The organism is Actinophytocola xinjiangensis (genome assembly GCF_001921215.1).
In the GTDB taxonomy this organism is placed as follows: domain Bacteria; phylum Actinomycetota; class Actinomycetes; order Mycobacteriales; family Pseudonocardiaceae; genus Actinophytocola; species Actinophytocola xinjiangensis.
In genome coordinates this window covers 1-55,877 of sequence record NZ_MSIF01000033.1, presented here as the reverse complement: position 1 = coordinate 55,877, position 55,877 = coordinate 1, and the positions used below count along the sequence as shown (strand labels likewise).

The following is a 55,877-nucleotide window of genomic DNA, read 5'->3' as shown; positions in this document are numbered from 1 at the left end:
GCGCCACGGCGCGGTTGAGGCGCACGACCGGGCTGTCGGTCAGCGCCACCAGCTCGTCGTACCACTCGACGATCTGGGGCCAGTCGGTCTCCCCGGCGGTCGGCGCGTCGGCGTGCAGGGCCGCGATCGCCGCCTGCGCCTGGAACTCGCCGAGCCGGTCACGGGCCAGCGCGGCCCGCAGGATCGCGACGCCCTCGGTGATCGCGGCGGTGTCCCACCGGGTGCGGTCCTGCTCGGCCAGCGGCACCAGGGCACCGTCGGGGGTGGTGCGGGACGCCCGGCGGGCGTGGTGGAGCAGCATCAGCGCCAGCAGCCCGGACACCTCGGGGTGGTCGATGGCCGTGGCCAGCTGGCGGGTCAGCCGGATGGCCTCGGCGGCCAGGTCGACGTCACCCGAGTAGCCCTCGTTGAACACCAGGTACAGCACCCGCAGCACGGTCGCGACGTCGCCCGGCTGGTCGAACCGCACGCCCGAGACCGTCCGCTTGGCGCGGCTGATCCGCTGGGCCATCGTCGGTTCGGGGACCAGGTAGGCCTCGGCGATCTGGCGGGTGGTCAGGCCGCCGACCGCGCGCAGGGTCAGCGCCACCGCCGAGGACGGGGTCAGCGACGGGTGCGCGCACAGGAAGTACAGCTGGAGGGTGTCGTCGGTGGAGCTGGCCTCGCCCGGCGGGGGCTGGTCCTCCACGTGGTCCTCGCGTCGCCGCCGCGCGGCCTCGGAGCGGGTGGCGTCGAGGAACTTGCGCCAGGCGGCGGTGACCAGCCAGCCCTTCGGGTCCCGAGGAGGGTTGGCCGGCCACACGCGCACCGCCTCCACCAGCGCGTCCTGCACGGCGTCCTCGGCCGCCGCGAAGTCGGCTCCTCGGCGGACGAGGATCCCGAGCACACCCGGTGTGAGGCCGCGCAGCAGCGTCGCGTCCAGAGTCATCCGTTCAGTGTCGTTTCGCTCAGTGTCATCCGTTCATGTCATTCGCTGACGGTGGGCGGGGCGGACATCAGCGGACGCAGCTCCAGCCACTCCTGCAGCGGCTTGCCACCGGCGGCGGGCGCGGCCGACAGCTCGGCGGCCAGCTCCAGCGCCCGGTCGTAGCTGTCCACGTCGATGATCATCCAGCCGGCGATCAGGTCCTTGGTCTCGGCGAACGGCCCGTCGGTGACCGGCGGCCGGCCCTCGCCGTCGTAGCGGACCCAGGTGCCCTCCGGGGCCAGCGCGTCGCCGCCGACGTACTCGCCGGTGGCCTCCAGCCGGGCGGCGTAGTCGCGCATGTACCGCAGGTGGGCCGAGATCTCCTCGGGGGTCCACTGGTCCATCGGCACGTCGTTGACCGGGTTCGGGGCGCCTCGGTAGTGCTTGAGCAACAGGTACTTGGCCATCGTCTTCTCCTCGTCACCGTGCGGCCATTGTGGCCACAGCCGTCCCGGGGACGGAGCCGGCCCCCGGTTCTCGACATGCCCGGTCCGAACCGGTCCGGACTGGTGCGGGCCGGTGCGGACCGGCCTGGCCGGCTGGGCCGTTTCGATCATTTCTCGGAGATTTCCCACCGGCCACAAGATCAATCACGGTGAATATGTCGCACCCTGTGTGCATGACGATCATCATTCACCCACTTGCGCACCCTCCGGCTAATCACTCGGGCACGCTGAGTAAACTTTCTCGAGTGGCACGCCAGCGCGCTCGCGCAGCTCCGCCCCTCGCAATTCACGGCCTGTCCTCGCTGTGCGCACCGACGCTCACCGACGAGGCCGGGCCGGCGCTCGCCCGGCCGGCAGCCGCCCCGCACGCAGGGCCCCCACGCAGGGAGAACGTGCCGTGGAGCCGGCCGGCGACCGCACCGAGGCCACCCCTGGGCACCTTCCCCGGCGAGTCCGCCCCGGAATTCCCCGGCCCGCCCGACCGGCCGCGGTCCCGGTCCACCCGGAACACGATCATGAATACCCCCGCCGTGATCACGACCGCGCGGCGCGGCCGGACCAACACCCGCCCGGCGGCATTCTCCTGGCGACCGTTCCCGGCCGACGTTTCCAGAATTCCCGCCGCCCCCGGACAAGCTCCGGACACACCCGGCGACCCGCCGCCCCTCCTGGCGAACCGGGACGTCGGCTCTCTGCCTCCCGGGAGTCCGGGACGTCGATGCTGCACCCACACCGATGCCTTCGGGCAGGCCGCAGCATCGACCGAGGGAGGACACGTCATGCCAGAACCGCTCCGAATCCCCGTGCCGGGTCGCACGGGAATGCACGACAGCACGATGCCCCGCCACACCGGACACCGCGCCAACGGCGGCTGACGGCACATCTTCGAGGGGGCTCACCGTGTCGCACGAGCAGACCGTTCGGACAACATCCCTACCAGGCAAGGAGATTCTCACCTCAAGGGTGCTCGCCACGACCGCGGCGGCCTGTCTGCTGGCCGTCGTGGTCGCGTGGGCGCTCGATCTCGGTCCGGCGGCGACCAACCCGCGTGACTGGGTGGTCGCCGTGGTGTACAGCCTGCTGGGGGTGCGCATCGTCGCGCACTCCCGGCACAACGCCATCGGCTGGATCGTGCTGGTCATGGGCCTGTGCGCCGCGCTGGCCGTCGGCACAGAACTCTGGTCGACACCGGTACTGGACTGGCTCGGGACCTGGATCTGGTGGCCGAGCCACGCACTGCTGCCACTGGCGACCCTGCTGTTCCCCGACGGCCGGCTGATCTCGACGCGCTGGCGGGCGGTCCTGGTCCTGTGCGTGCTGGGCGTCGTACTGCCCTGCGCCGGGATCGGCTGGGCGTCCTGGGGCGCGCCCGGCACGTTCTGGACCCAGGTCGGCACGACGGCGACCCGGGGAGCGCCGCTGGTCGTCACGATCGTCGGGGTGTGCTGCGCGTTCGCCGGGCTCATCGGCTCGGTGGTGTCACTGTTGCTGCGCGGCCGTCGCGCCGACCCGACCCAGCGCCGGCTGCGGCTGCTGACGGCCGGGTGCGCGGCCGTCCTCGTCCCGGCCTGGTTCTTCGACTTCCTCGGCGCGGCCTGGGGGCTGTGGATCTTCGCGGCGGCGTTCCCGATCGTGGTCGTCGTCGGCATCCTCTGCTACGACCTCTACGACATCGACCTGCTGGTCCACCGCTTCCTGCTCTACGGGCTGCTCACCGTGGTCCTCGCGGCCGCCTACCTGGCCATCGTCCTGGCCCTCACCACCGCGCTGCCCTCACAGGCCGACGTCGTGGGCACGGTCGCCGTCGTCCTGGCCATCGCCCCGCTGCACCGGTGGCTGCGCGGCCTGGTCGACCGCTGGCTCTACGGCGAGCGGTCCGACCCGTACCGCGCGCTCACCGACCTCGGCGAGCGGCTGGCCAACCCGCTGCCGCCGGAAGAGGCCCTGGCCGAGATCGCGCACACCGTCAGCGCGGCACTGAAACTGCCCTACGTCGCGATCCAGGAGGGCCCGGCCGACGAGCCGCGTCTGCTGGCCACCCACGGCCACAGCCGGGGCTGGCCACAGCTGCCGGTACCGCTCCAGCACCACGGCCGCACGGTCGGCACGCTGGTGGTGGAGGTCAGGGCACCCGACGAACACCTCGGCCGGCGCGAACGCGAACTCCTGCGAGCGCTGGCCAGACAGGTCGCGCTCGCGATCCGTTCCGCCCGGCTGGCCGAGGACCTGCGGCGGTCCAACGAGGAACGCGAGGAGGACCTGGTCCGCCTCACCAACGAGTTGCACGACGCGGTCGGGCCCAGCGTGACCGGGATCCGCCACCAGGCCGACGCGCTGCGCCGGTCGATCGACACCGCCCAGACCGAGACGCTCGACAAACTCGACCAGATCGTCCGGGACCTCACGACGGTGTCGGTCGAGGTACGCGAGCTGTCGCGCACCGTGCGCCCCGGCGCGCTGCGCGAGGGCCTGCTGCACGCGGTGCGCGCCAGGGCCGAGCAGTTCGCCCGCCCCGGGTTCACCGTCGAGGTGAGCACGACCGACGGGCTCGACGGGCTGCCCGACGACGTGGAGCGCGCGGCCTACCGGATCGTGGGCGAGGCGTTGACCAACGTCGACCGGCACGCCGGGGCCGCGAACTGCCGGATCCAGCTCACCGGCAGCGCCGACGGCCTGGAGGTGGCGGTGACCGACGACGGCCACGGGATCGCCCCCGAGGCGGGGATCGGCACCGGCCTGGACTCCATGCGCCGCCGCTGTGTCAGCCGTGGCGGACGGTTCCGGGTCGAGCCGCTCGCACCGGGAACCCTGGTCGTCGCCTTTCTCCCCTTCCACGAGCCGGTCATGTCCATCAACTCCGCTTGACACCACCAGGGAGCCGCACGTGAAAGAGGCGCAGGTCCGCGTCGTGATCGTCGAGGACCAGGAGATCTTCCGGCGAGGGCTGCGCGCCCAGTTCGACACCGACCCCGCGATCGAGGTCGTCGCCGAGTTCGGCACGGCGCTGGAGGCCGTGCGGGCCGTTCCCGAGCTGAGACCCTCGGTCGTCCTCATCGATCTGCGCCTGCCCTGGCGTCCCCACGAGAAACCGAGGTACTGCGGGGCGGAGGCGATCCGGCAGATCCTCCGGTGCTGCCCGGGCGTGGGGATCGCGGTGGTCACCGCGTTCCCGGAGAAGGAGCGCGTGCGTGAAGCCCTGCACGCGGGGGCGCTCGCCTACGTGATGAAGGAGGACCCGGCCGAGGATCTGCTCAAGGCCGTGCACCAGACGGCGGCGGGAGCGGCCTTCCTGTCGCCGGCGGTGGCCGCGCTGCTCACGCACCTCATCGCCGCCCCGACCAACGGCGGCGCCACGTTCGCCGAACTGACCCAGCGGGAGAACGACATCCTGGCTCAGTACGCGGCGGGAAAGACCGTCCCGGAGATAGCCAGCTATTTCAACATCGCGCGGCGGACCGTGGACAACCGGCTGTCCGAGATCGTCGCGAGACTGGGAGTGCCGACCAGAAAGGACGCGGGCGCGCGGGCGCGCGAGATCGGGCTCGGACAGCCGGAGGATCCCGGTCAACCGGGGTGAACTCCCCTACCACCCGGGATTCCGGGATCTCCACGATATCGATCGTGATCAGTGACAACAGACCGTACTACCGGTCCATCCTCGCCGTCGACGTCGAAGACTCCGCCACCAGGAACAACTCCGCGAAGGCGCACATGCGCGCCGCGCTCTACGACCTCGTGATCGAGGCATTCGCCGCGAGCGGAATATCCGAACACGATCACGACCCGTTCATAGATCGCGGTGACGGAATTCTCGCCCTCGTCCACCCGAACGACCACGTCCCCAAGACCGTGTTGCTGCACACGGTGGTGCCGGCGCTCAGCCAGCTGATGACCCTGCACAACCTGTGCTCCCCGGCCGACGGGTTCCGCATGCGCGCGGTGCTGCACGCGGGCGAGGTGCACCACGACCGCCGGGCACCGTTCGGCGAGGCACTCGACCTCGCCTTCCGGCTGCTGGACGCGCCGGAGACCAAGCTCGCGCTCCGGCGCACGACCGCCCCGCTGCTGCTCGTGGTCTCCGACGACATCTACCAGTCGGTCGTGCGGCACCGCTACGAGGGCATCGACCCGGTGTCCTTCATCGCCTTCCCCGGCCAGCGGCCGGCGACGGCACGCGGCTGGTGGCACGTGCCGACGCCGGCCACCCGCCACGCCCTCGATCTCGGCGACGTCCTGACCTGACCTGATTCCGATGCCAGCGCCCCGGTCGGGGGGTGACGCCGCCGCGTCGCCTAGAACGCCCGCACCGGAGGCGCCGCATCCTCGCACGAGGGAGAACAGCATGACCCTGACATCGCAACCCGAGGACCCCCGGGACGGCGACGAAGGCAGCGCGTGGTCAGTGATGTCGGACGAGGAATTAGCCGAGGTGGTCGCCGAGGCCCTCACCAGCGAGGTCGTCAGCCGTGCCGAGGAGACCCTGCTCGACGACGTGACCGCGGTCGCCGACACCGAGCGGATCGACCGGCTCGACGCCGACCGGCGGCTGGTGGAGTACCTGGCCGCCACCGGCTTCGCCGGGCAACGCTTCGAGGTGGCCTTCAGCAAGCTGGCGCGACGGCTGTTCAGCTACGCGTTCCCGATCATGACGCTGTGGGTCCGCGACGGCACGATCTTCGGTGAGTGCGCGCGGTACCGAGGTCGCGTGGACACCCCCGCCGCGGCCGCCGCCGCGGCCTGGAGCGCCGCGGACCGCGCCGAGGTGGTGATCGACTCGATCATCGACGCGGTGGACTTCTTCCTCGACTACGCGTTGCGCAAGGGAAAGTGGGACCACCGCCGGGGCGCGACCCTCACCACCTACTTCGTCGGCTCCTGCGTGTGCTGCTTCATCAAGGTGTGCAACGCCAGGTGGAAGCACCAGCAGCTCGAGGAGGCCTTCATCCGGTCGGCACCGAGGACCGAGGACGACGGCGGAGACCTCGACGACCCGGTCGAGCGGATCCCCTCCCCCGACGCCGACCCCGCCGACCTCGTCGCCACCCGTGACCACGCCGCCGGGCTGTGGTCGCGGATCTCCGACGAGAAACTGCGCGAGGGCCTGGCGTGGCACCTGAGGACCGGCGGCACCCAGGCGGCGGCCGCCGCCGAGGTCGGCCTGAGCCCCAAGGCCTTCGAACGGCGGCTGCACCGACAACGCACGAAGCTACGTCCACCGGACACCGCGTCCGAGGACGAGGGGAGGTCGTGATGACGTTCGGCAACGAGATCCACCACCAGGTCCCGCCGGTGCACCTCGGCGACGGCGGGGTGCACGGCGACGAGTTCGACCGGCTGTTGGAGCGGTCCAGCGTCGGCGCCGCCAACGCCGTGGCGATCCAGGCGATGACGCCCGAGGAGGTCGTCGACCGCGTTCAGGACCGGGTCCCCTTCGGCGGCCGGGCGCCGGCCGGCGAACGCGGCCGGGACATCGACGACGTGTTGCTCGACCTGGTGCGGTGGGCGGCCCACCCGCCCGGGTCGGGTCAGACCGGCGCCGTGGAGCGGGACGGGCCACCGTGGCGACCCCTGACCGGCGGCCTGATCTGGCATGCCTGCGGCAGCGCCCGGACCGCGACGGTCATCGCGATCGTGCGGGAACTGGCCGAGGCCAACGTGTTCGGCTACGTGCGCCGGGACGTCGCGCGCTCGATCGTCGACATCGCGTTCGGTGGCGCGGGCCGCGGTCAGCCGCTCATGTATCACCTCGCGCACAGCGCGGCGCCCCGGAGCGGACTGGCCGAGGAGGTCGCCGAGCACCTGCGCGGTCACCCGCAACGCCCCGTGGACAGGATCCAGCTCCGGTGCGCCGACGCCCAGGACCTGCGCGGTCAGGTCCAGCGCGACCTCTCCGAGCTCAGCCGGCGGATGTCGGCCACGGGGGCGAGCCCGGTGCGCTGGTGGGACCCGCCGGCCACCGAGACCGGCACGGACCCGCGCGACGCGCTGGTGCACACCGTCATCCGGTTCGCGATCCGCTGGTACAGCAGGAGATTCGCCTTTCTGGTGCGGTACCGGCGGGCCGTGCCGGACGTCCCGGCGATCGACGCGGTGTCCGGATCGCTGCTCGGCCTGCTGCACAGCGGCCCCCTGAGCCCGCGCATCGTGCTCCCGTTCGTCAACGGACCGCTGGGACTGCCGCACGTCACCCGGGCCGGCCTGCGTGAGGAACTGCGTGACCTGTACCGCAAGGGGCTCGTCCGGCCGGCCACCAGGGTGCGCGCGAACAGCTCGCACACCCGTTTCCGGCTGACCGGCGACGGGCAGCGGGAATTCCGGAACTGGCTGCTGGTGAAGCCAGGAGGAATTCGCGGAGCGGTGGTGCTGCGGCTGCTGCGCACCACCCCGTTCACCCCGCAACAGTACGAGAAACTACGCACCCTGTCCGTGTTTCTTGATTTCGACGAGGAACAGACGCGGGACCTGTCGCAGTGGATCACCCACAACCTGCGCGGCACGTCCGCCGAGTACTCGACCGGCGAACATCTGCTCAACGGTCTGCTCGGCCCGAAAAGTTCCCGCCGCGCGCACGTTCGTGATGATCCGAACCCCCTTGTTCCCGGGATTCCGGGATCAACAGACTCCGGGCAGCGAGAAACCTCGCACCTCCCCAGTGAATCCCGTCAGGAGATGATCGCCATGTCCCTTCCCACCGAGGACCTGACCCCGGTCCCGCACCCCGTGCTGGGTGACCTCGAACTCTGGTACCAGGCGTTCGAGGCCTACGCGGCCGTCGCCGCCCCGGACGACGGCCACTTCCACGGCCCGCACTCGGCGCGGCCGGTCGACCTGGAGCGGCTCGTGCTGGGCCTGAAGTGGTTGGAGGAGCAGGAGCCGGGCTCGGTGCGCGCCCTGCCCGGTCTGGACCGTCTCCGCGAACTGGTCGCCCTCGGCGGCCTCGACGCGGGCAGCGGCACCGGCACCGGCACCGGTACCGGCGTGGCCCCCCTGCACTCGGGGTCGGCGTGCCACAACCTCTGGCACTGGATCCACGGCTCCTGAGCCGGACGCGCGGCCAGGACCGGGGACGGAACGCGTGGGTGGCGGGCGGCCGGTGCCGCCGACCGCCCGCCACCACGCCGTGCCATCGCTCGTGGGGGAAGCCGAGCCGCAGCGCCTAGAACCTGCGCGACCACGCCCAGCGACAGGGAGCCCCCATGAGCGCCAACGACCCCAAGCACTTCAGTGTCCGCACCAGCGTGGTCCTGCTGACCGCGTTGCTGGCCGCCGTCGCGGCCGGCTTCCTGTTCTTCTCCGGCACGGACTCGGTCCCGCTGGCCGTGCTCACCGGCTTCGCCTCCTTCGCCGGCACCTGGACCTTCGTCGACCGGCTCATCCACTGAGGGTCAGGCGCAGGATCCGGTCGTCGCCGGGGCGTGGCGTTCCCCGGCCGTCGGTGTTGTTGGTCATCAGCCACAGCGAGCCGTCCGGGGCGGTGGTGACCGTCCGCAGCCGGCCGTAGGTGGTGGTGAAGAAGCTGACCGGGGTGCCGTCGGGCGCGCCGTCGAGCACCGGCACCGCCCACAGCCGTTGCCCGCGCAGCGACGCCAGCCACACCGTGTCGCGGCTGAACGCGATGCCCGACGGCGAGGCCTGGGAGGTCGGCCACTGGGCGATCGGGTCGACGAACCCCGGCACGCCACCGTCGCCCTCGACGGTCGGCCAGCCGTAGTTGCCGCCGGCCCGGATCAGGTTCAGCTCGTCCCAGGTGTTCTGGCCGAACTCGCTGGCCCACAGCCGCCCCGCGCCGTCGAAGGCCAGGCCCTGGACGTTGCGGTGCCCCAGGCTCCACACCCGGCTGCCGGCCGTCGGGTTGCCGGGGGCCGGGTCGCCGGTCGGGGTGACGCGCAGGATCTTGCCGCCCAGCGACGACGGGTTCTGCGCGTTGCCGGACTGGCCGGCGTCCCCTGTGGACACGTACAGCAGGCCGTCCGGGCCGAAGGCCAGCCGGCCGCCGTTGTGGATGCTGGCCTTGGGGATCCCCGAGACGATCACCTGCGGCTGGCCGAGACCGCCGGTGTAGGTCATCCGCACGACGCGGTTGTCGCCGGCGGCGGTGAGGTAGGCGTAGACGAGGTTGTCGGTGGCGAAGGTCGGCGAGACGGCCAGGCCGTGCAGGCCGCCCTCGCCGCCGGGCACCACGCCCGGCACGGTGCCCACGGTGGTCGTTGTGCCGTTCGCGATCCGCTTGACCTGCGCGGTGCCGCGTTCGGAGACCAGCGCCGAGCCGTCGGGCAGGAACGCCAGGCCCCACGGGGAGGCGAGGCCGGTGGTCACCGTGCCGGCGACCTGCGGGGTCGGCGGCACGGCGAGCACAGCGGTGGATGTCGCGGTGGATGTCGCGGTGGATGTCGCGGTGGATGTCGCGGTGGCGGACGGGGTCAGGGTGGCGGTGAGGGTGATGGCGAGAAGGGCCGCAGGGGTCCGTTTCACGGGTGCGCTTCTCCGTCCTGGTCAGCCTGTCGTGCAGGCGGTTCCGTTGAGCGAGAAGGTCGACGGCGTGGTGTTGGAGCCCGAGTGGGTGCCCTGGAAGCCGAAGCTCTGGCTCCCGCCGGGCGGGATCGCCGCGTTGTGACCCAGGTTACGCGCGGTGACGGCAGTACCGTTCTGGGTGATGTCGGCGTTCCACTCGCTGGTGACCTGCTGGCCGCTGGCGAACGTCCAGTTCAGCGCCCAGCCGTTGACCTGCGCGGTGCCGGTGTTGGCGACGGTGACCTCGGCGGTGAAACCGTTCTGCCAGGACGTCGGGCGGTAGTTGACCCGGCAGGCGCCGGTCGGGTCGGGGTCGGGGTCGGGGTTGCCGCCGCCGCTGGTGACCGAGAACGAGTTGACCGCCAGGCCCGTGCCGCCGATCCAGGGCTCGAAGCCGGCCTGGATGCTGGTCAGGTACCAGGAGCGCTGGGCGTGGCCCCGGTTGATGGCGTCGCTGTAGAAGTCGTTGACCGCGTAGCTCAGCGAGGAGGTCGCCGAGGTGCGCACGTAGGACACGACGTTCCAGCCGATGTTGCCGAACCACACGTCCCAGGTGGCGCCGGCGATGCTGGCCGAGCCGACCCGGGAGCCGATCGGCTGGATGGAGCCCTGGTGGTTGAGCCAGACCATGATCTCCGCGCCGGTGTTCTGGCCGTCGGTGCGCGGGGTGGGGTCGAACCACAGGTCGTAGGAGGCGTTGTAGGTGCCCGAGCCGGGGTAGGTCATCCCGACGCTGGTCCGCAGGCCGGTGAACGCGCTGGTACTGGCCTGGACGGGCAGGCCGCTGCCGCTGGTGCAGTTGCCGTAGTGGCAGCCGAAGAAGATCGACGGGTAGGACGCCGGCGCGCCGTTGGTCGGGTTGTTGTGGTTGGCCTGGGTGATGCTGAAGCCGTTGGACGTGGTGTCGATGCACTGCGTGGTGCTGGCGCCCCACACGTTGTTCTGCACGATGTAGCGCCCGTTCTGGACGGGTTGCGAGCCGTACTTCTCGCAGATCTGGGCCGCGAGCGCCGGCTGGGCGGTGGCCACGGTCACCGCGGCGGCCAGCAGACCGATGGTCAGCACGGCGTGGATGAGACGTCTCATCGCAACTCCTCGTCGAGTACCTGCGGGGCGGAGACGGATCCGTTCTGGGAGCGCTCCCAGGAGCAGACACAATAGTGACCCAAGTCTCACCGCATGGCAACCACCAGTAGGCGAACGCCTACGAGGCGCGGCGACCCGCCCGCAGCTCGTCGTTGGACTCGGCCAGCGCGGCCGCCGCCTCCCGACAGTCCCCGCAGTCCCCCAGATGGGCCGCGATCGCCCGGCCACGCCGAGGCGACCCGGCACGCCGGGTCCACATCCCCAGGTGCTCGCGCACCGACGCGCACCCCGTCGCCGACGCACTCGGGACCTGGGCCTGCAGGTACGCCTGCCGCAAACCCTCCCGCGCCCGCATCGCCAACGCCGCCACCCCATTGGGTGACAGACCGAGCCGGTCGGACAGCTCACCGGGCGGCCGGTTCTCCACCTCGGTGTGCCAGAGCACCACCTGCCAGCGCTCCGGCAGCGACTGGAACGCCTCCCGCGCCAGGTCCAGGTGCCAGCGGCGCAACGCCCCCTCGTCGACCGCGGCGGTCACCTCGTCACCCAGCCGGGGCTCGGTGCCGTACAGGGCGACCCGGCTGCGCTGGCGCGCGGAGACGATCCCCAGCCGGCGCACGGTCGTCAGCAGGTAGGCCAGCAGGCTCTCCCGGGGGCCGTTGCCGTTGCGGATCGCGTTGAGCGTGCGGGCGAACGCGTCGGCCACCAGGTCCTGCTGCTCGCTGGGCTGCGAGGTCACCTGCCGGGCGGCCACGCACACGGACGCGCAATGTCGGCGGAACAGCTCCCCGTACGCGCCGAGGTCACCGGCGCGCACGGCGTCGAGCAGCGCCGCGTCCGTGGGCGAACCCACCTGGTCCGTGTCGTCCATGTCCTTCCCGCGTCCTTCCCCGTTCTCGCAGGAGCAGAGGGGTCACCCCCAATCCTGGCGCGGCGGATGCGCCGACAGTCCACTTGTCACCCGTTCGATTCGGGAACGGTGTAGTGGGTTCTCGACAAGTACGGGTGTGACGATGTCGAACGTGGATGCCGACCGCCCCGATCTGACCGGTCGCTCGGGTGGTGACGCGCTGACCCGGCTCTACGACGCGCATGCCCGGGATCTGCACCGCTACCTGACCAGACGCCTCGATCCGGTGAGCGCCGACGACCTCGTCGCCGAGACGTTCCTGGTCGCCTGGGAGCGCCGCGCCCACTACGACCCGACCCGGGGCGCGGCCCGCGCGTGGCTGTTCGGCATCGCGACCACCCTGCTTCGGCGCAACTCCCGGCTGGAGGCGCGGGCCCTGCGGGCGATGGCCGAGCAGGCCGGCCGCGCCGAGGTGTCCGAACAGGAGGACACGGCCAGCGTCGCCAGGGTGGACGCCGGGCGCACCGCCCGGTCGCTGACCGCCGGGCTCGCCGCGTTACGCCCGGAGGAACGCGACGTGCTGCTGCTGGTGGCCTGGGCGTCGCTGCGCCCGGTGGAGATCGCCACCGCACTGGACCTCGACGTGCGGACCGTCCGCACGCGACTGCACCGCGCGCGCACGAAGCTGCGCACGGCGCTCGGCAGGGAAGGACAACCGTGAACGACCACGACCACGACCCCATCGACGATCTGCTCGCCGGCCTGCGCGAGGACGTCCCGGAGATGACCGAACGCTCGTTCGCGAGCACCCGCACACACCTGGTGATGGTGATCGACCCGCCGACCCCGGCCGACACCCAGGACTCCGGCGAACCCGTTGCGCCCCAACGACGTTCCCAGAAGTGGCGCAGCCCGCCGCGCCGGCTGGCGGTGTCGGCGGCCGCGGTGGTCGCCCTGGCGGCGGGCGCGGTCGTGTGGACGGCCGTGGACGGCGACCTGACGCCGAACGCGGCCGCCGAGCGGCTCAACTCCGCCGCCGACCGGGTCACCACGACCGACGCCCCGGTCGGGCCAGAGCAGTACCGCTACGTCGTGTCCCACTACTGGAGCCTGGACACCATCGTGCTGCGCAGCACGGCCCTGCACCGGCTGATGGCGGCCAAGAACGAGGTCTGGATCCCGGCTGACCCGAGCCAGGACTGCACCCAGCACAGCACCCGGGGCGAGGAGTACCAGTGGCTGGTCGGCAGCGACGAGCAGGCCGAGGAGCTGGGCATCGACCCGACGACGCCGACGAGCGACCAGGACCAGCTCCCCTGCGGTGACTTCGCCGACGGCTCGTGGCAGCAGCCGAGCACCGACTTCCTGGCCTCCCTGCCGCGCGACCCGCAGGCGCTCTACGACCGGCTGGTCACCGACACCGAGGGCCACGGCTCCGACCCCGACCTGGAGGTGCTGGTCTACGCCGCCGACGCGTTGCGCACCAGCCAGGTGCCCCCGGACCTGCGTGCCGCGCTCTACCGGGCGCTGGCCCTGGTCCCGGACCTGGAGATCACCGAGGAGTTCGCCAACCTGGACGGCCACCGGGGCACCGCCTACGGCATCACCCGGTCCGGTCAGCGCCACGACGTGATCATCGACCCGGCGACCGGCCAGTACATCGGCGAGCGGCAGGTCGACCTGGACGGCGTCACCGGTGTTCCCGAGGGCACGGTCATCAGCTACACGTCGGTGGACCTGCCGGTGGTGGTCGACGAGGTGGGCGAGACCGGCTGACGGTGTGAGTTCGGAGATAGTGCTTAGCCATGCTAAGCAAAGTTGTTAGCATGGCTAAGTGCTATCGATCAGCAACCAGCCCCGCACGGTGTGGGTCACCGCGTTCGCCGCCGTCATCGCGTTCATGGGGATCGGGTTGGTCGACCCGATCCTGCTGTCCATCGCCGAGTCGCTGAACGCGTCACCGACCGAGGTGACCCTGCTGTTCACCTCCTACCTGGGCGTCCAGGTCGTCGCGATGCTGCTCACCGGCGCGCTGACCGCGCGCTTCGGCGCCAAACGCACCCTGCTGGGCGGGCTGGTGCTGATCGTGGTCGCCACCCTGGCCTGCGCGCTGGCCGACTCGATCACGCAGCTGGTGGCGTTACGCGCGGTGTGGGGCATGGGCAACGCGCTGTTTATCGCGACCGCACTGTCGGTCATCGTCGGCGCGGCGACCGGCGGGCAGCAGAGCGCGATCCTGCTCTACGAGGCCGCGCTGGGCATCGGCATCGCCACCGGCCCGCTGCTGGGCGCGGTGCTCGGCGAGATCTCCTGGCGCGGGCCGTTCGCCGGCACGGCCGTGCTGATGGGCGTCGCCCTGGTGCTCTCGGCGGTCAAACTGCCGGCCGACGCCCACCAGGAGCGGCCGAAGGTGCGCCTGCTGGATCCGCTGCGCGCCTTGCGGCACAAGGGTTTGCTGCTGACCTCGATCGGCTCGGCGCTCTACACCGCCGCGTTCTTCACGGTGCTGGCGTGGGCGCCGTTCGTCCTGCTGTTCAGCGCGACCGGGGTCGGGCTGGTGTTCTTCGGCTGGGGGCTGGCGGTCGCGGTCTCCGGCGTGTTCCTCGCGCCCCGGCTGGCCGCACGCCTGGGCGAGCGACGGGCGACGGTCGTCGCGGTGCTCGGGTTCGCGGTGCTGCTGGCGGCGATGGTGATCGACTCCAAGCCGGTGGTGGTGGTCGCGGTGATGCTCAGCGGCATCGGGTCGGGCCTGCTGAACACGCTGTTCACCGGGACGGCGATGAGCGTGAGCGACGCGCCCCGGCCCACGGCCAGCGCCGGCTACAACTTCCTGCGCTGGATGGGCGGGGCGCTGGCGGCGGCTCTGGTCGGGCACGTCGCCGAGTGGTTCGGCTCGCCGCACGCGCCGTTCGCGGTGGGGGCGGTGCTGTGTGTGCTGGCGGCCGGAACGCTCGCGCTGGGCGGACTGCGCCGGCGCGACCCGCACACCGTGCCGGCGACCGCCGTCGCGGTCGGTGAGGAGTTCTGACCCGCTCACCTGCACGGTTGGTCAACGGTTCACCAAATATTTCACTGTCGGTAATTTTTCACCTGCGCATCGTGTAGGGTGTTCACCCGACAGCGACGGAGTCTGCGCGTTCTTACCGTGGCGTGTCCCTTCTGAGATAACCCTGTTACACAGATGAGGAGACTCCGAATGTTCCGAGGCAGATCGGCACGACTCCGTGCGATCGCCAGCGCCGGGCTCGTCGCCACCGCCGGCGTCGCGGCGTTCCTGGTGGCGCCGTCGGCGCAGGCAGCTCCGACGTTCCAGCTGCCGTTCGACTGCGGGCAGAAGTGGCGCCTGGACACCTGGGGGCACAACCCGGCGCTGGACATGGTCCGCGAGCCGGACCAGGTCGGCACCGAGGGCGCGCGTCTGCTGGCGCCGGCGGCCGGGCGGGTGAACCAGTCCTACCGGCACGGCAACGCCGGCAACATGATCCAGATCGACCACGGCGGCGGGCACTTCACCACCTACATCCACCTGCAGTCGCGGTCGGTCAGCGTGGGGGCGCGGGTCACGCAGGGCCAGCTGATCGGCAAGGTCGGCAAGGACGGCGAGACGTCCAACGGGCACCCGCACCTGCACTACGAGCAGGGCTACGACGCCAACGGCGACGGCAGCGTGACGTGGGGTTTCGCCGGCGCGGAGCGGGTGGCCGCGAAGTTCGGCTCGACGAGCTACACCGGCGCCGGCAAGACGTGGCGCAACGTCGCCAGCGGCAACTGCGGCGAGGGACCTGACGGCGAGCGCGTCTCGGACTTCAGCGGCGACGGCCACAGCGACGTGCTCGGCGTGAACTCGGCCGGCGAACTGTGGTACTACCCGAACAACGGCCTGACGCTGTCGAGCGACACCGCGAAGAAGATCGGCCAGGGCTGGGGCTCGTACTCGCAGGTCGTGTCGGCGGACTTCACCGACGACGGCCGAGCCGACATCTTCGGCGTCAACTCGGCCGGCGAACTCTGGTACTACCCGAACAGCGGCGGCACGATCTCCACGTCGACGGCGAAGAAGATCGGCCAGGGCTGGGGCAGCTACACCGACGTGATGGCGGCGGACTTCAGCGGTGACGGCAACGCCGACATCCTGGGCGTCAACTCGCTGGGCGAACTGTGGTACTACCCGAACAACGGCAACGCCCTCTCCTCGGACACGGCCAGGAAACTGGGCCCGGGCTGGGGCTCCTTCAAACACGTCATGGCAGCCGACTTCAGCGGCGACGGCCACGCCGACGTCCTCGGCGTCAACGCGGCCGGCGAACTCTGGTACTACCCCAACAACGGCAACGCGATCTCCTCGACCACCGCCAGGAAGATCGGCCAGGGCTGGGGCTCGTACAGCCAGGTCTTCGCCTCCGACTTCACCGGCGACGGCCGAGCCGACATCCTCGGCGTCAACTCACTGGGCGAACTCTGGTACTACCCGAACAGCGGCGGCTCGATCTCCTCGTCCACCGCCAAGCAACTCGGCCATGGCTGGGGCAGCTTCAAGCACGTGATGTGATCACGACCGGTGGCGCGTCCCGACTTCGGGACGCGCCACCGTCGTGTCAGCGGTCAAGCCGCCCGGCTTTCGCCGCGTCGCGGAACGCACCGAACGCACCCAGACTCAACGGCAACGACCGGCCCTTGTTCTTGCTGTCCCGAGCCGCCGCGCACCCCTCCGCGCGCGCCAATTCAACACAGTTCTCCCCGCCGCCGCTCAGCGACGACTTCCGCCATCCGGCGTTCCGCATGGCATCTCCTTCGTGTTTCTGTGCTCAGCGGTCGAGCTTGCCGACCTTCGCCGCGCTGCGGAACGCGGCGAACGCTGTCGGGCTCAGTGACAGCGACCGGCCCTCGTTCTTGCTGTCCCGAGCCATCACCCACCCCGCGCCACAGGCCAACTCAACACAGTTCTCGCCGCCGCTCAGCGACGATTTCCGCCAGCCAGTGCCCAGGATCCGAGTCTCCATGAACGTATCTCCTCACAGCTCCGCGATTCGACGGTTGAGCATGGTTATTGTCCGCTGCCGGCTCAACCCCGCCATCCTCAGGTTGTCGAACGCCAGGTTGTAGGCCCGGACGTGCTCGCGACCGAGATAGTCCGACCCGGTCAGACCTTCCACGAACACGATCCCCGGCCGTCCCTCGATCAGTTCGACGATCGAGAACGACACGCCGGGCGACGCGTGCGCCCCGCCGTCGAACGGGATGACCTGCACGTTCACGTTCGGCAGCTTCGCCAGTTCGCGCACGTGTTCCAGCTGACCGCGAAGCGTCTCCGGCCCACCGACCTCGCGGTGAAGCGCCTCTTCACCCACCACCAGCCACAGCCTGGGAGCGTTGGCGGACTTCAGGATGGTGACTCGCTTGACGCGCTCCTCGGCCATGCGTTCGACGTCCGCCGCCGACACGGTCACCAGTTGGGTTAGCGCGGCCCGGGCATAGTCGGCGGTCTGCACGGTGGCCGGGAAGGTGTCGCTGTTCCACAGCTTCAGTTCCTTCGCGGCGGCAATGAGGTGGACGTACTTGGCGGCCCACTCCGGCACCCGGCTGGGTGGTAGTTTGCGGCGGGCCTCGGCGGCGAGGCGTTGGAGCGGTTCCGCCTCCTCGGCCGGGATCTCGAAGACGCGGATGGCCTTCAGGAGATCCTTGTCGCTGGTCGGGACGTCTCCCGCCTCGATCTTGGAGAGTTTGCCGGCGTACCAGCCGAGTGCCTTGGTGGCCTCGGTGGTCGACAGGCCACGCAACTCGCGGGCGGCGCTCAGCTGTGCGCCGAGCAGGATCCGCTGGACGACCGGGCCGGGGTTCGGGTGCGTCATGCGGGGCATTCTGCCCGTCCCGACCTCCGCCAGACCCCAAAGTAACCCGATCGGATGCAAATCTCGCGCCAACCAATGTCAACCAGAAATTCCGCTATAGATTTCTCGGGACACACCACGCAACATGAAGGGGCTGCTATGGACACGAGGAGCCAGGCGGGGGCGGCCGGATGAGTATCCGCTCGCTGGGCATCGAGATGGAAGGTCAAGACACGATCGAGTTCCATGCCAGCCGGTCCGAGCCGACGGCCTGGATCGTGCTCGACGTCGATGGGTCACAGTGCGAGATCCAACTCGCACAGTCCCATGTGGAAACGCTGCGCGACCAACTTCCGGGCGTACTGGCTGACCTGGCGCGGGTCGGCGACGAGGACGACGCCCGCCAACGCGCCGACGACGCGGTGCTGCGCGCCACCGACGCCGTGACCAGGGCACTCGAGAAGGCCCGGCTGGCCGAGAACACGGGAGCCCACGAGGTGGCGACGTCCCTGCGCACCGCGGCGGCCGAGACCACCGAGACCGCCGACGCCGTGGACCGGGCCGTGCGGACGTTCGTGGAGGCGACGTTGTCCGCCGATCGCGCGGCGGACCGCCTGGCGCACGCCACCGTCCTGGCCGGACAGTCCTGACAACGGTGTGCGGGGTCCCCCCGTCGAGAGGGGGACCCCGCACGCCCGTCCGCTAGATGCTGACGCCTCGACTGCGCAGCCACGGCAGCGGGTCGATCTTGCTGCCGTTCTCGTGCACCTCGAAGTGCAGGTGCGGACCGGTGGACTGGCCCCGGTTGCCGATGGTGGCGATCTGCTGACCGGCACTCACCTGCTGGCCCACGCTCACCAGCGACTCGTTGATGTGGCCGTACACCGTGATCACACCGTTGGCGTGCTGCACCCGCACCCACATGCCGAACCCGCTGGCCGGCCCCGAGCTGATCACCGTGCCGGACATGGCCGACAGGATGGGGGTGCCGATGCTGTTGGCGATGTCGATGCCGTAGTGCACCGTGCCCCAGCGGGCGCCGTAGGTGGAGGTCAGCGTGCCCTGGGCGGGCTTGACCACACCGGAGGACGACACGGCGCCGCCGCCCGAGGACCCTCCCGAGGAACCACCGGACGAACCTCCGCTGGAGGAACTACCGCTGGACGTTCCGCCGGAGGAGCCACCCGAGGTGCTGCCGGAGGAGGAACCGCCGGAGGTGGCGGGTGGGTTGGCGACGTCCCGTTCGGTCCGAGTGGAGGCCGCCGGCGCCTCGGTCCGCGCCGAACCGGAGGCCGCCGCCCGCCGGGCGACGAGCTCGGCACGGCGCTTGGCGAGGGTGTTGGTCTCGGCCTGCGCCGACTTCTGCACGTCGGCCGCCGAGCGGTAGGCCCGGTGGGCGTCGGCGCGGGCCTTGGCGGCGGCGTCGCGGTTGTGGACCGACGCGTCACGGGCCTTGCGCGCCGTGCGTTCGGCGGCGTTCTTGTGGTCCACGGCCTTGCGGGTCGCCTTGGTGACCTTGTTGTACTCGCCGGCGACCACGTCGAGCATCGCCGTGCGGTCCAGCAGGTTGGCCGGGCTGTCCGAACCGAGGAACGCGGACACGCTGACCGCGCCGAAGTTCGTGTTGTGGTCGAAGCTGACCGACGCGAACCGGTCGAACTCCTGACGGTTCTTCTGCTCCTGCCTCGCCGCTGCCGCCGCCTCCGCGCGGGCGGTGGCGGCCTTGGCCGACGCCTCCTTGGCGGCGCGGTCGGCCTTGGCGTGCCGTTGCTCGGCGGCGGTGACCGCCTCCAGTTTCGCGGCCAGCGCTGTCTGCGCTGTGCGTAACTGGGCGTCGGCGGCGGCGATCTGTTCCTCGATCGTGCCGGGCGGCTGCCCGGTCGCCGAGGGGCTGGCCAGCAGTGCACCAGCCGTGAGGGAGGACAGCAGGATCGCGAAGGTGGCTCGCGTTGGTCCACGCGCACCCATGGCGGCTCCAGAGGTTTGGGGCGCCCGGTGCGGGGGAACACCGACACGCCCGGGATCAGGGCTTGGCGACTATGCGCCGCTGATTCCGCGCGAATCCACCCGACTTGACCTGAATCACAACATTTCGATTACGTGCATGACACATTACTGTGTGTTCGTTGACAGGTCTAAAAATTCACCGTAATCTCTCGCCGTTTGCGCTCCGGAGGTCTCCGGCGTTGATCGCGATCCGGACGACGTCGCCCGGCGCGGCGTCGACCTCGACGGTCGTGACCGAGGTGACCGACGCCCCCGGCACCTCCACGTCCAGCCGGATCGCCCCACCCAGCGGCACCACCCGGCGCAGCACACCGTCGACCACGACCGCCTCCGCCGGCGCCGGTTCCCCGGCCGCGAGCGGACGGCAGTGCTGCGGGCGGGCGATCAACGTGGCCTCCCGGCCGGTGACCGCCGGCGGCAGCTGGGTGGTGAATCCCAGCAGCGACGCGCACTCCAGGTCGGCCGGGGCGTCGAGCACCTCGTCGGTCGTGCCCAGCTGCCGCAACTCCCCGCCGACCAGCAGCGCCGTGCGACGCGCCAACGCACGGGCCTCCTCCCGGTCGTGGGTGACCAGCAGGACCGCCGCCGGCTGACCGTCCAGCGCCGCCCGCAGGTCGGCCAGCAGGTCGGCGCGGGTGGTGGCGTCCAGGCCGGTGAACGGCTCGTCGAGCAACAACACCCCCGGCGCGACCGCCAGCGCCCGCGCGATCGCCACCCGCTGGGCCTCGCCGCCGGACAGGCCGCGCGCGTCCCGCCCCGCCAGGTGCTCCACGCCCAGCGCCGCCAGCCACGGCCACGCCCGCCGGCGGGCCTCGGCGCGCGACACTCCCCGCAGCCGCAGACCGGCGGCGGCGTTGTCGAACACGCTGGCGCGTTGGAGCACCGGGCGTTGCAGCACGGCCGCCACCGCCCGGCGCAGGTCGGTCGTGCCGGCCGGCCGGCCGTCGAGCAGGACCGTGCCGGTGCGCCGCGCGGAACCGAGGTGCGCGATGGCCCGCAGCAACGTCGACTTGCCGGAACCGTTGGGCCCCAACACCGCCAGCGTCTCGCCGGCCGCGACGTCCAGCTCCGGCACCCGCACCAGGACCCGTCCGCCGACCGTCACCGTCAGGTCGCGGCAGCCGATGTTCACCGGCGCACCGCGTGCCGCTGCTGGGCGAGGGTGACCACCAGGTTGACGGTGAACGCGATCGCCAGCAGCACCAACCCGAACGCGATCGCCAGCGCGAACTGCCCGCGGCTGGTGGCCAGCACGGCGGCCGTGGTCAGCACCCTGGTCTCCCCCGCCAGGTTCCCGCCGACCATCTGCGCCGCCCCGACCTCGCTGACCACCGCGCCGAACCCGGCCATCCCGGCGGCCAGCAACGGCAGCCGTGCCTCACGCAGCAACGCGCCCAACGCCCGCGCCCTGGTCGCGCCCAGCCCGCGCATCTGCGGCAGGAAGTCCGGGTCGACCTGCTGGAGCGCGGTCGCGGTCAGCGCCACCACGACCGGCGTGGCGATCGCCGCCTGCGCCACGACCATCGCCGTCGGCGTGTACAGCAGGCCCAGCGCGCCGAGCGGGCCGCCGCGCCACAGCAGCACGGTGACGAACAGGCCGACCACCACCGGCGGCATCCCCATGCCGGTGTTGGCCACCGCCAACAGGACCCGCCGCCCCCGGAACCGGCCCAGCGCCAGCGCCGCGCCGGCCGGGACCCCGAGCAGGAACGCGATCAGCGTGGCGGCCAGCGACACCCGCAGGGTGAGCCCGGTGATCGCCCAGGTGTCCTCGGCGCCGGTCAGCAGCAGCCGCACGGCCTCCAGCAGGCCCTCGCCGAGCACGTCCACGACCGCTCAGTTCCCCAGGGTCGCTTCGTCCTTGCCCGCGTCCGGCACGAACAGCGTCTCGCCGTCGGAGGCGAACTCGCCGATGATCGTCTGCGCCCGCTCGCCGACGATCCAGTCGGCGAACGCCGCCGCGCCGTCGGTCTGGACGCGGTCGCCGGCGCGGGTGGTCATCTCGATGACGTGGTAGATGTTCAGCAGCGCCCGGTCGCCCTCGGCGAGCACGTCGAGGGCGAGGCTGTCGCGCTGGGTCAGGTAGGTGGCGCGGTCGGTCAGCGTGTAGGCGGCGGTCTCCCCGGCCACCCGCAGCGTGGCGCCCATGCCCTGCCCGGTGGAGCGGTACCAGTCGCCGGCCGGGGTGATCCCGTTGGCCTCCCAGAGCTGCTGCTCCCGGGCGTGGGTGCCCGACTCGTCACCCCGGGAGACGAAACCCGCGCCGCTCTCGGCGATCCTGCTCATGGCGTCGGCGGCGGTCGCGCCCCGGATGCCGGCCGGGTCCCGCTCCGGGCCGACGAGCACGAAGTCGTTGTGCATGACCAGTCTGCGGTCACCGGCGGTGCCCTCGGCGACGAACTTCTCCTCGGCCTCCGGCGAGTGCACCAGCAGCACGTCGGCCTCGCCGCGCCGGCCCAGCTCGATGGCCTGCCCGCTGCCCACGGCCAGCGGCTTGACGTGCCAACCGGTCTGTTCGGTGAACACCGGTAACAGCTCGTCCAGCAGTCCGGAGTCCTGGGTGCTGGTGGTGGTCGCGAGGATCAGCGTCCTGTCCTCCGGAGGTGACCCGGCCTCCTCCCCACCGCAGGCCACCGCCGTGACCAGCACCGCCACCGCCGCCAGTACCCGACCGAGGAGCACGGTGTCACCGACCTTTCCTGATCGCATCTGTAGTATCACAGGGCGCCAACACACTAACCCGGCCCAGGAACGTCGAGGAACACGTGACTCGTTATCTGGATCTCGGTGCCGAACTGGCCAGGGCCGTCGTCGCGGGCGAACTCGCGGCCGGGGCTGAGCTGCCCAGCGTGCGTGACCTGGCCGCCGCGCGGTCCACCACCGCCGCCACCGCCAGCCGCGCCTACCGCCACCTCGCCGAGCACGGCGTGATCCGGCTGGAGCCGCGCCGCCGCGCGCGGGTCAGCCAGGACGGCGCCACCTCGGCCAGGCGGCTGCTGGCCGGCGCGTCGGTGTTCCGCCTGGCCGGCAGCGACGACCCGGCGATGAGCCTGCTGCTGCGCCACCTCGGCGACCGGGTGTCGGTGGTGCCGGCGCACGGCAGCCTGCACGGCCTGGCCGCCGTCGCGTCCAACGTCGCCGACGGCGCGACCGCGCACCTGCGCCACCACAGCGGCGTCTACAACGCGCCGTTCGCGCGGGCCGTGCTGCGCGGGCGGCACCCGATCCTGCTGCACCTGTGGCGCCGCGAGCAGGGCCTGCTGCTGCCGGCCGGCAACCCGCGCGGCATCAGCGGACCGGCCGACCTGCGCGGCCTGCGGGTCGCGAAACGCAGTCCCGGCACCGGAACCCGGGTCCTGCTCGACCACGCCCTGAGCGCCGCCGGCCTGGAACCCGACGGCGTCACCGGCCCCGAGTTCGGCACCCACCTGGAGGTGGCGCTGGCCGTGGCGGCCGGCGCCGTGGACACCGGCCTGGCAGTGCGCTCCGCCGCCGCCGACCTCGACCTGGGTTTCCTCCCGCTGGCCTGGGAGGACTACGACCTCGTCCTGGCCGCCGACGCCCTCGACGCCGCCGCCCCACTCGTCGAGGCGGTGCACGACCCCGGGGTGCACGCCGCCATCACCGCCCTCGGTGGCTACGACCTCGGCCGCGCCGGCTCGGTCGAGAACCTGACCATCTGAGGCGCCAGGGCAACCCGGGCGGGCCCGCCGCGCGTTCCAGCCGTGTCAGCGAACCGGCGCGGGAGGAACGGGTGTGAAGAGGTCCGAGGAAGAGTCGTACCGCGACTACGTGGTCGCCCGAACGGACGTCATGCGGCGCACCGCCTACCTCCTGTGCCGTGACTGGCACACCGCCGACGACCTGGTGGCGATCACCATGGTCAAGCTCTACCGGCACTGGTCGCGGATCGGCACGGAGTCCAGCCTGGACGCCTACACCCGCAGGACGCTGCTGCGGACCTGGCTGGACGAGAAACGCCGCCCCTGGCGCCGGCACGAGGAACTCGCCGAGACGCTGCCCGACACGCCCGACCCGGTGGAGTTCGCCGTGGTCAGCCGTGCGCAGCTGCTCGACCTGCTCTCCTCGCTGCCGCCACGGCGCCGCGCGGCGGTGGTGTTGCGCGGCTACCTCGGTCTCTCACTGGAGGAGACCGCGGAGATCCTCGGCTGCTCGGTGGGCACCGTGAAGAGCCAGACCGCGCGGGGGCTCGACACGTTGCGCGCCATGGCGGCCGGTACCGACTGAGGAGAGGAACATGGACAAGCGACTGTTCGACGAGGCGATGGGGGACGTGCCCCCGGCCACGTTCGACGTGGACGGGTTGGTCACCCGGGGTCGCCGCGCGGTGCGGTTGCGCCGGCTGACCAGCCCGGCGACCGCGACCGGCGCGGCCGTGGTGGTGGTGACCGGCGTCGTCGCGCTCACCCTGACCGGCAACGACGGGGGCCCGGCCACCGGCGTCGGCTCCGCGCCGCCGAAGATCACCACCGGTCCGAGCCAGTCCAGCCGGCCGAGCCAGCCGAGCAACCCGACCCCCGCTCCCCCGGCGCTGTGCTCGCGACCGAACCTGGAGACGCCGGCGCAGCTGATGCCCCGGCTGCGCGGCGCGGTCCAGCAGGCACTGATCGCGCAGCGGCCGAGCCTGGGCGTCTCCCCGCACCCCAAGGCCGAGTACCCGACCGGGGTGCGGCACGAGGCGCTGGAGTTCTACCAGGTCACCGGGGACGTCCAGGTCGCAGAGCCGATCTGCTCCGGTGACGGCTACTTCATGACCATGTCGACGACGTCGGTGCCGGTCGAGGGTGAGGGCACGCTGACTGTCATCGTGCAGCCGGACTTCTACGCCGACCTGCCCCCCGGGGACTGCGAGTCGACGACGGTGACCCCCGAGCAGACCTCCTGCGAACTGGTCACCACCCCCGACGGCGACACCGTGCTGCGCACGACGGCGCGGATGCCGGGCGGTGTCCGGCAGAACCGGGTCGACATCGACCGGGCGGACGGCACGGCGGTGATGGTCACCGTCGAGGACAGCACCGGCGGCATCAAGCCCGGTGGGTCACCGACGGCCTCCGCGCTGCCGCTGACCCTGGACCAGCTGACCGCCATCGGCACCGCGCCGGGGATGACGCTGTTCCCGTAGTGCCTAGCGGTGGGGCTGGTGCTGGTAGGGCGGCTGGCCGTACCAGCCCTGCTGCTGCGGCGGCGGAGCCACCGGGCGCCTGGTGCGCAGCGCCCGGGTGGTCGCCGGCAGCCACCACAGCACGGCCAGCACGATCGCCGGCACGGTGAACACCAGCGCGAAGACGTTCTCCTCGTGGCCGTCGTTGATGTCGTGGATGACGCCGAACGCGATCACCACGGTCGGCGGCAGCAGGAACGCCGTGGCCAGCCCCCTCGCCCAGCCACGGCCACCGATCGCCAGCAAGCTCGCCACCACCAGCGGCACGGTCAGCGCCGCGCCGATCCAGAACACGACGATCGCCATCTCGTTCTCCGAGATGGAGTCCTGGAGATCCTCGACGGTGTTGGTGACCTGCGCGCCACCGTCCTTCATGGACAGCAGGCGCTCGATCGTGGTGATCTCGCTCGCCGCGCCCAGCGCCATCATCACGAACAGCCCGACGTAGGCCAGGCCGGCGATCGCACAGATCACGCTGGTCGTCGTGAGCATCGCGGTCGATGGGCGTCGCGCGGCCGGGCCGGCGGAAGGGTAGGACACGCGGTACCTCACGAGTTCGGGGATCTCCGCGATCGTAGGAACCGGCGCCGGGCCGGGCTGTCCGGCGAACGCCCGACAGCCCGGCCCACCCCCGCTCACCCCAGGAAGCTGACCTCCGGATAGGCCGGCGACGGGCGGTCGATCAGCGGCGGGTGCTGGCAGCGCAGGTGCCGGTCGAAGAACGCCAGCACATAGGTCCTGGTGATCTCCAGCGCCCGCTCGGGGTCGATCGACTCGCCGAGGTCGATGCCCCACTGGCCGGCGAGCACCCCGAGGTCGGTGAACGACGCGTGCACGGTCCCGCTGACCATCAGCCAGCGCTTCCAGCCGGTCAGCCGCGTCCAGTCCTGCTCCCAGTCGTCGTAGGGGTTGGGCTGGCCGGGCGTGTACTCGTCCAGGCTGCCGACGAACATGAACGGCCGGGACAGACCGGTGTCGGGGATCGGCACGTGGGTGGAGCCGTCGATGTCGATACCGGCGCGGATCCGCCGGTCTCCGAGCATCGCCTGGATGGTGGCCGCGCCGCCGGCCGAGTGGCCGGCCATCCCGACCCGCCGGGGGTCGATCAGCGCGGCGGGGCCGGTCCGCCGCGCGGTCAGCGCGTCGAGCACGAACGAGGAGTCGGCCGCGCGGCCGGCGGCCAGGGTCGCCCAGAACCCCGGCAGGTGGTCGATCTCGCAGGACACGCAGCCGGCGACCCGGCCGTCGGGGAAGGTCATCGCCCGGTTCTCGTAGGTGTGGTCGATGACCGCGACGACGTAGCCGTGGCTGGCCAGGTCCTCGGCCAGGGTGCTGAGCGTGGCGCGGGAGTTGGTGTAGCCGGGCGAGAGCAGCACCAGCGGCCGGCTGCGCGCGCGGCCGGCGGGACGCGCGTCGACCACGGCGTTGGTCTCGACGGTGCTCAGTACCTCCAGGGGCAGGTCGGAGATGTCCTGCTCGGCCAGGTAGGCCGCCGACTCGGTGGGCGTCATGTACTGCCTGGTCGGCCCGTCGGTGCCGGTCGACGGGTAGAACAGCGACACCATCAGCTCCCGGTAGGGCACCGTCGGCACCCACGTGTCGGCGCGCGCGGTGTCCTTGAGGTACAGGGAGGTCACGCCGACGGGGTGGGTGCCCGTCGGGTCGGGTAAGTAGGGCGTCGGCGCCTGCGCCGAGGACGTCGCGGGGGCGACGGTCAGGGCGGCGGCGACCGCGGTGGCGACCGCGAGAACACGCATGGGCGAACTCCGTTTCGTTGTCAGGACAGGTGGTTGATACGACGGAAGGAGAACCAGGCCAGCAGGGCCGACAGCGCGAGGAAGAACCCGGCCTCGATCCCGTGCAGCGCCCAGAAGTGGCTGTCCGGGTGGTACACGAGGCGTTGCTGGTAGCCGAGTTCGTCCAGTCTCACCAGGCACCCCACGAGCGACTCGTGCGCCGGCGGGACGGGCTGCGGTCCGGTCAGACACCCCAGGCCGGCCACCTCCCGCAGCGAGCCCACGGCCGCGCCCTGGGCGTCGACGGTCTCGTTGGTCAGCGTCCAGGCACGGTCGGGTTCGATCACCCCCACCGACTCGAGCCCGTCGGGGGTGCCGCGGATCTCGCCGACGTTCGCCTCGGTGATCGCGACCGTCTCCTCGACCGGCGCCAGCAGGTAGGGCCGAACCAGGAACGGCACGGCGAGTTGCACGGCGACGAACAGCACCAGCGTCAGCGCCATCGCCGCCACGGTGCGGCGCACCAGCACCGCCACCGCGATCCCCAGGGCGTACGCGAACGCGGCGTAGCCGAACGGGGCGAGCCCGCGCGCCATGAACACCGCCGGCGAGATCCTCGGCGGCACGGCGTCGGCGTTCCAGGCGTCCTGGGCGTCCAGCGGCCCGGCCCACCAGGTCGCCGCCAGGCTCAACGCGCCGGCCGCGACCACGGCCGCCGGCAGGCCGACCGCGAACTTGGTCGCCAACCACCGCTTGCGGGTCACCGTCTGGTTCCACACCAGACTGTGGGTGCCGGTCTCCAGTTCGCGGGTCACCATCGGCACGGCGACGAAGATCGCGATCAGCACCGGCAGGGCGGTCACCCCGATGAGCGTCACCGTGTACACGACGTCGAGTTGGGTGTAGTCGGTGGTGCCGAGGCCGGTGGCCAGCAGGACGGCGACCAGGACCAGCACGACGGCGGCCATCGCGGCACCGGCGGCGCGGAACTGGCGCAGGGCCAACCAGGTCATCGCAGGACCTCCAGTGCGGGGCGGGTGGCCTCGGGCGTGCTCAGGTACTCCAGGACCAGGTCCTCCAGGGTCAGCTCGCCGACCGTCCACAGCGGATCGAACAGGGCGTTCTCGCTGCGCACGCACAGGGTCGTCTGCCGGTCGGTGTGCCGGGCGGAGACGATCCGCTGGCCATCGGGCAGGTCGTCGACGTCGCGGCGCGGGCCGGAGAGCCGGTGGTGCACGGCGAGCAGGTTCTCGACCTCGCCGGTGAGCCGCACCCGCGAGTCGACCAGCACGACCAGGTAGTCGCAGACCCGTTCCAGGTCGGCGATCAGGTGCGAGGACATCAGCACCGACAGCCCCTGCTCGGCGACGGCCTCCATCAGGTCACGCAGGAAGTCCCTGCGCGCCAACGGGTCCAGCGCGGCGACCGGTTCGTCGAGCAGCAGCAGCTCCGGCCGTTTGGCGATGCCGATGGTGAGCGCGAGCTGGGCCCGCTGGCCGCCGGAGAGCCGCCCGGCGGCCTGGTTGGGGTCCAGGCCGATCCGTTCGATGCGCCGCCGCGCGAGGTCGGCGTCCCAGCGGGGGTTGAGGCTGGCGCCAAGACGCAGGTGCTCGGCGACGGTCAGGCCGGCGTAGAGCGGGGTGTTCTGGGCGACGTAGCCGACCTTGGCGAGTTGGTCGGTGCCGCTGCCGGGGATGCCGCCGCAGACCTCGATCGTGCCCTCGGTGGGCCTGAGCATGCCGGCGGCCAGGTTGAGCAGGGTGGACTTGCCGGCGCCGTTGGGCCCGACCAGGCCGGCGACGTGGCCGGCGGGGACGTCCAGTTCACAGCCCGCCAGCGCCCACCGCCGCTTGGTGTACCGCAGGCCGAGATTGGTGGCACGTAAGACGGTCACGCTATGTCCTCCCGGGCGGCGGCGCGAAACGTGGTGAGGAACAACGCCTCGATGCTCTCCTCGTCGAGGCCGGCGCGGCGGGCCTTGGACAGCCAGCGGCGCAGGTCCTGGCGCAGTGGCCCGAGGGCGGCGAGTGAGCCGCCGTCGAGCGTGCCGGTGACGAAGGTGCCGACGCCGGGGCGGGCGGCGACCAGCCCGTCGTGCTCCAGTTCGCGGTAGGCCTTGAGCACGGTGTTCGGGTTGATCGCCAGCTCGGCGACCACGTCCTTCACCTTGGGCAGTTGGTCGCCCTCGCGCAGCATGCCCAGCCGCAGCGCGTGCCGGACCTGGCGGACCAGCTGCTGGTACGGCGAGAGCCCGGACCCGCCGTCCAGATGGAACTCGATCACGACTACCTCCATTTATCTAGCTAACTAGCACTATAGCTTCATAGCTCGATTATGACCAACGGAGGGGGTGTGGAACCGGCGAACCCGGTGTGACGTCTGAGTCCAGGATGTCGCGCAACTTGGGGAGGTTGCCATGGACGGGTTCACCGTCGACGTCGAGGCACTGACCGCCGCCGGCCAGGGAATCACCGACCTGATGGGGAAACTGGACCAGAAGAAGGTCCAGGACATCGACTGCGACTCGGGCGCCGTCGGCCACGACCGGCTGGCCGGTTCGCTGGAGAACTTCTGCGACCGCTGGCAGATCGGCGTGGAGAACCTGCTGTCCGACGGCGCGCAGATCGCCCAGCGGCTGCTCGACTCGGCCTCCGAGTACAGCCGCCGCGACGACGAGGCCGCCGCCGCGATGGGCGGTGGCGGCGGTGGCTGAGCTCGGCGAGACCACCGACCCGAAGGCGCTGGTCCCCGGCACCCCGTCGGCGCTGCGCGACACCGCGCGTTCCCTCGGCGAGTACGGCGACCTGCTCATCCAGGTCGGCGAGGGCCTGCGCACGATCGACGACGGCGGCTGGCAGGGTCCGGCCGGCGACGCGTTCCGCGCCGCGTTCGGCGGCGAACCCAGCCGCTGGATCACCTGCGGTGAGTGCTTTCGGGACGCGCGCAACGCCGTCGAGGCCCACGCCGAGACCCTGGAGTGGGCGCAGGGCGAGGCGGCCGTCGCGATCGACCTGTGGGAGCAGGGCGAGCAGGCGACCGCGAACGCCCGCGCCGCCCACGACCAGGCGCGGGACAAGGCGCAACGCGAGGCGTCAGCCGCCGGTGAACCCCCGCCGCCGGACAAGCCGTTCACCGACCCCGGCGAGGAGTTGCGCCAGCAGGCGCGGGACAAGCTCGACCGGGCCCGCGAGCAGGTCCGCACGGCCGGCGACGAGGCCGCCGACACCGTGGAACGCGCCCAGCAGGCCGCCCCCGAGGAACCCGGCTGGCTGGAGAGCGCGTTCGGCGGCGTCACCGACGCCATCGGCGACGGCCTACGCGCCCTCGGCGAGGGCATCGGCGCGGCCGTCCGCGACGTCGGCGAGGCCGTCGACGAGGTCCTCGAAGACATCGGCGGGGCGGTCGACAGCGTGCTCGACGGCGTGGGCGACGCCGTCGGCGACGTGCTGGAGGACATCGGCGACCGAACCGGCATCGAGGAGATCTCCGATGCCGGTCGGGTCGTCGACGAGGCCCTCGACGACGCGGGCGACGCCGTCGACGACGCCCTCGACGACGCGGGCGACGCGGTGGCCGGCGCGACCGACGACGCGGGCGACGCCGTCGAGGACGGCCTGGACAACGCCGGGGACGCCGTCGACCCCGACGAGGACGACGACGGCGTCCCCGAGGACCCGTCCAACGACGAGGACGGCGAGGTCTACGAGGGCGAGGACCCCGACGACGACGATCCCGACCAGCACGACGGCGGAGACGAGGACCACCCCAAACGCCAGACCGGCACCGAGTGGGACAACGCCGAGGGCGACAGCGACGACCTGCCCCCCAACCCGGAACACGTCTACACGACCCCCGAACGCCAGGACCACATCCTCGACGGCGACCCGAACGACGAGGAAAGCGGCGGGCACCGCTACGGGACCGGCCGCCCCAACAAGACCGAGTTCCCCGAGCACTGGGACGACGACGACATCATCGAGAACGTGGAGGACGTCACCCGCAACCCCGACTCGCCACCGCGCCAGCTGCCCGACGGCAAATGGGAGGTCCGCGGGGAGCGGGATGGTGTCGACATCCGCGTGATCGTCGACCAGAACGGCTCGATCGAGACCGCGCACCCCACCGGCGGCGATGGTGTGGTCAAGAATGACAGCCAGGGAAACCCCCACCCCAAGCCCCGCTGAGGAGCACCCGATGAACATCGACCGACAGCGTCTCTACGACGGGTCGAAGGAGCTGGTCGAGCGTCTGGCCGACCGCCTGCCCGAGGCGGACGTGGAGACTTTCCTGTCCCTGCACGATGTCGGGGAGCCGCTGTACCTGCTGAACCTGCTGTGCGCGGGACTGATCAAATGGCGCACGGAGGTGACGGCGGCGGAACGTGACGCACTGGCGGAACTGGTGACCGGAGTGGCGTCGACGAACACCCGCTATCCGTTCCTTGTGGACGCACAGGGTTCACTGGAGGCGCTCAACGTGGTGGAGTGAGGGCGGTGGGGGCCGTACTCACCGCCGATCCCGACACCGGCCGGCGGACCAGGACCCACCACTCACGACCGAGTTGTCCACAGGTCGGCCCTGGCCGGCCGCAGCCACCCGACACTGTCGGTGTCGAGCCCTATCCTTGAAGCAAGGGGTCCCCCTTCGCGGCGGCGGGAGTGTGCGAGGTTCGGCGTTCGCAGTCGCACACGCGGGCGGGGTGGGGTCTGCGGGGGCGGGGTGGGGGCGCAGCGGGGATCATGCGCTGATGGTGACGTTGGACCGGTTGGTGAACGTGCTCGGCGGCTATGGCGTTCGGCTGTGCGGGTGCCGGGTGCCGCGCTCGACCGAGTTGCGGGGCGTGGTGGTGCACGACGCCGCCGACGACCGGGAGGTGTCGGGCGAGGTCTACCTGGCGGTGGGTGCCGGCACGGCCGCCGAGGCGGTGGGCTGGGCGGTCGCCGCCCGCGCCAGCGTCGTCCTGGTTCGGGGCGACGACCGCCTCGCGGCCGAGGCCGACGAACTCGGGGACGCCGAGGGGATCGCCGTGTTGGTGGTGGACCCGAGGGTGGCGTGGAGCGAGTTGGGCGGCGTGGTCTACGGCCTGGTGCTGGAGGGCCGCGAAACCGACTCCGGGCGGGGACCGACCGACCTGTTCGCCCTGGCCGACAGTCTCGCGTCGGCCATCGGCGGGGCGGTGGTGATCGAGGACCGGTCGGCCCGGCTGATGGCCTACTCCAGCCTGCGCGACCACGAGGCCGACCCCGCGAGGGTGGCGACGATCCTGGGCCGGCGCATCCCCCAGGACCTGCGGGAACTGCTGGCCGCGCGGGGGGTCGCCGCGCACCTGATGACCTCCGACGAGCCGTTGTTCGTGCCGGCGGTGCCCGAGCACGGGCTGAGCGCGCGGATGGTCGTCGCCGTGCGGGCGGGGCGGGAGCCGTTGGGGTCGGTGTGGGTGAGTTGCGCCGAGCCGCTGACCGGGGCGCCACGCGCCGCGCTGGTCGACGGCGCCCGGACGGTGGCGCTGCACCTGCTGCGGTCCCGGGCGAGCGCCGACCTCGAACGCCAGGTCGAGTCGGATCTGGTGATCCGCCTGCTGGAGGGCACCCCCGACGCCACCACGGTCGTCAGCCGCCTGGGCATGCCGCCCGGGCCGATGCGCCTCATCGCCGTGCGACCACACCTCGGCGACGAGCCGCACGCCGCACTGCTGCTGGCGTTCGAACTGGCCACCACCGGTTTCGGCTGGTCACGGCCGGGCCGCAGCGCCCTGCTCGGCGTCACCCTCTACACCCTGCTCCCCGGCGAGAACGCCGACACCGCCCGCCGCTGGGTGTACGCACTCCAGGCGGCGCTGCCCCCCACGGCGACCGTCCACGCCGGCATCGCCGCCGCCGCGACCCCCGGCGAACTCCCCGCGGCCCGCCAGGAGTCCGACGAGTGCCTCGCCCTCCACGAAACCCGCCCCGGCCCGCCCCCCACCTACGACGAGTCCTGGCACGACATCCTCCTGCAACGCCTCCGCGCCGCCGCCAGGGCCGGCCGCGTCCCCGCCCGAGGCCCGGTCGCCGAACTCCGCCGCCACGACCGCGAACACGGCACCGTCTACATCGACACCCTGAGCGCCTGGCTCGCGGCCCAGGGCGACCTCACCGCCGCCGGCGAACGCCTGGGCGTTCACCAGAACACGATCCGCAACCGCCTGCGCCGCATGTCCGAACTCACCGCCATCGACCTGTCCGACCCCGACAAGCGTTTCGCCACCGCCATCGACCTGGCCGCCACCGAAGGCCTGAACCCCCGGTGACCACACCCCTGTGTCCGGCCACGGGGCCGAGCGCAGGCCCTCCCACGCCCCACGCCTCCACCCCACCAGCCACGACCCCGGGCCGGGGCGAGGCACAGGAGCAACGACCACCAGCCCCACACCCATGGTCACGGTCCGAGATCGCCCACTGTAGGAAGCCCACACCTCACCCACCCCCAATTGTGGCTTCCGAACAACCCTCCGCCTCGGTTCCCACGCCATCCTGGCCTTCAAGGTGCGGCTTCCTGGAGGTGGCGGAGAGATGGTCGGCATCGGGCGCGGTGGAGACGTGCCTCAGTCGGCGGTCGTGGTCGGTGCGGGCATCGTGGGGCTGTCGACAGCCTGGTTCCTGCAGGAACGCGGCGTCGAGGTGTCCGTGGTGGACCGTTCGGGCGTGGCGGCGGGTGCCTCCTGGGGCAACGCCGGCTGGATCGCCCCGGGACTGGCCATTCCGCTCAACGAGCCGTCCGTGCTGCGCTACGGGTTGAAGTCGATGTTCAGCCCGTCGGCGCCGCTGCACATTCCGCTGCGGCCAGATCCGAAGCTGATCGCGTTCCTGACCCGGTTCGCCGCGCACTGCCGGTGGCCGGCGTGGGCGCGGGCGGTGCGCGCGAACCTTCCGCTCAACGACGAGAGTGTCGAGGCCTACGACGTCCTGACCGGCAACGGCGTGCAGGCCGTCACCGTCGACGCCCCGATCACGGCGGCGTTCGAGAACACACACCGCGCCCAGGGTCTGCTGCGCGAGTTGCAGCGGATGGCCGAACAGGGCCAGCCGGTCGTCCACCAGACGGTCACCGGCGACGAGTTGCGTGCGCTGGTGCCGTTGGCGTCCTCGACGTTGACCGCCGGTGTCCGGGTCGACGGGCAGCGTTACGTCGACCCCGGCTCGTTCGTGCGCGCGTTGGGTCAGGCGGTCGTCGAGCGGGGCGCCACGGTGCACACCTTCGAGGTCGATGACGTTCGCGCCGGCCAGCGCGGGGTGACCGTGCACGGCCCGCGTGACCAGGTTCTTTCCGCCGATGTCGCGGTGTTGGCGACGGGGGCGTGGCTGACTGGGCTGGCGCGGCGGTTCGGTGTGCGGACACCGGTGCGCGCCGGGCGGGGCTACTCGTTCACGGTGCCGGTCGACCGCCCGGTGCCCGGTCCGATCTACCTGCCGGACGTGCGGGTGGCGTGCACGCCCTATCACGGCGGCCTGCGGGTCGCCGGGACGATGGAGTTCCGTGACCCGGACAGCCCGGCGGTTCCGGCGCGGCTGGCGGCGGTCATCGAATCGGTGCGGCCGCTGTTGGACGGCGTGCGCTGGTCGGAGCGGCGTGACGTGTGGGTCGGCCCGCGGCCGGTGACGCCGGACGGGCGTCCACTGGTCGGCGCGGCCGGTGCGCCCGGGGTGTTCGTCGCCGGCGGGCACGGCATGTGGGGCCTGGCGCAGGGCCCGGTCACCGGCCGGCTGCTGGCCGAGCGGATCACCACCGGCAAGCAGCCGGACGCCCTGCGCGACCTCGACCCCCTGCGCTGACGCGCTAGTTACCCGTGACGGAGGACCGACGATGACCCGTACCCGTGTCTGGTTGACACCCCAGGCCCACCAGCGGCTGCGGGCCGAACTGGCCGCGCTGCGCTCCACCCGCACCCCCGGCGACCTGGAGCGGGACGCACGCATCCGCGAGATCCAGGAGCTGGTGGCGAACGCCGTCGTCGGCCAGGACCCGCCCGACGACGGCGTCGCCGAACCCGGCATGGTGCTGACCGTGCGTTACGACGACGACTCGGACACCGAGACGTTCCTGTTGGGGGTGCGCGGCGCGGAGGACGCCGACCTCGGACATCTGGACATCGAGGTCTACTCCCCCAGCTCCCCGCTCGGCACCGCACTGACCGGCGCCCGCCGGGGCGAACGGCGTTCCTACCAGATCCCGAGCGGTGCGACCGTCGAGGTCACACTGGTCGACGCGGTGCCGTTCAGCCACCACCGGGGAGCCTAGAATCGGGCCATGGACGACGAAGCCGGCGGCGACCCCGCGTGCTGGCTGTCCCGGGTGTGCCCGGAGTGCGGGCTGCTGATCGAGGGACCTCTGCCGGCCACGTGCGAACGGTGCGGGGCCTTGGTGGAGGCTGAGTAACCGTTCGCCTCGGTGGCACCGCGCCTCGGTCGCGGCGCGGCCGAACCGTGCACCACCGGGCCAGCCGGTCCCGCCGCCGACCGGCCGACCGCTCCAGCGGCCCCACGACGACCGCACCCCCTCGCCTCCAACCGCACCCCGAGTTGTCCACAGGCCAGCCTGCGCAGGCCCTCCCCCACCTGCCAGCCGGATAGAATGGCGCTGAGGGGTGCCCCCGGAGCGGGTGGGGGATGTGGGGTGTCGGATTTTGCGGTGGCTTTGCGGCTCTGACCGGCGGAGGGGCTGCCGCCCGCCCCCGGCCCCGGCGGTGACGGCGTCGCGTTCAGTGCGTGTCCGGGGCTGCGGAAAGCATGCGGGTGGCGGCCTCCGCCGCGGTCATTCCGGCGATGATGCCCAGCTTCTCGGCGACGGGGTTCACCTCGCCGATCACGCCGGTTCGGTAGGTGCTCCGGCCGTCCCCGACGGCGGCGGTGGATCCGTCCACGACGGCCGAGGGGATTCCTCGTTCGGCCAGGCGGTCCATCCCCCGGACGGCTGACCGCTCCAGTGGCTGACCGGCGTCGTTGGTGATGGTCCCGCGTACCGCGTATCCCTCCAGATAGTCCGCCATGGCCACGCCGGAATGCGACCCCATACAGATCACCGCGCCGTTGATCCGCTCGTCGCCGTGGGCGATCGTGTCCAACGCGATGACCCGCCCGCCGGAACCCTCGTGCATCACGTGCTGCACCCGCTTGACCTGGAACGGTCCCAGCACCCCGGTGGCCAGCAGTTCGGCCGCCTGCCGGGCGGGCATGCCCGCGACGACTCCCAGTGACGACGCGGCCTCGTTCGTGGCCAGGATCAACCCCTGCGAGTACATCGCCATCCCGTCCGCGATGGGCGCCGTGCGGCCGTCGACGGCGGCGGCGGGCACCCCGGCCCGGTCCAGCACCGGCAGCCCCGAGATCCCGCCGTCGTCCAGCCCTGGCCCGGCGGCGTGACCGATCACGCCACGCAACCGCAGGTGCAGCACCAACTCCACGGCACACGCCGCGCTGTGGGAGCCGGCCACCACCACGTCCAGCGGCGTCAGCCGATGGTCGACGTGCCCCATCGAGTCCATGCACACGATCCGCGAACCGTCCCGCTCCCACACGACCGTGTGGGGCGCACTGCCGTCACTCAACGCCATGCCACGCCACTCCTTCGGGCTTCGGTATCCCCAACGATGGTATACGGGATACCGCGAATGTTACGCTCGACCGAGTACGGAAAGGACGGTGCGGTGAGCTACCAGGACATCACCTACGTGACCGCGAACCACGTCGCGACGATCACCATCAACCGACCGGAGAAGCGCAACGCCTTCCGCGAGGAGACGCTCGACGAGCTGATCGAGGCGTTCCGCGAGGCCGAGGCCGACTCCGCCATCGGCGTCATCGTGCTCACCGGCGCCGGGGACAAGGCCTTCTGCTCCGGCGGCGACATCGCCTGGGAGCACGCCTCCACCCCCGCCGGCGCCCACCAGCTCGCCCGACGCACCACCATGCTCGCGATGATCATCCGGGGTTGCGGCAAACCGGTGATCGCCCGCGTGCACGGGTTCGCCGTCGGCGGCGGCAACGAACTCCAGCTGCTGTGCGACCTCACCGTCGCCACCGAGGACTCGAAGTTCGGCCAGTCCGGGCCGAAGATGGGCAGCGTCCCGATCTGGTGGGGCACCCAGCTGCTCCCCCGGCTCGTCGGCGAGAAACGCGCCCGCGAGGTCGTCATGCTCTGCAAGCAGTACACCGCCCAGGAAGCCCTGGACATGGACTGGATCAACCGGGTCGTGCCCGCCGACCAGCTCGACGACGCCGTCGCCGAGTGGTGCGACACGCTGCTCGGGATGAGCCCGCAGGCCCTGCGCGTCGCGAAACTCTCGCTCAACTTCGAGTCCGACCAGCTGTGGCCCTCGGTCCTGCACGGCTACCAGATGATCTCCTTCATCCACGGCACCGAGGAGTTCCACGAGGGCACCTCCGCGTTCCTGGAGAAGCGCCCGGCCGACTTCTCCCGCTTCCGCTGATGACCCCCGAGGAACTCACGGCACGGCTGGCCATCCCCGCCAACGAGGGCCACGACCGGCGCACGACCCTGGCCGACGCGGTCGCCACGCACGTCCGCCCGCACGACACCGTGCACGTCGCCTACGCCGACGCCCGGCCCAACGCCGCGCTGCACCAGATCGTGCGGCGCTTCGCCGGCACCGACCCCGGCCTGACGATCGTCACCGCCGGGCTGGTCAGCAGCCAGCACGCGCTGCTGGAAACCGGTGTCGTGCGCAAGGTGATCGCCTCGTTCGCCGGGGAGAACCTGCCGACCCCGCGCCCCAACCGCGCCTTCCAGCGAGCGGTCGCCGAGGGCCGGGTCGAGCTGGAGAACTGGTCACTGTGGAGCCTCACCGCGCGGCTGGTCGCCGGGGCGCTGGGCGTGCCGCACTTCCCGATCCGCTCGCTGGCCGGCAGCGGCATGGCCGACGAACTGCGCGGCGGCCCCTACACCGAACTGCCCGACGGCACCGGCACGGTCACCGCGCTGCGCCCGGACGTCGTGGTGCTCCAGGCACTGGCGGCCGACGCGGCCGGCAACGTCGTGCTCTCCGCGCCCTACGGCGAGGGCCTGTGGGGCGCGCTCGCGGCGAAACGCGGCGTGATCGTGTGCGCGGAACGGGTGGTGCCGACCGCGATGATCCGCGAACACGCCTCGCTCACCCGCATCCCGGCGCACGCGGTGCTCGCCGTCTGCGAGGTGCCGTTCGGCTCGCACCCCTACGGCTCGTACAACCCGGGGTTCCCCGGCGTCGAGGACTACGTGGAGGACGAGGAGTTCGTGCGGGACGTGTTCACCGCGTCGCGCACCCCAGAGGGGTTCCGGACGTGGATCGACGAGTGGCTGCTTGGCACCGCCGACCACGACGCCTACCTGGCCAAACTCGGCGACCGGCGGCTCGCGGCGTTACGGGAGGCGGCCGACCCGTCGTCCTGGCTGGACAGCCCGGTGCCCGCCCCCGACGGGCACACCGCGACCGAGGCCATGGTCGTCACGGCCGCGCGCCGGATCGCCGGGCGGGTGCGTGAGGGCGGGCACCACGCCGTGCTGGCCGGGGTCGGGCAGGCGAACCTGGCGTCGTGGCTGGCCGTCACCGACCTGAAGGCCGCCGGCGTCGAGGTGGAGCTGATGGCCGAGATCGGCATGTTCGGCTACCGCCCGCGCGCCGGGGAACCGTTCATCTTCGCCAAACGCAACCTGCCGACCTGCAAGCTGCTGACCGACGTGATGACGGTGCTCGGCGCGCTGGTCGCCGGCCCGAGGACCCGCTCGTTCGGGGCGATCGGCGCCGCGCAGATCGACCAGGACGGCAACACCAACTCCACCTGGGGCGACGACGGCCGGTTCCTGGTCGGCTCCGGCGGCGCCAACGACGTCGCCACCGCCGACGAGGTGCTGGTGACCGTCGACCACAAGCGGTCACGTCTGGTGCGGCAGGTCCCGTTCGTGACGTGTCCCGGGCGGGCGGTGCGCACCGTGGTGACGTCGGCGGCGGTGTTCGAACGCGACCGCGACCGGTACGTGCTGACCTCCGTGCTGGGCGAGGGCGCCGAGTCGGACCTGGTCAGGGCGGCGCGCGCGGAGTGCGACTGGGAGTTCGACGTGGCGCGCGGGTTGGTCAGGGAACCGGCGCCGACCGGTGAGGAGCTGGGGACGCTGCGGGCCTTCGACCCGGCCCGACGTTTCCTGAAATGACGTTTCCCGAAATGACGGAGTGGAGGTTGTGATGAACTGGCGTGACGAGGTGGCGCGGCGCGACCCGGCCGGCCACGACGCGATGGTCGCCTACATCGGGCACGTGACCGGCCGCGACGAGATCCCGCAGCGGTACCGGGAGCTGATCCTGTTCGCGGTGTCTGCCGGCCTGCGGTTCGCCCCGAGCATGCGCTCCCACGGCGCCAAGGCCCTCGAATCCGGCGCGACCCGGGAGGAGCTGGTCCAGGCGTTGCAGCTGGCCGGCCTGTCCGGCGGGTTCACCTGCCTCATCGAGGGGATGGCGGTCCTCGCCGAGCTGGACCAGGCATGATCGCCGTCCGTTGCCGCCCGAACGGTCGCCGGTATACCGTGGATCCGTACACCAGGCGCGGAACGTGGGGATGATGGACGCGACCACCTCGATCGACGACGGCGCCGGCTCGGTCCGGCTGGAACGGGCGACACTGGGCTCCCAGATCGCCGACGTGATCCGCCGAGAGATCATCTTCGGCCGGCTCAAACCAGGCGAACGCCTCGGCCAGCGGGACCTGTGCGAACGCTTCGGCACCAGCCGCATGCCCGTCCGCGACGCCCTGCGCCAACTCATGTACGAAGGCTTCGTCGCCTCCGACGGCGGAAGACACCTGGTGGTCCTGCGGATGCGCCGCGAGGACATCCGCGACACCTACGAGATCGAAGGCATGCTGCACGGCCTGGCCACCCGCCGCGTCGCCACGAACGCCACCCCCGCCCAACAGGCAGAACTGCGCGACTTCCACGAACGGATGCTGGTCGCCCCCGACCAACTGGCCGTCATGGCCGACCTCAACTGGCGGTTCCACCGCCGAATCAACCAACTGGCCGACTCCCAGAAACTGATCGCCGCCCTACGCGCCCTCGCCCTCCAGATCCCCCGCGACTACCTCGTCGAGTTCCCCGAATGGGCAACCCGCGCGAACACCGAACACGCCGAGATCCTGGACGCCGTCCGGCGTCGCCGGGGCCCCAAGGCGGAGTCGTTGATGCGGGACCACGTGCTGGCCGCCGGCGAGGACCTGATCCGCTTCCTGGAATCCTCCGGCGTCGACCTGGACTGAACCGTCCCCCAGCTCCAACCACACCACGACTTGTCCACAGCCCCACCACCAAACCCCCAACCACCCCCCAACATCGAATAGAATGGCCTGAGGGGGTGCCCCCGGAGCGGGTGGGGTTTGTTACCGCGCGTTGGCTCATCAGCCAGGACGAGGGCTCAAGCCAGACTGGGCTCGCTCGCCGGATCGACGGCTCGGCCGGCCCAAAGACCCAGCCAGACCGAGGCTCGCTCGCCGAACCGACGGCTCAGCCAGACCAAAGACCCAGCCAGACCGAGGCTCGCTCGCCGAACCGACGGCTCAGCCAGACCAAAGACCCAGCCAGACCGAGGCTCGCCCGCCGAACCGACGGCTCAGCCGGCCCAAAGACCCAGCCAGACCGAGGCTCGCTCGCCGAACCGACGGCTCAGCCAGACCAAAGACCCAGCCAGACCGAGGCTCGCTCGCCGAACCGACGGCTCAGCCAGACCAAAGACCCAGCCAGACCGAGGCTCGCCCACCAGACCAAAGACTCGACGGCCAGACCGAACGGCCAGACCGAAGACCCAGCAGACCGAAGGCTCGGCCGGACCGAAGAACCAGCCCGACAGAAGGCCCAGCGGCCAGACCAAGTGCTCAAGCCAGCACGAGGGCTCAAGCCAGGCCGAGGGCTCGCGACCAGCCCGAATCGGGTCGTGGGCACGGTCCGGGCTCGGCCCCCGCCCAGCCCGGCGCGTCAGGCTGGCGATTCTCCCAGTCGGTCCCGAGCCAGGTCGGCGAGTTCGCCGGTGCGGATCTTGCCGGACGGGGTGCGGGGCAGGTCGTCGGCCGCGACCAGCCACACCTGTCTCGGCTGTTTCTGGCTGGACACCCGTTCGCGCATGAACGTCAGCACCGTGTCGGCCGTCAGGTCCCCGTCCGGCACGACGAACGCGACCGGCACGTTGCCCAGCCGCGTGTCCGGCACACCGACGACGAACGCGGCCGCCACCCCGGGGCATTCCTGGAGGTGCCGCTCGACCTCCGCCGGGTACACGTTGAACCCGCCCACGGTGATCATGTTCTTGCGTCGACCGACGAAGTACAGGTAGCCGTCCTCGTCGAAGCGGCCCAGGTCGCCGGAACGGAACCAGCCCGACGGGGTGATCGCCGCCGACGTGGCCTCCGGACTCGCCAGGTATCCCTTGCCGACGCACGAACCGGGTGTCACGTCGCCGAACCAGATCTCGCCGACCACCCCGGCCGGCTGCGTGTGCCCGGTCTCCGGGTCGACGACCCGCACGTCCGCGCTGGGCAGCGGCCTGCCGACGGAGTCCAGCCGGCGCTCCAGCGGATCCCGCGCGCTGGACACAGTGGACAGACCGCCGCATTCGCTCATGCCGTAGGCCTGCATGGCGTTGGGTGCCAGTTCGTCGACGACCCGGCGCATCAGGTCCGGGTCGACCGCCGAGCCGGCGACGTGCGCGGACCGCACGGTCGACGTGTCGGTGTTCGTGAAGTCCTTGTGGGACAACAGCATTCGGAACATCTCCGGCGCGCCGGGGACGTAGGTCACGCCCCGGCCGGCGATGAGCGCGAGGCTGGCGGCGGCGTCGAAGGTCCTGGTGACCTCCAGGCGACAGCCGTTGTACAGGGCCAGACCGTTGGTGTACAGGCAGCCGAAGTTGGTGAACATCGGCACGTGTCCGAGGATCACGTCCCCGCTGCCGAGTCCGGCCAGCTCGCTCCAGTGGGTGATCGTCGCGAGGTTGTTGCTGTGCAGGGAAAGTCCGGCCTTGGGCAGGCCGGTCGTGCCCGAGGTGTACATGATGTTCATGACGTCGGTCGGTGCGATCCGGGCGGCGATCCGGTCCAGGCCGTCGCGTTCGACCGGGCCGCCGGACAGGTCGGCCAGCGTCACCACGCCGGGCAGGTCCAGTGGCTCGACCGACACCACCAGGCGCAGGTCGGGCAGGCCGTCGCCGTCGAGCAGCCGGTGCAGGATCGGCAGCGGGTCGGTCTTGCCGGCGAAGTCGGTGGAGGTGAACAGCACGGTCGCCCGCGACTCGACCAGCGCGTGCCGCAGCTCCACCTCACGGTAGTAGGAGTACAGCGGCAGCAGCGCACAGCCAACGCGGTAGGTCGCCCACTGGGCCAGCAGGAAGTCCAGACCGTTGGTCATCCACACGGCCAGCGTCTGGCCGGGCCGCACCCCGCGCGCCAGCAGCGCGCTGGCCAGCTCGTCGACCTCGCGGCGCAGCTGACCATAGGTCAGCTCGCGCTCCCCCGCCGCCGCGTACACCGCGTCCGCGTGCTCCTCGGTCCTCGCGCGGAACAGCTCGACCCAGTTCACGCCGCGTCCTCCAGCACCGGATCGGACACGACCGCCACGCACGCCAGCGAACCCGGCCCGCCCAGAGCGTGCGCCAGGCCGCGTCGCGCGCCGGGCACCTGACGTTCGCCCGCCCTGCCCCACAGCTGGTCGCACACGTCCACCACCATCCGCACGCCGGTCGCGCCGATCGGATGCCCGCACGCCTTCAGGCCACCGGACGTGTTCACCGGCAGCACCCCGCCAGGACCGGTGGCGCCGGACAGCACCAGGTCACGGCCCTCACCGGCGCCGCACAGGCCGAGGTCCTCGTAGTTGACGATCTCGGTGATGGTGAAGCAGTCGTGCAGTTCGACCACGTCCAGCTGGTCGATCGGCGCGCTCACCCCGGCGGCGGCGTAGGCGGCGCGCGCGGCGTTGCGGGTCGACTCGAAACCGAGCATGTCGAAACGCGCGGACAGGTTCGCGGTGAAGTAGCCCAGGTCGTTGGACATCGCGATGCCGCTGATCGTGGCCCGCCGCCGGCCGCGCGCGTCCTCGGCGCGCACCAGGACCAGCGCGGCCGCACCGTCGGTGGTCGGGCAGGCGTCGAACAGGCCGATCGGGCCGGCGAGGCGGGGCGCGGCCTCCACCTGGGCGCCGGTCACCGCCGAACGGAAGTGTGCGCGGGGGTTCGCGGCGCCGAAGGCGTGGTTCTTCGTGGCCACCGCGGTCATCGCCGGACGCACCTCCCCGTACACCGCGCGGTAACGCTCGGCGACGATGCCGAAGATCCCCGGCGCGGTGCGGCCCTTGCTCAGGACCGGGTGTCCCCGGTCGACGTGCTGCATGACCAGGCTGCCGCGCGGGCCGACATCACGCATCTTCTCCGCGCCGACGACCAACGCCACGTCGCAGGTGCGTCCGCGCAGCGCGGCGACCGCCTGGCGGAGGGCGTCCAGACCGGACGCGCAGTACGCGGCGACCCGGCTGACCGGCCGGTTGTGCATGGCCAGCGGCTCGGCCAGGGACGTGCCGGCGTTGCCCTCGTCGGAGTAGGTGTAGGCGAACGCGGTGCCCAGCCACGCGGCGTCGACGTCGTCGAGGGTCAGGCCGGCGTCGGCCAGGGCCGAGGTGGTCGCGTCCCTGGCCAGGTCGGCGAAGCCGAGGTCGAAGAACTCGCCGAACGGGGTACTGGCCGCGCCGAGCACCACCACGTCGTCGGTCATGGGAGTACCGCCTTCCAGAAGTAGTGCGGGAGGTCGCCGCCGTCGTGGAGGCGGCGCAGGGCGAGGGTGACGCGGTCGTCGACCTCGGCCCAGCGCGACGAGCCGGCGGCGAGCTGGCCGAAGAACCGGCCGCCGCCGTCGAGGTCGACGACCACCATCTGCACGTCGCGGTCGGGGGCGGCGAACAGGCGGTCGAGGTTGTGGCTGACGACCGTGCCGGTGCGGGCCAGTTCGGTGGGCGCCAGGTCGGTGCCGCCGCACAGGTCGCAGGTGTGCCGGGGTGGGAACGCGACGTCGGCGCAGGTGGCGCAGCGGGTGCCGGTCAGCCCGACCAGCGCGGGGGCCTCGCGGCGCAGCTTGGCCGGGGAGGTCCACATCGCACTGTCGGAGGTGGACAGCGTGCGGGTCCACAGGCGGTAGCCGTACTCGTCGAGCGAGGCGCGGGCCTCGATGCGGACGGTCTCGGCGATGTCCGGGCCGGCGCGCAGCAGCAGCGCGTCGCCACCCCAGCCGAGTTCGAGCACCGCGACCAGCGAGCCGGGGCCGGCGGCCACCAGCCGTTCGAACGCGGTGCGCAGGGTGGCGGCGGCCAGGCGCCCGGCGGCGTACTCGGGGCCGGCGGTCCACACGGCCGGCACCTGCCAGCGGGCCGCCCAGCGCGGGGCGCGGACCGGGACGCACGCGGAGAGCACGACCCCGGCGAGGTCGTCGCGGGTGCGGCCGGCGCGTTTGACCAGGCGGTCGAGGAGTTCGCCGCCGTCGGTGGCGAGCAGCGTCTCCTCGACGAACCGCGGGTCGGGCGGGCCGGTCGGTTCGGTGTCGCGCCACCGGTCGTAGGCCAGCACCGGCAGGGTTTCGACGGCCAGGATCTCGGCGGCGCGGCCGGTGCCCAGGCGCAGGGCCAGGGCGCCGTCGGGGCTGGGCGGGTCGGCCGGGTCGGCGGGCCGGCCGTGGTCGGCGAGGACGGCGACGCCGCCGGGCGCGGCGGTCAGCGCGGCGGTGGCGCCGGTGCGCGCCGAGAGCGGCAGGACCGCGCTGGGTGTCCGCAGTGGACCGGAGGTGGCGAGGTGGGCGGCGACGGCGCGGGGTTCCAGGTCGCCGCCGGGGACGCGCAGCACCAGCGGCGCCTCGGTGACGTCCAGGTGGCGCAGGGCCTCCCAGGCCATGGTCAGCCCGTCCTCGTCCGGTGCGGCCAGCGGCAGTTCTGGCGGGACGGCCAGTTCGGCGGCGAGTCCCTGGTTGAGCCGATAGCCCGGCAGGTACGCGCTGACCGAGTCGATCCCGATGGTGGGCATGGTGTCCTCCGAGGTCGCGGGCTCGTCGACGTAGTATTGCGCATCGCTACAAATACGGTATACCGTAGCCCCAGCAGTTGTCAGGAGGATCACTCCGGCACTGAGGTCACCGTCGACGAGGAGGTGTGGCGTGACCGAGGAACGACATGTCGTGGTCAGCCAGACTCCCCCCGACCGCGCGATCGCGATGGACTCGATCACCCACGCGAACGACCACTTCGGACCGGGCGACGTCCTCATCGGCGCCAGCTTCGCCGGCATCGTCGCGGTCCAGTTCGCCGCGCGCTACCGGCCCAAGGCCGTGATCGCCCACGACTGCGGCATCGGCCGCGACGGCGCCGGTGTCACCGGGCTGTGGTTCCTCGACGGCGCCGGCATCCCGGCCGCCGCGATCGACACCCGCAGCGCCCGGATCGCCGACGGCGTCGACATGTGGGAGCGTGGCGTCATCTCGGTCACCAACCACTGGGCCGACGTGCTCGGCGTGCTGCCCGGTGACACCGTGCCCGACGCCGTGACCAAGTTGTTCGCCTGGGACGGATCCCCGTGGACGGACGACCAGCCACGCGAACGGCGTACCGTCGTGTACGAAGTAGACGGACGGACGGTCGCCGCGATGGACAGCATCCGCTTCGCACTCCCCCAGGACCGGGGCAACGTCGTCTGTGTCGGCTCGCACGGCGGGCGCACGGCGGCGGCCTACGCCCTGGAGGCCGCGCCGGCCGGCTTCATCAGCTCGGACGGCGGGGTCGGCCGGGAGCACAGCGGGGTGGCAGGGCTCGAGATCCTCGAGCGGGCAGGCATTCCCGGAGCCTGCGTGTCGGTGGCCAGCGCCCGCATCGGGGACGGCGCGAGCACCTATCACGACGGCGTCGTGTCGTTCGTCAACCGGCCGGCCGCAGCGCTCGGTGTCAAGGTGGGCGACCCGGCGACCGCGGCCGCCGCGGCGATGCTGCGCGGCTGACGAACCCCCTCCTCAGCGATGAGATTCTCCCGAGAGGACCCGACATGACGGTGGACGCTGTCTCGTCGAAGGCCGGCGGCCCCAGCCGCAACATCAAACGCGCCCCGCTCGCCGCGATCATGGTGGGCAGCGCGATCGAGTGGTACGACTTCTACGTGTTCGGCACGGCCGCGGCGCTGGTGTTCAGCAAGGTGTTCTTCCCGTCGGCGTCCGACGCGCAGGGCATCATGCTGTCGTTCGCGACGTTCGGGGTCGCGTTCATCGCGCGCCCGTTCGGCGGGATCGTGCTGGGTCACCTGGGTGACCGCATCGGCCGCAAGAACGTCCTGCTCGCCACGTTGATCATGATGGGTACGGCCACGGTGGCGATCGGGCTGATCCCAAGCTATTCGAGTATTGGTGTGCTGGCGCCGATCCTGCTGATCGTGTGCCGGTTCGTGCAGGGCATCGGGGCCAGCGGCGAGTGGGCCGGGGCGGCGCTGATCGCGTTGGAGAGCGCGTCGAACAAGAAGCGGGCGTGGTACGGCAGCCTGCCCAACGTCGGTGTGCCGATCGGGTTGTTGCTCTCGTCGGTGGTGTCGCTGATCTTCTACGCGTTGCCGGAGGAGCAGTTGCTGTCGTGGGGGTGGCGGGTGCCGTTCCTGATCAGCTTCGTGTTCGTGTTCGTCGGCGTGTACATCCGGCGTGGGCTGGCCGAGACCGAGGACTTCACCCAGGTCCGCTCGGACAAGCAGGTGCGCCAGTTCCCGCTGGGCGAGGTGCTGCGCAAGTACTGGAAGCAGTCACTGATCGTGTTCTTCGCCCAGGGCAGCCTGACCGTGGTGTTCTTCGTCGGCGCGACGTACATGCTCAGCTACGCGACGAAGCAGGCCGGGTTCAGCCAGACCGAGGCGCTGCTGGCGGTGATCCTGGCCGCCGCCGTGATGATCGTGACGATCCCGACGGTGGGCCGGTGGGCCGACAGTTTCGGGTACCGCAACGGTTTCCTGGTGTCCTGCGTGATCTCGATCCCGATCTTCGCGGTGATCTTCCCGCTGGTCGACTCGGGCAACGTGGCGTTGCTGCTGCTCGGGCTGGGCGTCCTGTTCGGACTGACCGCCGGCATCGGCTTCGGCGCCCAGGCGTCGTTCTTCGGTGTCCTGTTCCCGGCCAGCGTCCGGTACACCGGGATGACGTTCGGCTTCCAGCTCTCCGGCGCGGTGTTCGGCGGCCCGCTGCCGCTGGTGGCCAGCGCCCTGATCACCGCGAACGACGGCAGCCCGTGGGTGCTGGTGCTGTGCATCGGTCTGGTGGCCGTGGTCGGGACCGTCGCCACCCTGTGCGCCCCGCGCCGGGAGGTCGACGCCTGGTAGGCGCGCCTCCCGGCGTGGGTCACCACTCTCAGGCGGCCCGGACGGTCGACAGTGCGGCCGACCAGCTCACGACCTGGTCGAACAGGTCGTCGAGCAGTGGACGGTGGTGCGCCTGCGGCGCCAGGACCTGGAAGTTCTCGTAGTCGGTGTACAGCGACAGGGCCACCTGGGAGCGGACGGTGGCCAGCTGGACCTCGGCCGCGACCAGGCGCAGGTGCTCCACCGCCCGCACGCCGCCGGTGACTCCGTAGCTGACGAACCCGGCGGCCTTGTTGTTCCACTCGGCGTACAGGTAGTCGATGGAGTTCTCGAGCACCCCCGGCACCGAGTGGTTGTACTCCGGCGTGACGAAGACAAACCCGTCAAACCGGTCGACGACGGCGGCCCACCGCCGGGTGTGCTCGTGGGCGTACTGGCCCCCGGAGGCCGGCACCGGCTCGTCCAGGTGCGGCAACACGTGATCGGCGAGGTCGACGACCTCGAACTTCGCGTCGCCACGACGCGAGGCGTGCTCGAACACCCAGTCCGCGACGGCGCGGCTGTATCGGCCCGGCCGCGTACTTCCCACGACAATGGCGATACTGGTCATGTGGTTCCTCCCAAGCATGAGAACAACGGATTCACGACTCCCAACACCGCCGCGAGGCACTCCATGCCGAATCCGCCACCCGCACTTCACAGTGCGTTACGCACCTCAGGGGAAGAATTGCCCCACCAGCCCCTCTGCGTCACCGAGGATTCGCGCCAACACACCCGAGACCTCCTCCGCCGGGTGGGCGACACGTGGTCACTGGTAGTCGTGTCCCAACTGGTGGACGGCCCCCGCCGCTTCACAGAGCTGATGCGCGCCCTCCCGGACATCTCCCACCGCATGCTCGCCAAGACCCTCCGGACCCTGAACAGGGACGGCCTGGTCTCCCGAACCTCCTACCCGGAAGTCCCGCCACGCGTCGAGTACGACCTGACCCCGCTGGGCCACACCCTCCTCATCCCCCTCAACACCCTCACCACCTGGGCCGAAACCCACAGCTCAGAAATGGAGGACAACCGCACCCGGTTCGACCAGGCCCAGGAAAACAAACACAAACCCCACGGTCCACTCTGACCACAATCAGCGAATCCCGGCCTCACCAGCGGACGCAAAAAAGTCACCCCTTACGCGCCACACCAGCCCAGATGACAGCCTTGGCCCCTTCCGGCAACCCAATCAACGGCGCGGTGGGCCCGGTATCCTCCGGCCGCCAATCCACAGCCGAGGTCCACCCCGGCGAGACATCCCGCCAATCCCCCCGCAACGCCTGAATCCCGGCGCGTGAACGCCAACTCACGGCCCCGCCGCCCGACTGGTCGTACACCACCTTCAACCCGTCCAAGGTCCGTCGAACGGCCCGGGGAACCCCGTCCCCGGTCACATGCGAGATGGCCACGCACGACCCCAGTGGCAGAAGCTCCCGCAGTTTGGCCACCGAGTCGGCCCCGACGTCGTTGCCCTTGGCGTCCCGCTGTTCAAGATGAAGAAACCCCACCAGAAGCAAACCGATCGGTCTGCTTCTGTCCAGCAGATCAGTCTCCAGCGCCTGCGCCCACAGATCCTCCGGATCCCGCAGGTCGGCCTGGACCATGGCGTGCCGCCGCCGGTCCCCACCCTCGGCGAGGATCAACTGCCCGTACGCGGCGGCCACCGGATCATTGTCGACATAGACGACCCGCGCGTCCGGCCGGACCCCGCAGTGCACCGCCCAGTCGTCGGCGATCTCGTGGGTGGCGCCGGCGCTGGGCACCCCGGAGCCGACGTCGAGGAACTGGGTCACCCCGTGGCGCAGCAGGTACCCGACCGCGCGGTTGAGGAACAGCCGGTGCACGAACGCGATGCGCCGCATGAGGGGGAAGCGGTCGAGCACCCGGTCACCGAAGGACCGGTCGACCTCCCAGTTGGTGGTGCCACCCAGGTAGTAGTCGTAGACCCGCGCGACGCTGGGCGTCTCCAGCCGAACGTCGACTGGAGGCAGTAAACCAGCCGGTCGATGCGACACGATGTTGCGCCTCCCCGAGCTGCCGAGAGTGACAACGCCGAATGCTACCTCAATTTCGGTTCGGCGCTGGGACGAAAATTCAGCGAGCCTGCCCGAACCGTGCGATGTCATGAATGAATTTCTTGCTGTCCTCCTCGTCGAGGGCGACGCGGCGCATCTTCTCCCACTGCGTTTCGAATGTGTCCGCCGTCGGTTGCCGGTGGAGTTTTCCGTACCGGTCGTTGGGCAGGTACACAACGTTCTTGCGGGCGTCGGCGAACTTGAGGACTGTCATGTTGTTGAAGTGGGCGAGGTCGGCGTCGAAGGTGACGACCTGGACCGACAGCTGCGGGTATTTCTCGACCAGGGTCAGCAGGTGGCGGGCCTGCTCCTGGCGCAGTTCGAGCGTGCCGCCCGGGATCCGGTAGAGGGAGGACTCGCTGAGCAGCTGGAAGTAGCGCGGCGGGCGTTCGCGACTGAGCAGCCGCTCGCGCTGGCGCTTCTCGGCGAGCAGGCGGGCCTCGCTGGTGACGATGCCGGCCTTGGCGCTCTGCACGAGCATGTACTGGTCGGCCTGGAGTTGGCGGGGGATGCCCTCGCCGTAGGCGGAGCGGATCTCGAGGGCGTCCTTCTCGGCCTGCTTCATCGCCATGAAGTCGCGGTTGGGCGAGGCATGGTCGTCGGCGTCGTCGACATCGGGTGGGGTGGCCATCGAGTCGAGGTGGCCGCGAAGCTCCGGTTCCGGCTGGTAGAGGTCGAGCAGTTCCTCCAGCCGGTCCCGGGGAATCTCCTGCCGCGCGGTCTCGAACCGCGACACCTTCGCCTGACTGATCCCGAGCCGATCGGCGACCTCCTCCTGGTTGAGCCCGGCGGCGGTGCGCGCCGCCTTGAGTGCGACACCGAGATCGAGGTCACGCTGAGTAGGCTGGAACGCCACGAGCCGGCTCCTATTGCTCACTCGTTAGGGTGGTCTTTGTCCGGCTGAGACTATGACAAGCCTGCTGTTTTGTCTCCTTCGACTCGCCCAGGGGAGCCATGCTCACTCGATTCGGACAGAGTCGATCAGGCGACAAGATCACTCTCGGTGGTGGAGCCCGTCAAGCAGCAATGTCCAACTGTCCCGGCAGAAGCGCAGTTCGGTGCCCTTGCGGTCCTTGGAGTCCCGAAGCCGGACGCCGTCCGGTCGACTCCAGATCTCGACACACTCGTCTTCCGGTACAGAGACGCTGGAGCGCCGCCAACCATCGCTGGTGCGACCGGTCGAGCTGGTTCTCATCTCCTGGGTTCTCATACTCACGCTCTTTCCTGCCGACAATTGACCAGAATATGCTGACCCGTTGAATATTCAGCTCGCAAGCCCTTCTGATTGCCAGAACCTGGTCAGTAACTGGCCGCCCCACCCCCGAGTACCACACGTGAACCGCCAGTCACATCTCCCCACGTGCTGTTCAAGAAACTCTTACCGAACCCCGCCGCCTCTCAATAGACCCCACCACCGCAACCAACGCCCACGTCCCGTACTCCGACTGGCTCAGTCCCTGCCCAACAGGCAGCCGAACCCACCCCCTGCGCCCCACCGCGACGCCCCGCTCCCCCACCGGCCCGCCCGGCTGTCCGCTCGTCGCCCACCACCCTTCGCACCGCCCGCGAAGCGACACAAAGCCGACCCACCAACCACCCGTAACGGACATAACCCGTCGTCTCTGAGAAGTCCGCACGCCCCGGCCTCCCCGCGCCGGGACGTCGACACCGATCCCCCGCCGGCGACGTCACCGAAGCGCTTGACCAGGTCCCGCGCGTGGGCCAGTGAGCCGTTGTCAGCGGCGCCTCCCGCTGACCTGGTGTTTCGGCGCCCAGGTGGGACAAGATCCGTGGCTCGACCAGAACGCCCGGAGGCGACCCGTCAGCCAGGAAGGGCCGTCGGCTCGTCGGTCGGCAGACGCTGGGACAGGTCAGCCTCCGGGGCGTCCAGGTCGACGAGGATCTCCCGAGCCTCGGCCAGAAGCTCCCGGCCGACCTCCGGGCGGCCGAGGACCACCCACAGGTCGCCGAGCCGGCCGAGGAGTTTCGCCACGCCCCGGCGGTCGCCGAGTTCGCGGCTGATGGCCAGGGCCTGCTGGTAGCTGTCGCGGGCACGCTGCGGTCGGGCGGTGTCCCGGTACAGGTCGCCGAGGCTGCACAGGGTGAACCGTTGGGCGGGCCGGTCGCCGGTGTCGTGCTGGATGTCCAGCGCCGCGCTCATCCGTTCCAACGCGGCGTCGTAGCGGCCGAGTTCCCGGTAGGCGTCACCGAGGTTGCTCAGCGCGATGCTCTCACCGTGCCGGTTGCCGGCCTCGCGGAACAGCGGCACGGCGTTGCGGTAGCAGTCCGCCGCCGCCTCGTAGTCCTGGTCGTTGTCGTAGGCGACGCCGAGGTTGTTGAAGTTCCACGCCGCGCCGACGATGTCACCGATCTCGCCGAACAGGGACACCCCGGCACGGTGGCAGCCGATCGCGTCAGTCAGCCGGCCGAGGTCGCTGTAGACCACGCCCAGCCCGTTGAGCACCCGCGCCATGCCGGCGGTGTCGCCCGCCCGGTCGGCGGACGCCAGCGCCACCAGATGGGTCGCGACCCAGTCGTCCCAGTGTTTACGCAGGTACAGGAAGCTCAGCATCGCGCACGGCAGCTTCCAGGCGATGGTGTGCTCACCCCGCTCCGCCGCGACCCGCACCACCGCGACCAGGTTGCCGCGCTCGGCCTCACACCAGGTCAGGGCCTCGGCGTACGAGCCGAGGTCCGGCAGGTGCGCGGGCGCCCGCCCCGGGTCGAGCGGCACCGGCCGGCCGTCGGGGTTGAGCCGGCGGCTCGCGGCCGCCGCCGCGTGCAGGTACCAGTCGAGCAGCCGGCGCACCGCGGCCTGCCTGTCCACATCGGACTCTTCGGTGTGCGTTCGGCTCCTCGCGTAGAGCCGGACCAGGTCGTGCAGCCGATAACGCCCCGGCGCCACCTCGTGCAGCAGGTGCTCCTCGCACAGCATCTCCAGGATCGCGTCGGCCGCCACCGGCGACAGGTCGGCGAGCGCGGCGACCGAGTCGGCGGTGAAGTCGTCGGCCGGGTGCAGCCCGAGCAACCGGAACACCCAGCGCGTCGCCGGCTCCAACGCCCGGTACGACAGGTCGAACACCGCCCGGACCGCCCGCGAACGGCCGTGCAGCTGGTCAAGCCGCCCCGTGCTGGCCTCCAGTCTCCCGCCCAGGTCACCGACCGTCCATGTGGAACGGTTGTGCAACCGTTGCGCGGCGATGGTCACCGCCAGCGGCAGATGCCCGCACAGGCTCACGACCCTGGCCGCCACCGCCGGCTCGGCCGCCACCCGCGACTCGCCGGCGATCCTGGCGAACAACGCCACCGCCTCGGTGGTGCTGAACAGGTCCAGACGCACCAACCCCGCCCCGTCCAGGTCCGGCAGGGTCCGGCGCGACGTGACCAGCACCAGGCACCCGGCCGTCCCCGGTAACAGCGGCCGCACCTGCGCCTCGTCGACAGCGTTGTCCAGCAGCACCAACGCCTTGCGCCCAGCGAGCCGGTCGCGGTAGAGCGCCGCCCGCTCCTCCACGCCGTCGGGAATCTGGTCGCGCGGCACACCGAGGAGCTTCAGGAAACGCTCCAACAGCCCAGCCGGCTCCACCGGCGGCGACTCCGGGTCGAACCCGCGCAGGTCCGCCCACAGCTGCACGTCGCCGTAGCGCCCGCGCCGCACCAGCTCGTGCGCGGCGTGCACCGCGAAACGGGTCTTGCCGACGCCCGCCATGCCCTCGATCACACAGATCGCCACCGACTCGACGTCCGCGCGATCAACCTGCCTGTACAGCGTCTCCAGAGTTGCCTCCCTTCCCGTGAAGTCGGCGATGTCCATCGGTAACTGGTGGTGGGCACTGACGGTGACCACCGGCGCCGGTTCGGCCGCCACCTCGGCCTGACCGCCAGCGAGCACCGTCTGCTGAGCAGCCCGCAACCGCTCACCAGGCTCGATGCCCAGCTCCCCGACCAGCCGCGCACGCGCCTGGGCGAACACGTCCAACGCCTCGGCCTGCCGCCCGGTCCCGTGCAGCGCCAGCATCAGCAGAGCCGCCAGCTCTTCCCTGGTCGGGTGCTCGTCGACCAGTTGCCGCAGCTCAGCGACCGCCGAATCGTGCCGACCCAGCTCGATACGCGCCCTCGCCAAGCCCTCCGCCGCCGTGAGGTGCCGTTCCTCCAGCCGGGTGCGCTCGGCCCGCAGCACCGGACCAGGCTCCAGGTTCTCGAACGGCCGGCCGTGCCACAGATCCAGCGCGGCCGCGAACGCAGCCGCCGCCCCGAACCAGTCGCCGCCGCCCGACGCGTCCCGCCCGTGTTCGACGTGCTCCTCGAACTCGGCCAGGTCCAGCTCGCCCGGGTGCACGGTGAGCTGGTAGCCACGCCGGCGCGTGACCAGCCGCTCGGCGTCGGGATCGACCTCGGCGAGCTGACGACGGATCTTGGCCACGTAGGTCCGCACGTTCGACTCCGCGGCCACCGGCGGAACGTCCCAGACCGCCTCGCACAGGTGTGCCAGGCTGACCGTGTCGTTCGCGCCGATCAGCAGGGTCGCCAGCACGGCATGCTGGCGAGGCCCGCCGAGATCGATGGTCCGCCCGCCGCCGCGCACCTCGAGAGGGCCAAGCAGGCGGTACCTCATCCGCTCCACCCGCCTCTGACGGTCCTGGACGCCGGCTGGCTCCCCCGGTCGACCGACCCGCGTCACCGCGAGTGGCGAGCCGGCCTACCGACAGTACCTGGCCGTTCGCGGGGCCGGCCAGGTCAGCCGTCGGTCCAGGGGCGCAGCTTCTCCGGGTTGAGCACCGCCCACAGGTGCCGGATCCGGCCGTCGACGATGTCGAAGGCCATCACCACACCGGTCACGCCGTCCAGCTGGCCGATCAACCCCGGCTGGCCGTTGACCGTGCGCTCCAGGACCGTCAGGTGGTCGCCCCGGCTGGCGATCTCGACCAGCGCCCTGGCGACCTCCACGCCACCGACCACCGGAGTGATCTTGGCCGTGACCAGGCCACCGCCGTCGCTGATCGCGGTCACCCCCGGGTCCAGCAGGCCGATCAGTGCCTCGATGTCCTTGGCCTGCCAGGCCTGCTTGAAGTCCCGAACGATGCCGGCCTGCTCCGCGGTCGGCGTGACCATGGCGCGGTTGTCCCGCACCCGCCGACGCGCCGAGGAAGCCAGCTGACGGCAGGCGGCCGGGGTCCGACCCACGATCTCGGCGACCTCGTTGAACGAGAACCGGAACACGTCGTGCAACACGAACGCCACCCGCTCGGCCGGGGTCATCGACTCCAGCACCACCAGGAACGCCATGTTGACCGACTCGTCCAGCGTGACCCGGTCGGCGGGGTCGGTGGTGACCGAGCCGGCGCGCCCGCTGGTCCACTCGGTGCCCTCCGGTAACGGCTCGGGGATCCACTCGCCCACGTAGCGTTCCCGCCGCGCCCGCGCCGACCCGAGCAGGTCCAGGCAGATGCGACTGGCCACGGTCGTCAGCCAGGCGCCGGGTAACTCGATGTCCCGCCGCTGGTCAGGGGTGAGCGTGTACCAGCGGGCATAGGTCTCCTGGACGACGTCCTCGGCCTCGGACAGCGACCCGAGCAGCCGGTAGGCGACGTTGATCAGCTGCCGGCGTTCGCTCATGATCGCGTCCAGGCTCGGTCCCTGCGCCGGCTCTGGTCGGGTGTTCATGGTCTTCCCCTCGGTCTCGTCCATCGTCACCGAGTAGACGACTCAGCGCGGTCAAACGTGAGGTCGATCCTCACATCTCACGTTTCACAACCCTGCGTCGTCTACATGGCGAGCAACCACACACCCTTCGAACGAACTGGGACGAACATGAACATCGCGCTGTGGATCGTCGCCGGCCTGATGGCGGCGACCTTCCTCGCCAGTGGCGTGCAGAAGATGGTCCAGTCCAGGAAGAAGCTGATCGACGGCGGCTACGGCTGGGCGGAGGACCTCAGCGACGGCTCGGTCCGGGCGATCGGCCTGCTGGAGGTACTGGGCGCGATCGGCCTGGTCTTACCCGCGCTGCTGGACATCGCCCCCGTCCTGGTGCCGGTCGCCGCCACCGGGCTCGTGCTGCTGATGGGCGGCGCGATCGTGACCCACCTGCGCCGCAAGGAGGCCAACGCGATCGCGGTGCCGCTGACCCTTCTCGTCCTTGTCGCGTTCGTCGCCGTCGGCCGTTTCGGCCTCGAACCGTTCACCAACTGACCCACAGGGGACAACCACGATGTTCGACCTGCAGACCCTCACCGACCACGTCGAGATCAACGCGCTGGTGGGCGAGTTCACCGACGCGGGCATGATGCGCGACTACGACCGGTGGGCGTCGCTGTTCACCGCGGACGCGCGCTGGCAGATCGCCCCCGGCGCACTCGAGTTCACCGGCCGCGAGGCCATCCGCGCCGGCATGGAGCGCCTCCAGGGCAACTGGGAGTTCTTCGTCCAGCAGGTGCACCCCGGCTGGATCAGCATCGACGGCGACACCGCGACAGGTCGGGTCTACACCGAGGAGTTGGGCCGCTTCACCGACGGGAGCTCACACGCCAACTACGCCATTTACCACGACAAGTTCCGCCGAACCCCCGACGGCTGGAAGTTCACCGAACGCGTCTACGAGTTCCGCTACCGCGATGACTCCGCACTGCCCGGAACGGCCGCGCCACGGTCGTAGCCGCCCGGCCTGTGCCCGGTGTGCCCGACCGGCCGCCGGTCGGGGTGAACCGGCACGGGCGCGCAGTGACCGGCGCCGCCGGGCCGCCGGGCTGGCGGGCTGGCGGGCTGGCGGGCTGGCGGGCTGG

57 protein-coding genes (1 of these 57 running past the window's edge) are annotated in these 55,877 nt (G+C 71.3%); 29 read left to right on the top strand and 28 right to left on the bottom strand.

Going from position 1 to position 55,877, the window contains the following annotated elements; genetic code table 11:
- The 3 genes from BLA60_RS37770 to BLA60_RS37760 all read right to left on the bottom strand — a co-directional run.
- Window positions 1-922 carry the 5' portion of an RNA polymerase sigma factor gene (locus BLA60_RS37770; RefSeq protein ID WP_211288989.1) on the bottom strand. It extends 221 nt beyond the left edge of the window, so only the first 922 of its 1,143 coding nucleotides appear in the window; it begins with the start codon at window positions 920-922; the stop codon falls past the left edge of the window.
- Window positions 923-966: 44 nt separating this feature from the next.
- Window positions 967-1,374: a YciI family protein gene (locus BLA60_RS37765; protein ID WP_075137884.1), complete on the bottom strand. Its 408-nt coding sequence runs from the start codon at window positions 1,372-1,374 to the stop codon at window positions 967-969.
- Between the two features lie 325 nt (window positions 1,375-1,699).
- Entirely contained in the window at window positions 1,700-1,930 is a 231-nt protein-coding gene (locus BLA60_RS37760; protein WP_154814872.1) for a hypothetical protein, read from the bottom strand.
- 446 nt (window positions 1,931-2,376) lie between these two features.
- Here BLA60_RS37760 and BLA60_RS37755 point away from each other — a divergent pair, with 446 nt between their 5' ends.
- The 6 genes from BLA60_RS37755 to BLA60_RS37730 all read left to right on the top strand — a co-directional run bounded on the left by BLA60_RS37755 (window position 2,377) and on the right by BLA60_RS37730 (window position 8,795).
- Entirely contained in the window at window positions 2,377-4,278 is a 1,902-nt protein-coding gene (locus BLA60_RS37755; protein ID WP_075137882.1) for a histidine kinase, read from the top strand.
- 19 nt (window positions 4,279-4,297) lie between these two features.
- Window positions 4,298-4,990: a response regulator transcription factor gene (locus tag BLA60_RS37750; protein WP_075137881.1), complete on the top strand. Its 693-nt coding sequence runs from the start codon at window positions 4,298-4,300 to the stop codon at window positions 4,988-4,990.
- A gap of 44 nt (window positions 4,991-5,034) precedes the next feature.
- Entirely contained in the window at window positions 5,035-5,655 is a 621-nt protein-coding gene (locus BLA60_RS37745) for a hypothetical protein (protein WP_075137880.1), read from the top strand.
- 100 nt (window positions 5,656-5,755) lie between these two features.
- Entirely contained in the window at window positions 5,756-6,664 is a 909-nt protein-coding gene (locus BLA60_RS37740) for a hypothetical protein (protein ID WP_075137879.1), read from the top strand.
- Window positions 6,664-8,454 (top strand): hypothetical protein, encoded by a 1,791-nt coding sequence (locus BLA60_RS37735; protein WP_075137878.1) that lies wholly within the window; start codon window positions 6,664-6,666, stop codon window positions 8,452-8,454. Before BLA60_RS37740 ends, BLA60_RS37735 begins: the two co-directional genes overlap by 1 nt.
- Before the next feature lie 155 nt (window positions 8,455-8,609).
- Window positions 8,610-8,795: a hypothetical protein gene (locus BLA60_RS37730; RefSeq protein ID WP_075137877.1), complete on the top strand. Its 186-nt coding sequence runs from the start codon at window positions 8,610-8,612 to the stop codon at window positions 8,793-8,795.
- Here BLA60_RS37730 and BLA60_RS37725 read toward each other — a convergent pair.
- From BLA60_RS37725 to BLA60_RS37715, 3 genes are all read right to left on the bottom strand, one after another.
- Window positions 8,785-9,885, bottom strand: a complete 1,101-nt coding sequence (locus BLA60_RS37725; RefSeq protein WP_075137876.1) for a PQQ-dependent sugar dehydrogenase — start codon at window positions 9,883-9,885, stop codon at window positions 8,785-8,787. The genes BLA60_RS37730 and BLA60_RS37725 overlap by 11 nt on opposite strands.
- Before the next feature lie 21 nt (window positions 9,886-9,906).
- Window positions 9,907-11,010 carry a glycoside hydrolase family 12 protein gene (locus tag BLA60_RS37720; protein ID WP_075137875.1) on the bottom strand — a complete coding sequence of 368 codons (1,104 nt, stop codon included), beginning with the start codon at window positions 11,008-11,010 and terminating at the stop codon, window positions 9,907-9,909.
- A gap of 118 nt (window positions 11,011-11,128) precedes the next feature.
- Complete coding sequence (locus BLA60_RS37715) at window positions 11,129-11,881, bottom strand: RNA polymerase sigma factor (RefSeq protein WP_075137874.1); 753 nt, start codon at window positions 11,879-11,881, stop codon at window positions 11,129-11,131.
- A gap of 142 nt (window positions 11,882-12,023) precedes the next feature.
- Between BLA60_RS37715 and BLA60_RS37710 the strand changes: the two genes are divergently transcribed.
- The 4 genes from BLA60_RS37710 (at window position 12,024) to BLA60_RS37695 (ending at window position 16,409) form a co-directional block, all read left to right on the top strand.
- A complete protein-coding gene (locus BLA60_RS37710) occupies window positions 12,024-12,581 on the top strand; it encodes an RNA polymerase sigma factor (protein WP_075137910.1) in 558 nt (185 codons plus the stop codon).
- Window positions 12,578-13,636, top strand: coding sequence for a CU044_5270 family protein (locus tag BLA60_RS37705; protein ID WP_075137873.1), 1,059 nt, complete (start codon window positions 12,578-12,580; stop codon window positions 13,634-13,636). The genes BLA60_RS37710 and BLA60_RS37705 overlap by 4 nt, the downstream gene beginning before the upstream one ends.
- A 58-nt stretch (window positions 13,637-13,694) precedes the next feature.
- Window positions 13,695-14,888, top strand: coding sequence for an MFS transporter (locus BLA60_RS37700; protein WP_075137872.1), 1,194 nt, complete (start codon window positions 13,695-13,697; stop codon window positions 14,886-14,888).
- A gap of 168 nt (window positions 14,889-15,056) precedes the next feature.
- Window positions 15,057-16,409, top strand: coding sequence for an FG-GAP-like repeat-containing protein (locus tag BLA60_RS37695; protein ID WP_075137871.1), 1,353 nt, complete (start codon window positions 15,057-15,059; stop codon window positions 16,407-16,409).
- 46 nt (window positions 16,410-16,455) lie between these two features.
- Here the strand turns inward: BLA60_RS37695 and BLA60_RS37690 are convergent, their stop codons facing one another.
- The 3 genes from BLA60_RS37690 to BLA60_RS37680 are packed head-to-tail and all read right to left on the bottom strand — an operon-like array spanning window position 16,456 to window position 17,769.
- A complete protein-coding gene (locus BLA60_RS37690) occupies window positions 16,456-16,641 on the bottom strand; it encodes a DUF397 domain-containing protein (protein WP_075137870.1) in 186 nt (61 codons plus the stop codon).
- Window positions 16,642-16,665: 24 nt separating this feature from the next.
- Window positions 16,666-16,860, bottom strand: coding sequence for a DUF397 domain-containing protein (locus BLA60_RS37685; RefSeq protein WP_075137869.1), 195 nt, complete (start codon window positions 16,858-16,860; stop codon window positions 16,666-16,668).
- A 12-nt stretch (window positions 16,861-16,872) separates the two neighbouring features.
- Window positions 16,873-17,769 (bottom strand): helix-turn-helix domain-containing protein, encoded by an 897-nt coding sequence (locus BLA60_RS37680; protein WP_154814870.1) that lies wholly within the window; start codon window positions 17,767-17,769, stop codon window positions 16,873-16,875.
- 110 nt (window positions 17,770-17,879) lie between these two features.
- Between BLA60_RS37680 and BLA60_RS37675 the strand changes: the two genes are divergently transcribed.
- Entirely contained in the window at window positions 17,880-18,338 is a 459-nt protein-coding gene (locus tag BLA60_RS37675) for a hypothetical protein (protein WP_075137867.1), read from the top strand.
- Between the two features lie 52 nt (window positions 18,339-18,390).
- On the opposite strand, the gene BLA60_RS45960 is transcribed toward BLA60_RS37675, so the two are convergent.
- From BLA60_RS45960 to BLA60_RS37655, 4 genes are all read right to left on the bottom strand, one after another.
- On the bottom strand, window positions 18,391-19,656 hold the full coding sequence (locus tag BLA60_RS45960; RefSeq protein WP_245812435.1) for a peptidoglycan DD-metalloendopeptidase family protein: 1,266 nt from the start codon (window positions 19,654-19,656) through the stop codon (window positions 18,391-18,393).
- Window positions 19,657-19,831: 175 nt separating this feature from the next.
- Complete coding sequence (locus BLA60_RS37665) at window positions 19,832-20,827, bottom strand: sulfate/molybdate ABC transporter ATP-binding protein (RefSeq protein ID WP_075137866.1); 996 nt, start codon at window positions 20,825-20,827, stop codon at window positions 19,832-19,834.
- Window positions 20,824-21,525, bottom strand: a complete 702-nt coding sequence (locus tag BLA60_RS37660; RefSeq protein WP_075137865.1) for an ABC transporter permease — start codon at window positions 21,523-21,525, stop codon at window positions 20,824-20,826. The genes BLA60_RS37665 and BLA60_RS37660 overlap by 4 nt, the downstream gene beginning before the upstream one ends.
- A gap of 6 nt (window positions 21,526-21,531) precedes the next feature.
- Complete coding sequence (locus BLA60_RS37655; RefSeq protein WP_075137864.1) at window positions 21,532-22,404, bottom strand: ABC transporter substrate-binding protein; 873 nt, start codon at window positions 22,402-22,404, stop codon at window positions 21,532-21,534.
- A 56-nt stretch (window positions 22,405-22,460) separates the two neighbouring features.
- On the opposite strand from BLA60_RS37655, the gene BLA60_RS37650 reads away from it, so the two are divergent.
- The 3 genes from BLA60_RS37650 to BLA60_RS37640 all read left to right on the top strand — a co-directional run bounded on the left by BLA60_RS37650 (window position 22,461) and on the right by BLA60_RS37640 (window position 24,841).
- Entirely contained in the window at window positions 22,461-23,378 is a 918-nt protein-coding gene (locus BLA60_RS37650) for a substrate-binding domain-containing protein (protein ID WP_075137863.1), read from the top strand.
- Window positions 23,379-23,451: 73 nt separating this feature from the next.
- Window positions 23,452-23,943 carry a SigE family RNA polymerase sigma factor gene (locus BLA60_RS37645; RefSeq protein ID WP_075137862.1) on the top strand — a complete coding sequence of 164 codons (492 nt, stop codon included), beginning with the start codon at window positions 23,452-23,454 and terminating at the stop codon, window positions 23,941-23,943.
- 10 nt (window positions 23,944-23,953) lie between these two features.
- Entirely contained in the window at window positions 23,954-24,841 is an 888-nt protein-coding gene (locus tag BLA60_RS37640) for a hypothetical protein (RefSeq protein WP_075137861.1), read from the top strand.
- A 3-nt stretch (window positions 24,842-24,844) separates the two neighbouring features.
- Here the strand turns inward: BLA60_RS37640 and BLA60_RS37635 are convergent, their stop codons facing one another.
- The 5 genes from BLA60_RS37635 to BLA60_RS37615 form a co-directional block, all read right to left on the bottom strand.
- Complete coding sequence (locus tag BLA60_RS37635) at window positions 24,845-25,420, bottom strand: hypothetical protein (RefSeq protein WP_154814869.1); 576 nt, start codon at window positions 25,418-25,420, stop codon at window positions 24,845-24,847.
- A gap of 95 nt (window positions 25,421-25,515) precedes the next feature.
- A complete protein-coding gene (locus BLA60_RS37630) occupies window positions 25,516-26,637 on the bottom strand; it encodes an alpha/beta hydrolase family protein (RefSeq protein ID WP_075137859.1) in 1,122 nt (373 codons plus the stop codon).
- A 20-nt stretch (window positions 26,638-26,657) separates the two neighbouring features.
- Window positions 26,658-27,629: an ABC-2 transporter permease gene (locus BLA60_RS37625; RefSeq protein ID WP_075137858.1), complete on the bottom strand. Its 972-nt coding sequence runs from the start codon at window positions 27,627-27,629 to the stop codon at window positions 26,658-26,660.
- A complete protein-coding gene (locus tag BLA60_RS37620; protein ID WP_075137857.1) occupies window positions 27,626-28,510 on the bottom strand; it encodes an ABC transporter ATP-binding protein in 885 nt (294 codons plus the stop codon). Before BLA60_RS37620 ends, BLA60_RS37625 begins: the two co-directional genes overlap by 4 nt.
- On the bottom strand, window positions 28,507-28,899 hold the full coding sequence (locus BLA60_RS37615; protein ID WP_084735961.1) for a GntR family transcriptional regulator: 393 nt from the start codon (window positions 28,897-28,899) through the stop codon (window positions 28,507-28,509). Before BLA60_RS37615 ends, BLA60_RS37620 begins: the two co-directional genes overlap by 4 nt.
- Window positions 28,900-29,032: 133 nt before the next feature.
- Here BLA60_RS37615 and BLA60_RS37610 point away from each other — a divergent pair, with 133 nt between their 5' ends.
- The 6 genes from BLA60_RS37610 to BLA60_RS37585 all read left to right on the top strand — a co-directional run bounded on the left by BLA60_RS37610 (window position 29,033) and on the right by BLA60_RS37585 (window position 34,893).
- Window positions 29,033-29,329, top strand: coding sequence for a hypothetical protein (locus tag BLA60_RS37610; protein ID WP_075137855.1), 297 nt, complete (start codon window positions 29,033-29,035; stop codon window positions 29,327-29,329).
- The gene (locus BLA60_RS37605; RefSeq protein WP_154814868.1) at window positions 29,322-30,800 is read left to right on the top strand and encodes a putative T7SS-secreted protein; all 1,479 of its coding nucleotides are present in this window, start codon (window positions 29,322-29,324) and stop codon (window positions 30,798-30,800) included. Before BLA60_RS37610 ends, BLA60_RS37605 begins: the two co-directional genes overlap by 8 nt.
- Before the next feature lie 10 nt (window positions 30,801-30,810).
- Window positions 30,811-31,104 carry a hypothetical protein gene (locus BLA60_RS37600; protein ID WP_075137853.1) on the top strand — a complete coding sequence of 98 codons (294 nt, stop codon included), beginning with the start codon at window positions 30,811-30,813 and terminating at the stop codon, window positions 31,102-31,104.
- A 259-nt stretch (window positions 31,105-31,363) separates the two neighbouring features.
- Window positions 31,364-32,905 (top strand): PucR family transcriptional regulator, encoded by a 1,542-nt coding sequence (locus BLA60_RS37595; RefSeq protein WP_075137852.1) that lies wholly within the window; start codon window positions 31,364-31,366, stop codon window positions 32,903-32,905.
- A 262-nt stretch (window positions 32,906-33,167) separates the two neighbouring features.
- Window positions 33,168-34,427 carry an NAD(P)/FAD-dependent oxidoreductase gene (locus BLA60_RS37590; RefSeq protein ID WP_075137851.1) on the top strand — a complete coding sequence of 420 codons (1,260 nt, stop codon included), beginning with the start codon at window positions 33,168-33,170 and terminating at the stop codon, window positions 34,425-34,427.
- A 31-nt stretch (window positions 34,428-34,458) separates the two neighbouring features.
- Complete coding sequence (locus BLA60_RS37585; RefSeq protein ID WP_075137850.1) at window positions 34,459-34,893, top strand: GreA/GreB family elongation factor; 435 nt, start codon at window positions 34,459-34,461, stop codon at window positions 34,891-34,893.
- Window positions 34,894-35,353: 460 nt separating this feature from the next.
- Here the strand turns inward: BLA60_RS37585 and BLA60_RS37580 are convergent, their stop codons facing one another.
- On the bottom strand, window positions 35,354-36,205 hold the full coding sequence (locus BLA60_RS37580) for a hypothetical protein (RefSeq protein WP_075137849.1): 852 nt from the start codon (window positions 36,203-36,205) through the stop codon (window positions 35,354-35,356).
- A 57-nt stretch (window positions 36,206-36,262) separates the two neighbouring features.
- Here BLA60_RS37580 and BLA60_RS37575 point away from each other — a divergent pair, with 57 nt between their 5' ends.
- The 4 genes from BLA60_RS37575 (at window position 36,263) to BLA60_RS37560 (ending at window position 39,896) form a co-directional block, all read left to right on the top strand.
- Entirely contained in the window at window positions 36,263-37,081 is an 819-nt protein-coding gene (locus BLA60_RS37575) for an enoyl-CoA hydratase-related protein (protein WP_211288988.1), read from the top strand.
- On the top strand, window positions 37,081-38,799 hold the full coding sequence (locus tag BLA60_RS37570) for a CoA-transferase (RefSeq protein ID WP_075137848.1): 1,719 nt from the start codon (window positions 37,081-37,083) through the stop codon (window positions 38,797-38,799). Before BLA60_RS37575 ends, BLA60_RS37570 begins: the two co-directional genes overlap by 1 nt.
- Before the next feature lie 31 nt (window positions 38,800-38,830).
- Window positions 38,831-39,130: a carboxymuconolactone decarboxylase family protein gene (locus tag BLA60_RS37565; RefSeq protein WP_075137847.1), complete on the top strand. Its 300-nt coding sequence runs from the start codon at window positions 38,831-38,833 to the stop codon at window positions 39,128-39,130.
- A 73-nt stretch (window positions 39,131-39,203) separates the two neighbouring features.
- Window positions 39,204-39,896: a GntR family transcriptional regulator gene (locus BLA60_RS37560; RefSeq protein WP_075137908.1), complete on the top strand. Its 693-nt coding sequence runs from the start codon at window positions 39,204-39,206 to the stop codon at window positions 39,894-39,896.
- A 712-nt stretch (window positions 39,897-40,608) separates the two neighbouring features.
- On the opposite strand, the gene BLA60_RS37555 is transcribed toward BLA60_RS37560, so the two are convergent.
- From BLA60_RS37555 to BLA60_RS37545, 3 genes are read right to left on the bottom strand one after another with little or no spacing between them, the layout of a single operon-like run.
- Window positions 40,609-42,204, bottom strand: coding sequence for a class I adenylate-forming enzyme family protein (locus BLA60_RS37555; RefSeq protein WP_075137846.1), 1,596 nt, complete (start codon window positions 42,202-42,204; stop codon window positions 40,609-40,611).
- Window positions 42,201-43,391 carry a thiolase C-terminal domain-containing protein gene (locus tag BLA60_RS37550; protein ID WP_075137845.1) on the bottom strand — a complete coding sequence of 397 codons (1,191 nt, stop codon included), beginning with the start codon at window positions 43,389-43,391 and terminating at the stop codon, window positions 42,201-42,203. Before BLA60_RS37550 ends, BLA60_RS37555 begins: the two co-directional genes overlap by 4 nt.
- Entirely contained in the window at window positions 43,388-44,686 is a 1,299-nt protein-coding gene (locus BLA60_RS37545) for a Zn-ribbon domain-containing OB-fold protein (protein WP_075137844.1), read from the bottom strand. The genes BLA60_RS37550 and BLA60_RS37545 overlap by 4 nt, the downstream gene beginning before the upstream one ends.
- Before the next feature lie 130 nt (window positions 44,687-44,816).
- On the opposite strand from BLA60_RS37545, the gene BLA60_RS37540 reads away from it, so the two are divergent.
- Window positions 44,817-45,650: a hypothetical protein gene (locus BLA60_RS37540; protein ID WP_075137843.1), complete on the top strand. Its 834-nt coding sequence runs from the start codon at window positions 44,817-44,819 to the stop codon at window positions 45,648-45,650.
- Window positions 45,651-45,694: 44 nt separating this feature from the next.
- Entirely contained in the window at window positions 45,695-47,002 is a 1,308-nt protein-coding gene (locus tag BLA60_RS37535) for an MFS transporter (RefSeq protein WP_075137842.1), read from the top strand.
- 28 nt (window positions 47,003-47,030) lie between these two features.
- Here BLA60_RS37535 and BLA60_RS37530 read toward each other — a convergent pair whose 3' ends face one another.
- Window positions 47,031-47,591, bottom strand: a complete 561-nt coding sequence (locus BLA60_RS37530; protein WP_075137841.1) for an NADPH-dependent FMN reductase — start codon at window positions 47,589-47,591, stop codon at window positions 47,031-47,033.
- A 63-nt stretch (window positions 47,592-47,654) separates the two neighbouring features.
- On the opposite strand from BLA60_RS37530, the gene BLA60_RS37525 reads away from it, so the two are divergent.
- Window positions 47,655-48,107: a winged helix-turn-helix transcriptional regulator gene (locus BLA60_RS37525; protein ID WP_084735956.1), complete on the top strand. Its 453-nt coding sequence runs from the start codon at window positions 47,655-47,657 to the stop codon at window positions 48,105-48,107.
- A 43-nt stretch (window positions 48,108-48,150) separates the two neighbouring features.
- Here the strand turns inward: BLA60_RS37525 and BLA60_RS37520 are convergent, their stop codons facing one another.
- From BLA60_RS37520 to sigJ, 5 genes are all read right to left on the bottom strand, one after another.
- Complete coding sequence (locus BLA60_RS37520) at window positions 48,151-49,035, bottom strand: SAM-dependent methyltransferase (protein ID WP_075137907.1); 885 nt, start codon at window positions 49,033-49,035, stop codon at window positions 48,151-48,153.
- Window positions 49,036-49,114: 79 nt separating this feature from the next.
- Window positions 49,115-49,951: a helix-turn-helix domain-containing protein gene (locus BLA60_RS37515; protein WP_075137839.1), complete on the bottom strand. Its 837-nt coding sequence runs from the start codon at window positions 49,949-49,951 to the stop codon at window positions 49,115-49,117.
- A gap of 138 nt (window positions 49,952-50,089) precedes the next feature.
- Window positions 50,090-50,290 carry a DUF397 domain-containing protein gene (locus BLA60_RS46600; protein WP_075137906.1) on the bottom strand — a complete coding sequence of 67 codons (201 nt, stop codon included), beginning with the start codon at window positions 50,288-50,290 and terminating at the stop codon, window positions 50,090-50,092.
- A 627-nt stretch (window positions 50,291-50,917) separates the two neighbouring features.
- The gene (locus tag BLA60_RS37505) at window positions 50,918-53,710 is read right to left on the bottom strand and encodes an AfsR/SARP family transcriptional regulator (protein WP_084735949.1); all 2,793 of its coding nucleotides are present in this window, start codon (window positions 53,708-53,710) and stop codon (window positions 50,918-50,920) included.
- Window positions 53,711-53,832: 122 nt separating this feature from the next.
- Window positions 53,833-54,759: an RNA polymerase sigma factor SigJ gene (sigJ, locus tag BLA60_RS37500; RefSeq protein WP_075137905.1), complete on the bottom strand. Its 927-nt coding sequence runs from the start codon at window positions 54,757-54,759 to the stop codon at window positions 53,833-53,835.
- Window positions 54,760-54,906: 147 nt separating this feature from the next.
- Here sigJ and BLA60_RS37495 point away from each other — a divergent pair, with 147 nt between their 5' ends.
- Both BLA60_RS37495 and BLA60_RS37490 read left to right on the top strand, forming a co-directional pair.
- Window positions 54,907-55,287 (top strand): DoxX family protein, encoded by a 381-nt coding sequence (locus BLA60_RS37495; RefSeq protein WP_075137837.1) that lies wholly within the window; start codon window positions 54,907-54,909, stop codon window positions 55,285-55,287.
- Window positions 55,288-55,306: 19 nt separating this feature from the next.
- Window positions 55,307-55,750, top strand: coding sequence for a nuclear transport factor 2 family protein (locus tag BLA60_RS37490; protein WP_075137836.1), 444 nt, complete (start codon window positions 55,307-55,309; stop codon window positions 55,748-55,750).
- Window positions 55,751-55,877 lie beyond the last annotated feature (127 nt).

Excerpts from the sequence above, each read along its gene's own strand:
- BLA60_RS37765 (WP_075137884.1), bottom strand. The coding sequence starts at position 1,374 with ATGGCCAAGTACCTGTTGCTCAAGCACTACCGAGGCGCCCCGAACCCG.
- BLA60_RS37760 (WP_154814872.1), bottom strand. The coding sequence starts at position 1,930 with ATGATCGTGTTCCGGGTGGACCGGGACCGCGGCCGGTCGGGCGGGCCG.
- BLA60_RS37740 (WP_075137879.1), top strand. The coding sequence starts at position 5,756 with ATGACCCTGACATCGCAACCCGAGGACCCCCGGGACGGCGACGAAGGC.
- BLA60_RS37735 (WP_075137878.1), top strand. The coding sequence starts at position 6,664 with ATGACGTTCGGCAACGAGATCCACCACCAGGTCCCGCCGGTGCACCTC.
- BLA60_RS37730 (WP_075137877.1), top strand. The coding sequence starts at position 8,610 with ATGAGCGCCAACGACCCCAAGCACTTCAGTGTCCGCACCAGCGTGGTC.
- BLA60_RS37720 (WP_075137875.1), bottom strand. The coding sequence starts at position 11,010 with ATGAGACGTCTCATCCACGCCGTGCTGACCATCGGTCTGCTGGCCGCC.
- BLA60_RS37715 (WP_075137874.1), bottom strand. The coding sequence starts at position 11,881 with ATGGACGACACGGACCAGGTGGGTTCGCCCACGGACGCGGCGCTGCTC.
- BLA60_RS37710 (WP_075137910.1), top strand. The coding sequence starts at position 12,024 with ATGTCGAACGTGGATGCCGACCGCCCCGATCTGACCGGTCGCTCGGGT.
- BLA60_RS37695 (WP_075137871.1), top strand. The coding sequence starts at position 15,057 with ATGTTCCGAGGCAGATCGGCACGACTCCGTGCGATCGCCAGCGCCGGG.
- BLA60_RS37690 (WP_075137870.1), bottom strand. The coding sequence starts at position 16,641 with ATGCGGAACGCCGGATGGCGGAAGTCGTCGCTGAGCGGCGGCGGGGAG.
- BLA60_RS37685 (WP_075137869.1), bottom strand. The coding sequence starts at position 16,860 with ATGGAGACTCGGATCCTGGGCACTGGCTGGCGGAAATCGTCGCTGAGC.
- BLA60_RS37675 (WP_075137867.1), top strand. The coding sequence starts at position 17,880 with ATGAGTATCCGCTCGCTGGGCATCGAGATGGAAGGTCAAGACACGATC.
- BLA60_RS45960 (WP_245812435.1), bottom strand. The coding sequence starts at position 19,656 with ATGGGTGCGCGTGGACCAACGCGAGCCACCTTCGCGATCCTGCTGTCC.
- BLA60_RS37655 (WP_075137864.1), bottom strand. The coding sequence starts at position 22,404 with ATGCGATCAGGAAAGGTCGGTGACACCGTGCTCCTCGGTCGGGTACTG.
- BLA60_RS37640 (WP_075137861.1), top strand. The coding sequence starts at position 23,954 with ATGGACAAGCGACTGTTCGACGAGGCGATGGGGGACGTGCCCCCGGCC.
- BLA60_RS37630 (WP_075137859.1), bottom strand. The coding sequence starts at position 26,637 with ATGCGTGTTCTCGCGGTCGCCACCGCGGTCGCCGCCGCCCTGACCGTC.
- BLA60_RS37625 (WP_075137858.1), bottom strand. The coding sequence starts at position 27,629 with ATGACCTGGTTGGCCCTGCGCCAGTTCCGCGCCGCCGGTGCCGCGATG.
- BLA60_RS37610 (WP_075137855.1), top strand. The coding sequence starts at position 29,033 with ATGGACGGGTTCACCGTCGACGTCGAGGCACTGACCGCCGCCGGCCAG.
- BLA60_RS37600 (WP_075137853.1), top strand. The coding sequence starts at position 30,811 with ATGAACATCGACCGACAGCGTCTCTACGACGGGTCGAAGGAGCTGGTC.
- BLA60_RS37595 (WP_075137852.1), top strand. The coding sequence starts at position 31,364 with ATGGTGACGTTGGACCGGTTGGTGAACGTGCTCGGCGGCTATGGCGTT.
- BLA60_RS37590 (WP_075137851.1), top strand. The coding sequence starts at position 33,168 with ATGGTCGGCATCGGGCGCGGTGGAGACGTGCCTCAGTCGGCGGTCGTG.
- BLA60_RS37585 (WP_075137850.1), top strand. The coding sequence starts at position 34,459 with ATGACCCGTACCCGTGTCTGGTTGACACCCCAGGCCCACCAGCGGCTG.
- BLA60_RS37580 (WP_075137849.1), bottom strand. The coding sequence starts at position 36,205 with ATGGCGTTGAGTGACGGCAGTGCGCCCCACACGGTCGTGTGGGAGCGG.
- BLA60_RS37575 (WP_211288988.1), top strand. The coding sequence starts at position 36,263 with ATGTTACGCTCGACCGAGTACGGAAAGGACGGTGCGGTGAGCTACCAG.
- BLA60_RS37570 (WP_075137848.1), top strand. The coding sequence starts at position 37,081 with ATGACCCCCGAGGAACTCACGGCACGGCTGGCCATCCCCGCCAACGAG.
- BLA60_RS37565 (WP_075137847.1), top strand. The coding sequence starts at position 38,831 with ATGAACTGGCGTGACGAGGTGGCGCGGCGCGACCCGGCCGGCCACGAC.
- BLA60_RS37560 (WP_075137908.1), top strand. The coding sequence starts at position 39,204 with ATGGACGCGACCACCTCGATCGACGACGGCGCCGGCTCGGTCCGGCTG.
- BLA60_RS37550 (WP_075137845.1), bottom strand. The coding sequence starts at position 43,391 with ATGACCGACGACGTGGTGGTGCTCGGCGCGGCCAGTACCCCGTTCGGC.
- BLA60_RS37545 (WP_075137844.1), bottom strand. The coding sequence starts at position 44,686 with ATGCCCACCATCGGGATCGACTCGGTCAGCGCGTACCTGCCGGGCTAT.
- BLA60_RS37535 (WP_075137842.1), top strand. The coding sequence starts at position 45,695 with ATGACGGTGGACGCTGTCTCGTCGAAGGCCGGCGGCCCCAGCCGCAAC.
- BLA60_RS37530 (WP_075137841.1), bottom strand. The coding sequence starts at position 47,591 with ATGACCAGTATCGCCATTGTCGTGGGAAGTACGCGGCCGGGCCGATAC.
- BLA60_RS37525 (WP_084735956.1), top strand. The coding sequence starts at position 47,655 with ATGCCGAATCCGCCACCCGCACTTCACAGTGCGTTACGCACCTCAGGG.
- BLA60_RS46600 (WP_075137906.1), bottom strand. The coding sequence starts at position 50,290 with ATGAGAACCAGCTCGACCGGTCGCACCAGCGATGGTTGGCGGCGCTCC.
- BLA60_RS37505 (WP_084735949.1), bottom strand. The coding sequence starts at position 53,710 with ATGAGGTACCGCCTGCTTGGCCCTCTCGAGGTGCGCGGCGGCGGGCGG.
- sigJ (WP_075137905.1), bottom strand. The coding sequence starts at position 54,759 with ATGAACACCCGACCAGAGCCGGCGCAGGGACCGAGCCTGGACGCGATC.
- BLA60_RS37495 (WP_075137837.1), top strand. The coding sequence starts at position 54,907 with ATGAACATCGCGCTGTGGATCGTCGCCGGCCTGATGGCGGCGACCTTC.
- BLA60_RS37490 (WP_075137836.1), top strand. The coding sequence starts at position 55,307 with ATGTTCGACCTGCAGACCCTCACCGACCACGTCGAGATCAACGCGCTG.